A 47,361-nucleotide genomic window follows, 5' to 3' on the forward strand; every position below is an offset into this window, starting at 1 on the left:
ACCGACAGCAGGGCGACGAGCATCATCACGAAGCCCGTCCGCGACCAGGCCAGCCCCGTCCGCTCGCGCTGGAGGCCTGGGTCTTTCATGCCGCGGGTCCGGTCAGATCAAGACCATGAGGCAGGCGAGCCCCACGGCAAGGGTGGCAGTGAAGGCTGCCAGAAGGGGAAGCAGGGCGCTGACGGGCAGATCGGCGTTGTGACGCATGGCTTGCTCGGCCCGCACCCAGCGGGGATAGGCCATTCCACCGAGCACGCCTCCCGCCACGAACAGGATCAGTGCAAGACCAAGCCGCAGGGGCAGCGGCCCGAGATGCGAGGCGAACTGGTCGATGCCGACCGCTCCGGCAATCAGCGCCAGAGCCGTCCGGATCCAGGCGAGAAACGTTCTCTCGTTGGCGAGCGAGAAGCGGTAATCCGGCCGCGCCCCGCGCTGCCACCATTTCAGAGACGGTCCATGCTCTGACCGGTCAGCGGATGTATCGAGAGACAGATTGGACATTGTTGCACGCTGCGCAGTGTATCAGGTCGCCATGAAGATCAGATCGACACGTGACGAACTCATCGTCCGGGCGGTTTACGCGAATTGGGCCGCGCCCGCATCCAGCGCGGCGACGCGAAAGCCGATATTTCCGCTGCTGCTGTTCGGCGTATTGGAGTTCCGGGCCGCGACCCGATAGCGGTTGCAGTAGGAGCTATGGCACAGATACGAGCCGCCACGCATCGAGCGGCTCGCGCCCGGCCCGTCATGGACGGGGTCGCGATCGCCTGTAACCCGGTGATATTCGGGGCTGAAGACATCCCGAACCCATTCCCAGACATTGCCCGCCACGTTGAACAGGCCGTAGCCGTTCGGCTCGAAGGCATGGACGGGGGCGGTGCCGACATAGCCGTCCTCCGCCGTGTTCAGATCCGGGAACGTGCCCTGCCAGATGTTGCAGCGATGCCGGCCGCCAGGGGTCAGCTCATCTCCCCAGGGATAGAGTTTTCCGTCCAGTCCGCCGCGCGCGGCATATTCCCATTCCGCTTCGGTCAGGAGGCGCGTGCCCGACCACGTGCAGAAGGCCACCGCGTCGTTCCAGGACACATGCACCACCGGGTGATCCAGGCGGTCGAGAACGGTGGTGCCGGGGCCTTCCGGCTGGGCCCAGTAGGCGAACGGCACGGGCAGCCACCAGGGCGCCTCCACCGGCACCCGCTCGATCCGGGCCGCGGTCTGCGGTGGCACCAGCGCGTGGAAGACGTAGGACCAGTTGAAGCGTTCGGCCTCCGTGACATGGCCTGTCGCCCGGACAAAATCGGCGAACTGCGCGTTCGTCACCGCATAGGCCGACACCCGGAACGGGCTCAGCGTGACCGGCCGCACCGGCCCCTCGCCATCGCCCGCGAAGCCTTCGGCGCCGGACGTTCCCATCAGGAAGCGTCCACCCGGCAGCGCAATCCAGCGAAAGGCCGTGCCCTTCCCCCCGGCGGAGGCCGGCGGAGGTGGCGGCGGCGCTTCGCCTGCCGTCTCGGGGCGGCGCGCGCAGCAGCAGGTCGGTGACTTGCCGGCCTCTTCCGCCCCGCCGCTCTCCCGTCCCTGCGTCACTCCTCTTCCTCCCAGAAGGCGGCGGCGCCCTGGGCCTTCATCAGCTCAAGGATCTTCTCCCGCGGGATCACGCCGCAGCGTTCGGCCCACGCCTGATAGAGGCCGATCATCTCCTGGACGCGCTCGGGGTGGCCCGCCGAGAGATCGTGCAGCTCGGTGCGGTCGGCCTCCATGTCGTAGAGCTCCCAGGGCCCGGGGTATTTGCGGACCAGCTTCCACTGGCCGACACGCACGGCTGCATTGCCCTCGTGCTCCCAGAACATCGGCTCCGTGCGTTCGCCGTCCTCCGGGAAGGAGGGCGCGAGGCTGACGCCTTCGCAGGGCAGGATGGCATTGCCGTCATGGGTCTGGGGATAGGCGGCGCCGGTCACGTCGAGAATGGTCGCCATGATGTCCGGCAACTGGCCCGGCACATGGCGCAGCTCTCCGCCTGCCGTGATATGGGCCGGCCAGTGGAGAATGAGGGGCGTGGCGATGCCGCCTTCGTGGACCCAGTGCTTGTAGAGCCGGAACGGCGTGTTGGAGAGGTTGGCCCAGGCGACGCCGTAGCTCTGATAAGTGTCCTCCGCGCCGGGCATGATCTCGGGAATGTTGCCGAAGCGCACGGGACGGCCGTCGCGGGTCTGCGCCCGGGCGATCATCAGGTCCTCGACGAGGGCCTGGGGCGAGACATCCTCGGGAATGTCCTCGGCGCAGGCGCCGTTATCGGAGAGGAAGATGACCAGCGTGTCGTCCATCTGCCCGCTGTCCTCGAGCGCCTGCAGCACGCGGCCGATGCCCTGGTCCATCCGGTCGATCTGGGCGGCATAGACCTCCATGCAGCGGGCCAGCCACGCGCGCTCCTCCGCCTCCGTCCACGGCGGCTGGGTGGGATCGCGGTCGGTCAGCTTCCAGTCGGGATGGATCAGCCCCGACTTGATCATGCGGGACAGGCGCTCCTCGCGCAGTTCGTCCCAGCCGGCGTCGAAGCGGCCCTTGTACTTGGCGATGTCCTCGGGGTGGGCATGGAGTGGCCAGTGCGGGGCCGTATAGGCCACGTACTGGAAGAAGGGCGCGCCGGCATGCTCCTTCGCGTGGCGATGGATGAAGTCGGCGGCTTCGGTGCTGATGGCGTCGGTATAGAAGAAGTTGGGATCTTCCTTGGCCTCATGCTCGGCATTCTCGTTGCCGCGCGTCAGCGTATTGGGCCAATAGAAGCTGCCGGCACCGATGATGGTGCCGTAGAATTCATCGAAGCCGCGCTGCAGCGGCCAGGTATCGGTGGGCTCGGTGAGGTTCGCCGCCACATGCCACTTGCCGGTGAGGCGGGTCCGGTATCCGGCCTTGCGCAACACCTCGGCGATGGTCACGCAATTCTTGTTCAGATTGCCCACATAGCCTTCCGGCCCGGTGCTGTAGGTGAGAATGCCGATGCCGGTCTGGTGCGGATGAAGGCCGGTGAGCAGCGACGCGCGGGACGGGCTGCAGCGTGCGGTATTGTAGAACTGCGAATAGCGCAGGCCGTTCGCCGCCAGCCGGTCGAGATTGGGCGTCTCGATCTCGCCGCCGTAGCAGCCGATATCGGAAAAGCCCATGTCGTCATTCAGGATGAGGACGATATTCGGGCGCTTGGTCGCGGGCGTGTCGGACATGGATGGCTCCAGGAGCGCGGCGTGACCTCGTCACGCCCGTCGCGTCAGATTGATGGTGAAGCGGAAATAATCGGGCAGGTAGACCGAGCGCAGCAGTTCCAGCGGCCGTCCGTCCGTGGAGATGGTCAAGCGCTCCATGGCCAAAAGCGGGTCGCCGGGCGCGATCCCGAGCAGGCCGGCGGTCGCCTCGTCGGCGAGCGTGGCGGAGATGCTCTGGCTCGCCTCCTTGATGTTGAGCCCGAGCTCCTCCTCGAACACCCGGTACATCAGAATGGAGACGAGATCCCGCTTCTCCAGCTCAAGGCCGATATCGGGCGGGTAGAAGGCATGCTCGATGGCGATGGGGATCGCATCCGCGAGCCGTACGCGCTTCAGTTCCCAGACCGCGCGCTCGCGCAGGGTCTCGCGTGCGGCGGTGTCGTGGGCGTTGGTCATTCCCTGGTGGAGAATGCGTGCGCCGGGCTCGAAGCCGGCGTCGCGGATGGTCTCGGAAAAGCCCATCAGCCGTCCGAGCCAGTTCTCCGGCTCGTTCGACTTCAGGAACGTGCCGCGGCCGCGCTCGCGGGCGAACATGCCCTCTTCCACCAAGGGCTGGATGGCGTGGCGGATGGTGATGCGGCTCACGCCGAAATGCTTGACCAGCTCGGCCTCGGGCATCAGGCGGCCATCCGCGTCGATCAGCTTGCCCTCGCGCACCTGGCTGCGGATGGCTTCGCGCACCTGGATGTGAAGCGGCGGCGCTCCGGCCCCGCCGGATTTGGTCCCGTTCGCTTCACGCGCGGACTTGCCTTTCATGGGCGCGAGTTTGATGGGCGCGAGCATGTCAGATCCGCCGGCCGGTGGTTGGGTCGAACAGATGGATGTCTTCGGGAGCGAACGACACGGCCATCGTCTCCCCTTCGCGCGGCAGCGGGAAGCGGTCGTATCGGGCCCTGAGCGGGGTGCCATCAAGGGTGAGGTCGAGGATGGCGGCGTCGCCGAGGTTCTCCACGACCTCCACCGTCACGGGAATGCCGGCTGGGTCGAACCGGACGGCGCTGGGCCGCACGCCCACCACCACCGCGCGCCCTGCCTCGAGCGAGGCGGCCACCGGAACATGGCGGCCGCCGATCAGGACGCCTCCGGCCGTGGTCCGGGTGGTGATGAGGTTCATGGGTGGGCTGCCGATGAAGGCCGCAACCTCGATGCAGTTCGGCGCGGCGAAGACGTCCGCCGGCCGGCCGATCTGGCAGATCTCGCCTTCCCGGAACACCGCCATGCGATCGGCGAGGGTCATCGCCTCTTCCTGGTCGTGGGTGACATACACGGCCGTCACGCCGAGCGACCTCTGCAGCTTCTTCAGCTCCACGCGGGTGGCGAGGCGCAGCATGGCGTCGAGGTTGGAGAGCGGCTCATCCAGCAGGAACAGCCGCGCCTTGCGCACGATGGCCCGGGCGAGCGCGCAGCGCTGCTGCTGGCCGCCGGAAAGCTGCCCCGGCTTGCGGTCCAGAAGATGATCGATCTTCACCTTGGCGGCCGCCTCCCGAACCGCGGGCGCGATCTCGGCCTTCGGTGTCTTCGCCATCTCCAGGGGGAACGCGATGTTCTCGGCCACCGTCATGTGCGGGTAGAGCGCATAGCTCTGGAACACCATGGCGATGTCGCGGGCGCGCGCATCGGCGCCGGTCACGTCCTTCCCATCCAGCAGGATGCGGCCGGAGGTGGGGGCATCGAGGCCGGCGAGAATGCGCAGCGTCGTACTCTTGCCGGAGCCCGACGGCCCGAGCAGGGCGAAGAATTCGCCCGGGCGGATCTCTATGTCGATGCCCTTCAGGGCTTCGAACGCCCCATGCTTCTTGACGATCTTTTCGAGCTGAACCAGTCCGCGCGCGGTCATCGGCGTCCCCCTCCCTTGACGGCGCCGACCGTCAGGCCTTTCACGATGTGTTTCTGGGCGATGATGCCGAGGATGATGACGGGCAGCATCGCGAGCGCGGACACCGCCGCCAGCTTCGACCAGAGCGTCTGTTCCACCGACACGAAGTTGAACATGGAGATGGTGACCGGCCTCACCACGTTTCCGGACAGCACCACGGCGAACAGGAACTCGTTCCAGGCATTGAGGAAGACGAAGACCACGGTCACCGCCACACCGCCGCGCACCTGGGGCAGGATGATGCGCCACAGGGTCATCAGCCGGCTCGCGCCGTCGATGAAGGCCGCCTCTTCCATCTCGAACGGCAGGTCCTCGAAATAGGACACCAGCAGCCAGCTCGCGAACGGCAGCGAGAAGGAGAGATAGATCAGGATGATGCCCTGATAGGTATCGATCCAGCCGATATCCCGCAGGATCAGGAAGTAGGGAATGATGATGCCCACCGGGGGCAGCATCTGGGTGGCGAGCACGTAGAAGCCCGACCACTTCTTGCCCGGCACCCGCAGGCGGGCGAGCGCGTAGGCGGCGGGGATCGCGAGCACCATGGTCACGATGGTCGTGCCGATGGAGATGATGAAGCTGCTGACGAGGTTCGGCACGATGGACGTGGGGCCGAACAGCACGTCCCTGAACGCCGCGAGCGTCGGCGAGAAGATCAGCTTCGGGGGATAGGCGAGCACATCCTGCTCGCTCTTGAAGGCGTTGAGGAGGCTCCAGAAGATCGGGAAGATCCAGGCAAGCAGAAATAGGCCGGATACGCTCAGGAGCAGGGCAAGGCGCAGCTTGTGACCCTTCATTTCGCCCTCCGGAGTGCGAACAGGACGCCGGTGATGACGAGGGTGAAGATCAACAGGGCCACCGCCAGCGCCGAGCCGTAGCCGATGGACAGCTCGGTGAAGGACTTGCGGTAGGCGTAGAGATTGAGGATTTCGGTGGCCGTTCCCGGACCACCGCCGGTGACGGTGAAGATGGCCGCGAACGCCGTGAGTGCCACCATTGTGCGCATGATGATCACCATGACGATGGCCGGGCGCAGCAACGGCAGGGTGATGCGCACGAAGCAGCGCCACGGGTTCGCCCGGTCGATGCGCGCGGCCTCGTAGATGTCCTCGGGCAGGGCCGCGAGACTGGCCAGCAGCACCATGAAGGCGAACGGCGTCCACTGCCAGGTGTGGATCACCACAACGGAGAAAAGGGCGAGGGAGGGATCGCCGAGCCAGTTGTGGCTGCCGAGGCCGGCCGTCATGCTCAGATAGTCCACCACGCCGAATTCGGGGGTGAGCATGAAGGTGCGCCACACCATGCCGACAACGGCGGGCGAGAGCACCACGGGCAGGATCGCCACGATGCGGAACAGCGCCTGTCCGCGCTTCATGCCGTTGACGAGCAGCGCGAGCGCGAGGCCCAGGACGACCTGCAGGATCACCGTGGAAAACGTATAGACGAGGCTGACCCCGAGCGCGGACCAGAAACGCGGATCGCCGAGCAGTTCCCGGTAGTTGTCGAGCCCGACGAAGCCGTCCATGAACGGCATCGCGAGGTCCATCCGGTGCAGGCTGGTCCATCCCAGATGCAGCAGCGGAAACGTGGTCGTCGCCATCAGGGCGATGAAGGCGGGGGCGAGCAGCGCCGCCGCGAAGCGGCGCTCCCGTCCCTCCATCATCCGCGCGGGATCTGCGCGACCGCCGACAGGAACGTCGAGGGTAGTGGCTTTCGTCACGACATCAGCCTCGCATCATCGGCTCTAGGCGGCGCTGCGCCTCGTCCAGGGCGGCCTTGGTGGTGGCCTGCCCCACCAGCGCCTGCTGGATCGCGGTGGCGAGCGTGTCGCCGATGGCCGGCCACTGGGGCACGCGCGGACGCCAGTTCACGTCCGTATCCTGTTCCAGCGCATCCAGGGTGGTGGCGACGAAATTGTCGCCGAAGCTGTTCATCAGCTTCACAAAGTCCGGGTTTTTCCACAGGCTCAGGCGGTTCACGCCGGACCGCTTGGCGGGACCGGAAAACTGGTAGGACGTGAGCGCCTGGGTCTGGAGCGATGCCGCCCACTGGATGAACAGCCAGGTGGCCTTCTTCCGCTTCTCCGGCAGCGAGGCATTGATGGGGAAGCCCCAGTTCCAGATGGACGACACGCGCTTGCCGGTCGGCCCCTTGGGCCAGCGCGCGAAGCCGATCTTCCCAACCACCTTGGACTTCTCGGGATTGGTGATGACCGAGGCGGACGTGTTCGCGTCGATGTAGCTGGCGATCGTGCCCTGCGAGAAGGCGTCGGCGATGTCGGGCCAGTTCCAGTTCTGCGCCGCGGTGGGCGCGTATTTGCGCATCACGTCCACATACCAGTTGAGCGCTGCTTCGGCCTCCGGCCCGTTCACGCGGAACTTGCCGCCCGGAAACCAGTCTCCACCGAATTCTTTGAACAGCGAAGAATAGATGTAGACGTTCTGCCCGGCACCGGCGACGCCGCGCAGGGCGGCGCCCCAAAGGCGGTTTCCGGGATCGTTCAGCGCCGCGGCATTGGCAACGTAGTCTTCCAGCGTATCCGCCGCCTTGAGGCCCTTCGCGTCGTACAAATCCTTGCGGTAGACCTGGACGGTGACCTCGCCGTCATACGGCACGCCATACAGCTTGCCGTCGATGGTGTTGGCATTGCGCCACGCGGGAATGATGTCGTCCGGCTGGAACCAGGCGGGGTCGGTGAGGGTCGCGTCCTTGAGATAGGGATCGAGCGACTCCACCCATTTGTTCGCGGCGTAGAGCGCGTAATACATGGGGTCGGCCGCATGGGTCGAATATCCGCCGGCCTTGGACGTGAGGTCGATCACGGCCTTCTGACGGATCTGCGCGGGCGGGATTTTCTCGAACCGGACGCTGATGCCGGTCAGCGCCTCGAACTGGGGCGCGAGCGCGATGAGCGCGTCGAAGTAGCTCGCCGGGATCACCGCGACGGTGATCTGCTCGCCGGATGCCTGGCGCCAGTCGATCTTCGCAGCCTTGTAGGCCGAAAGGTCCGCATCCTGCGCGCCAGCGGAACGGATGAGAGCGGGGAAAGCGACGGCGGCAAGGCCAGCCTGTAGCACGTGACGCCGCGTGGGCTTCACAGAAGTCATTGGCGTTTCCTCCTGGCCGATATGGGTCCGGCCTATTGTCATAACAATTGATGAGACATCATAACCTGTCAAGCGGCGCACCTGTCCTCCGCGCAGGTTGAAGGTCAGTCCTGCGCGTGCAGCGCCTGCACGACCGAGTGGCGCCAGCCCTTGATTTTGCTGGATCTCCGGTCGTCCGCCATCTCAGGTGAGAAGCGCCGGTCGAGGTGCCAGTTGCGGGCAAATTCCTCTGGCCCGCCGTAAAGGCCCGCGCGCCATCCGGCGAGAAAGGCCGCCCCGAGCGCCGTGGTCTCTCGCACGACCGGGCGGTCCACGGGATTGCCAAGAACGTCGGCGAGGAATTGCATGGTCCAATCGCTGTCGGACATCCCGCCATCCACCCGGATGACCGCCTCGGCGCCCTCAAGACCGGCGTCGAGCATGTCCGCCCGCATGGCCTCCAGGAGGTCGAGGGTCTGATAGCCGACGCTCTCCAGCGCCGCGCGGGCGATCTCCCGGCGGGTGGTGCCGCGGGTGAGGCCGCTCAGCGTGGCGCGCGCATCGCTGCGCCAGTGGGGTGCGCCAAGGCCGGTGAAGGCCGGGACGAGATAGACCGGCTGATCATCGGCCGCCTCGGCCGCCAGACGCGTGCTCTCGGCCGCCGTGGTGATGATGCCCAAGCTGTCCCGCAGCCATTGCACCGTGGAGCCGGCGGAAAAAATCGAACCCTCCAGCGCGTAGGTCCGCTTGCCATCCCATTGATAGGCAATGGTTGTCAGGAGGCGATGGCGCGAGCGCGGGCGGGCATCGCCCGCGTTGAGCAGCATGAAGGCGCCGGTGCCATAGGTCGCCTTCGCCAGCCCCGGCGAGAAACAGGCCTGCCCCACGAGGCTCGCCTGCTGGTCGCCGACCATGGCGAGTACCGGCACCTCGCGCCCCAACCAGGTCGCGGCGGCAGTGCCGAACGCGCCGGCGGTGTCGCGCACCTCGGGCAGGATGGCCGCGGGGATCTGGAACAGGCGCAGCAGGTCCTCATCCCAGACGCCGGAGTGAATGTCGAACAGCATCGTCCGGGCGGCGTTGGTCGCATCCGTGGCATGCACGGCACCGCCGGTGAGCTGCCAGAGCAGGAACGTATCCACCGTGCCGAAAGCGAGCGCTCCGCGCTCTGCGCGGCTCCGCGCGCCGGGGACGTTGTCCAGCAGCCAGCCGATCTTGGTGGCCGAGAAATAGGGATCAATCAGCAAGCCGCTGCGTTCGGCGACGAGGCCCTCGCAGCCCTCCGCCGTGAGACGGTTGCACAGGTCCGCCGTGCGCCGGTCCTGCCAGACGATGGCGGGCGCGATGGGCTCTCCGGTCTCGCGGTCCCACAGGACGGTCGTCTCGCGCTGGTTGGCGATGCCGATGGCGGCGATGTCGGCCGCCGTCAGCCCCGAGCACGCGAGTGCATCGCGCATGGTGGCAAGGCTGGTCTCCCACAGATCGCGGGGATCATGCTCGACCCAGCCGGGATGCGGGAACGACTGCGGGAATTCGCGTTGGGCCGAGGCCACGGGCGTGAAGTTGCGATCGAACACGATGGATCGCGTCGAAGTCGTGCCCTGGTCGATGACAAGTATATGCGTCTCCACCCGCCTCCTCCCCCTTCTTGTTCTTGGTCATTTTTGTTCTGGGCCATGCCCCGCGTCAGGCCGCGGCGCCGTTGCGATCGAGAGCGGTGAAGTCTTCCAGCGCCGAAACCTCTGCCGGCGTCAGGCGCAGGCCGAGCTTGGTCCGGCGCCAGAGCACGTCGGCGGCCGTGCGTGCAAACTCCTCGCACATCAGATGGCGCACCTCCCCGACCGTCAGGCCCGCCCCGAAGGTGGTCCGCGCGGCGGGATCGACGTCTGCCGCCGCGAGAAACGTCTCGGCCCTGGTGCCGTAGGTGCGGGCCAGACGGGCGGCATCCGGAGGCGTCAGCCAGGGCCGGTTCTGCCGAAGGGACTGCGCCAGCTGCGCCGTCGCGCCGCGGGGGAAATCGCCGCCGGGCAGTGGCGCGCTCCCCGTCCAGTCCCCACGGCGCGCGGCCGCAGCACCAAGATGGGGGCTGAGCTTGTCCAGCGCGTCGAGGGCGAGATGGCGATAGGTGGTAATCTTGCCGCCGAGCACGGAGAGGAGCGGCGCGCCTCCCGCATCGTTCAATTCCAGCACATAGTCCCGCGTCGCCGCCTGAGCGGCGCTCGCCCCGTCGTCATACAGCGCGCGCACGCCCGAATAGCTCCACACCACGTCGGCAGGCGAGACGGGGCGCGAGAAGTATTCGCTGGCGGCGGCGCAGAGATAGTCGGTCTCGTCGGCGGTGATCGCGGCCGCAGCCGGATCTCCCTCGAAATCGTGGTCGGTGGTGCCGATGAGGGTGAAGTCCCCCTCATACGGAATCGCGAAGACGATCCGGCCGTCGGGGTTCTGGAAGATGTAGCAGCGGTCGTGATCGAACAGGCGCGGCACGATGATGTGCGAGCCCTGCACCAGCCGCAGCCGGCCGGCGAGGGGCGGAAGCGTTTGGCCCGCGAGGCGGTCCGCCCAGGGGCCGGCGGCGTTGATGAGTACGCGGGCCCGCACATCCTTGCGCTGGTGCGTCTCGGCGTTCTCGACCTGGAGTGTCCAGCCGTCCGAAGCGCGCGCGGCATCCACCGCCCGCGCCCGCGTCTCGATCACGGCGCCCCGAGCCCGGGCGTCGCAGGCGTTGAGCACCACGAGCCGGGCATCATCCACCCAGCAGTCCGAATATTCGAAGCCGCGCGTTCGCAGATCGGGCTTGAGGGGCGCAGCGGCCTGGTCGCTGCCGAGATCAAGGGCGCGGGTGGCGGGCAGGAGCTTGCGACCGCCGATATGGTCATAGAGGAACAGGCCGAGGCGCAGCATCCACCACGGGCGCATGCCCCGGCGATAGGGCAGCACGAAGCGCAGCGGGCGCACGATGTGGGGCGCGATCCCCCAGACCACTTCCCGTTCGGTCAATGCTTCGCGCACCAGCCGGAACTCGTAATACTCGAGATAGCGCAGGCCGCCGTGCAGCAATTTGGTGGAGGCGGAGGAGGTGGCGCCGGCGAGGTCGCCCTGCTCGCACAGATAGACCGAATAGCCCCGTCCGGCCGCGTCGCGGGCGATGCCGCAGCCGTTCACGCCGCCGCCGATGATGGCGATATCGAAGGGATCGTCCGCTGCCGGACGGCCCGCCGACACCTGCGCGGACGTGCGCACTCTTTCCATCGACCCAGCCTCCGCACCCCATTGCAGCGCGTGTCTCGCGGCGATGCGGCGCCGGGCCTTTGCGGCCTAGGAGCGATCCGGATCACGAGCCAAACCTAAAACGAACAAATCCATGTTCGCAATCGAAAATAGCGAACATTGTACGATCAATATAACAATACAAATCAATAAGTTATCTGTTTTCGTTTTCCGGCGGCGCTTCCACCACACGCACGCCATGCGTGGCGCACACGGCGCGCAAGCGATCCGAAGACAGGTGGTCGGTGACGAATGCCGACACCTGGGAAAGGTGTCCGAGACGGACCGGCGCGACGCGTCCCACCTTGCTGCGATCGCACACCAGGATCACCCGGCGCGCATTGTCCATGATGGCCCGCGCGACCGTCACCTCGAGGGGATCGAAGTCGAGCAGCGATCCGTCCTCGTCGATGGCCGAGGCGCCGATGACTGCGGTGTCGACCTTGAACTGGCGGATCATGTCGACCGCCGCCGGCCCCACGACCGCCCCGTCCGAATGCCGCACTTGTCCGCCCGCGACCATCACGCGGATCGCGGGGAAAGGATAAAGCCTCAGGGCCACATTGATGTTGTTGGTGATGACCAGAAGATCGCGATGGGCGGTGATCGCCCGGGCCACTTCCTCCGTGGTGGTGCCGATGGTGATGAAGAGCGAGGAATTGTCCGAGATAAGCGCCGCCGCGGCGGCGCCGATGGCGCGCTTGGCGGGTGCCGCGATCTGCCGCCGCGCCTCGTAGGACAGGTTTTCCACGGATGACGAGATGACGGCGCCGCCATGGGTGCGGGCCAGAAGATTGCCGTCGCACAAGGCGTTAAGGTCGCGGCGGATGGTCTGCGGCGTCACGCCAAAGCGCAGCGCAAGGTCCTCGACGTCCACATGGCCGCTCGCCCGGGCAAGGGACAGGATGGTGTTCTGGCGATCGTTCAACACAGGCACGTCGGCCAACCCCGGTACGAAATTCCGATGTGCACGATGTCAACCCGTGCCCATCCGATCAATGGGAACGCGTCGGAAGACTGCTCCTGGGCTCTGTTTCTCGACGAGTGCGCCAAGTTCAAGCAGTACGCGGCCATGGTGGCGATCGAGGAACGGGCCGGCATGGATGCCGCCATGAGCTTTGACGGCACGATGTGAGATGCGGGCGCGCGCCTGCCGTTCAGCTTCCGCCGCCGCTGCCCTCGCTGCGGAGCCACCGGCCGGAAAAGGTGCCGGCGGCCACCACCGCGTCGGGATTGCCCGGATCGAGGGTGAGCACGACGGTAAAGATCCCGCTCAGCCCCCGGCGGCTGATCTGAGCCGCGGACGCATGGATCGTCGCGCCGCCGGGAACAGGACGGATGAAGGTGAGATCGCTGCCCGTGGTCAGGATGGTGCCGTCGTAGTAGCCGGCCGCGCCAAAGACCATGTCGGCCAGCGTCCACAGGGCGCCGCCATGACACGTGCCATGGCCGTTCATCTGCGCCGGGCCGACCTCCATGGTGATCACCGCCCGCCCCACCTCGGCCTCGACGAGGCATAGCGGCATCGTCCCCGAGAAGGCATTGCGCGAGAACATCCGCAGGATGCGCGCCCTCAGGCTCTCGGACGATACATCCGCGTGAGACATGGTTGCGTCCGTCATCGCTTGGCCTGGATTGGAGCGGCGGTGGATGCGCGAATGCGTCCGGCAGTGTCGATTGCCGGCTTGCCGAAGCCCTTCCGGGAGGCACTGTCTGCGTTCGCCGTCAGCATGATGGGAGAACCCTCCAGCTCTTTGATGGGGCGCGTCTGCTTCAGGCGAGGCGGCCTCCGCCTCGTGTGAAGACGCTCCCGGTCTACCCTACTTCACCAGCGGGCAGCCGCCTTCATTGAGCGGGCGGAAAGCCTGGGCTGCCGGGATGGTGGCGAGGGTCTCGTAGACGTCCCATTCGCCCTTGGATTGCGCCGGGGCCTTCACCTTGAACAGGAACATGTCGTGCACCGCGCGGCCGTCGATGCGCACCTCGCCCTTGCCGAACAGGGGATCGTCGATGGGCATCTCGCGCATCTTGGCCAGCACGGTGTTCGTATCCTTGGTGCCGGCGGCCTCCACGGCTTTCAGATAGTGCATGATGGAGGAATAGACGCCGGCATGGACCTGCGTCGGCATCTTGCCCTTGTGGAGTGCGGCGAAGCGCCTGGCGAAGGCGCGGCTCGCATCGTCGCGATCCCAGTAGAACGCCTCGGTCAGCACAAGCCCCTGCGCCAGCTTCAGGCCGAGCGCGTGGATGTCGGTGATGAAGGTGAACAGGCCGGCGATGGATTGCCCGCCCTGCACGATGCCGAACTCGGACGCCTGCTTGATGGCGTTGATCATGTCCTCGCCGCCACTGGCGAGACCCACCACCTTGGCGCCGGAGGATTGCGCCCGGATCAGGAAGGATGAGAAGTCGCTGGTGCCGAGCGGATGCTTGACCGATCCCAGCACCTGCCCTCCGGCGGCCTTCACCACCGCCACGGTGTCGCGCTCCATGGCATGGCCGGAGGCCTGGTCCACCGCGATGAAGAACCAGCTGTTGCCGCCCTGGCGCACCATGGCGCTCCCGGTGCCGTTGGCGTTGGCCCAGGTGTCGTATGTCCAGTGGATGGTGTTGGGCGTGCATTTGGACCCGGTGAGATCGGCGGTCGCCGCGCCGGCATTCAGCTGGATCCTGTCCTTGTCCTTGACGATCTGGCTGACCGCCAGCGCGACCGGCGAGCCGGTGACGTCGCCGATGACGTCGACACCCTCCTGGTCGATCCACGAGCGGGCGATGACGGAGCCGATGTCCGCCTTGTTCTGATGGTTGCCGGAGACGATCTCCACCTGGATGCCCTTGTCTGCACCCTTGAAGTCCTCCACCGCGAGGCGGGCGGCCACCACCGAGCCGGGACCTGCAAGATCCGAGTATGGTCCGCTCATGTCGCTCAGGATACCGATCTTGATCCTGGTCTCGGACGCGGCGGGCCCAGCCCACACGGCGACTCCCACAAAAACCCCTAAAATACTCATATAATGACGCATGGCGTGTCCTCCCCTTGCCGTGATTGAAGCTATTTTTATTGGCGCCATTTACGTCAATCACATTCCATATATTATGTAAATATATTTGCCAATTTTTTTGGACAGGGCTACGTTGGGCGCTCCTCCGGGCGCGGAGAATGATCCACGGCCGGCCGCATGCCGATCCGGGTAGGAGAGGAGAGGACGATGCAGGACTTCCACGTGAAGCCGGGCGATTCCGCCGTCTTCACGAAAACGGTTGGCGAGACCGACGTGTACCTGTTCGCCGGCATCACCGGCGACTTCGCCCCGAACCACGTCAACCGCCCCTTCATGGAGCGCTCGCGTTTCGGCCGGCTACAGGCGCATGGCGCGCTGCTGGTGGGCTTCATGTCCACCGTCGCCGGGATGATCGCGGCCCGGACACCGCCCGAGGCAAACGAGATCGCCGTGGCGCTCGGCTACGATCGCATCCGCTTCGTCAAGCCGGTCTTTCTGGGCGATACGGTGACCACCCATTATCGCGTCAGCACGGTGGACGCCGCACGCAGGCGCGCCAGTGCCGAGATCGAGGTCACGAACCAGGACGGTACGCTGGTGGCCGTCGCCTCCCACACGCTCGCCTGGGTGCCGAACACCCCCGCCGCCGGATAGGCGATGGCCGGCCGCTGCGTCCAGACGAAGCCGCCATCGCCCATCGCATCCCTCACATGTTCGGATAGTTCGGCCCGTCGCCGCCCTGCGGGGTCGTCCAGGTGATGTTCTGCGCCGGATCCTTGATGTCGCAGGTCTTGCAGTGGACGCAATTCTGGAAGTTGATCACGAAACGCGGCTCCGCCTGATCTTCAACCACTTCATAGACCCCCGCCGGACAGTAACGCTGGGCCGGCTCGGCATATGCCGGCAGGGTGACGGCGACGGGAATGGACGGATCGGCCAGCTTCAAATGGGGCGGCTGGCTCTCCTCGTGGTTGGTGAAGCTGAAGGCCACGTTGGTGAGGCGATCGAAGGAGAGCACGCCATCGGGCCTGGGATAGTCGATGGGGGTGAAATCCTTCGCCTCTCCCGTCGAGGCGGCATCGCTCTTGCCGTGCTTCAAGGTGCCCAACAGGCTGCGTCCGAAGAGCTGGTTGGTCCACATGTCGAACCCGCCCAGCGCCAGCGAGGCCATGAGCCCGTAACGCGACCAGAGCGGCTTCACGTTGCGGACCTTGTTCAGGTCCTGCCCCACCGCTCCCGTACGGATCTCGCTCTCGTAGGATGCCAGCTCGTCGCCGGAGCGGCCGGAGGCCAGCGCCGCATGGACCGCCTCGGCGGCCGCCTTGCCCGAGAGCATGGCGTTGTGGTTGCCCTTGATACGCGGCACGTTCACCAGCCCCGCCGAACAGCCGATCAACGCCACCCCTGGAGCAACCAGCTTCGGCAGCGACTGAAGACCCCCCTCCGAGATGGCCCGCGCCCCGTAGGCCACGCGCTTGCCGCCCTTCAGCAGCTCCGCCACCATGGGGTGATGCTTGAAGCGTTGGAACTCCATGTAGGGAGAAAGATAAGGGTTCGCATAGTTCAGATGAACCACGAAGCCCACATAGACCTGATTGTTGTCGAGATGGTAGATGAAGGAGCCGCCGCCGGCATTGGCGCCCAGCGGCCAGCCCATGGTGTGGGTGACCGTGCCTTCCCGGTGCCTGGCGGGATCGACCTCCCATATCTCCTTCATGCCGATGCCGAACTTCTGCGGGCAATGACCGGCGGAAAGGTCGTATCTGGCGATGACCTCCTTCGCCAGCGAGCCGCGCACCCCCTCGCCCAGCAGCACGTACTTGCCGTGCAGCTCCATACCCGGCTCGTAAGCGGGGCCGGGTGAGCCATCGGCGGCGCGGCCGAACTCGCCGGCCACCACGCCCGTCACCTCGCCGGACGCGCCATAGACGAGGGCGGAAGCCGCCATGCCGGGGAAGATCTCCACGCCCAGCGCCTCCGCCTGCGCGGCGAGCCAGCGGCACACATTGCCCATGGAGACGATGAAGTTGCCGTGGTTCGACATCAACGGCGGCATGGGCCAGTTGGGAATGCGCACGCCGCCGGTCCTGGTGAGGAAATGGAAATTGTCCTCGCGCACCGGCACGGTGATGGGCGCATCGCGCTCGCGCCAGTCGGGCAGCAGCGCGTCGAGCCCCGAAGGGTCGAGCACAGCGCCGGACAGGATATGGGCGCCCACCTCCGAGCCCTTCTCCAGCACCACCACGGCGAGGTCGGGATCAAGCTGCTTCAGCCGGATGGCGGCGGACAGGCCGGCCGGGCCCGCGCCGACGATCACGACGTCATAGGCCATCGCCTCCCTTTGGATTTCGGACATGACGTCCCCTTATCTGGTCTCTGTATGCCGAGGGAGGCGCAGACGCGCCTCCCCTATGCGTCAGACTCGTTCGAGCAGCAGCGCGGCCCCCTGGCCGACGCCGACGCACATGGTGGCCAAGGCGTGGCGCCCCCCGCCGCGGGACAGTTCCAGCGCCGCCGAACCGGCGATGCGCGCGCCGCTCATGCCGAGCGGATGGCCCAGCGCGATGGCGCCCCCGTTGGGGTTCACCCGCGGATCGTCGGCAGCGATGCCGAGCTGCCGCATCACGGTGAGCGCCTGGGCGGCGAATGCCTCGTTGAGCTCGATCAGGTCGATGCCATCCAGCCGGACGCCGGTGCGCGCGCAAAGCCGTTCCACCGCAGGTACCGGGCCGATGCCCATGATGCGCGGGGCCACGCCCGCCGAAGCCCCGGCCACCACGCGGGCGAGAGGGGTGAGGCCGTAGCGCCGCGCCGCCGCTTCCGAAGCCACGATCAGCGCCGCGGCTCCGTCATTGACGCCGCTCGCATTGCCCGCCGTCACCGAGCCGTCCGGACGGGTGATGGGCTTCAGCCGGGCAAGATCGGACAGGGTCGTGGAACGCGGGTGCTCGTCCTTCACCACCTCTTCCGTCTTGCCACGGCCGAGCGGCACGCTGACGGGGAGGATCTCCATGGCGAGCCGCCCGTTGACCTGGGCGGCCGCCGCCTTCTCCTGGGAGCGCAGGGCAAAGGCGTCCTGGTCCTCGCGGCTGATGCCATGCTCGTCGGCCAGATTCTGCGCCGTCTCAGGCATGGAATCGGTGCCGTAGTCCTGCGCCATCCGCGGATTGACGAAGCGCCAGCCGATGGTGGTGTCGTGGATTTCCATGGCACGCGACCACGGCCCGGCGCCCTTGGGGATCACGAAGGGTGCACGGGTCATGCTCTCCACCCCGCCGGCGATGGCGAGTTCCATATCCCCGGAGCGGATGGCGCGCGCGGCGGCAACCACCGCTTCGAGCCCCGAGCCGCACAGGCGGTTCACCGTCACGCCCGGCACCGTTTTCGGCAGGCCCGCGAGCAACAGGGCCATGCGCGCCACGTTGCGATTGTCCTCCCCGGCCTGGTTGGCGCAGCCCATCCACACCTCTTCCACCGCAGCGGGATCGAGGCCGGGATTGCGGACCAGGATGGCGCGAAGCGGCAGCGCGGCAAGGTCGTCGGCACGCACCTGCGCGAGCGCGCCACCGTAGCGGCCAATGGGGGTGCGGATGAAATCGCAGATGAAGGCTTGGGTCATGGGGCAGCTCCCGGATCGTCGGGGTTCAGACCCTCGCGCGCAGCCTGGCGCAGGAGGGCGGGAACACCCCAGGACAGCGGATCTTCGGCGGCGAAGGCATCGATGCGACGCGCGATCTCGGCACATCCGATGCGCCCGGCATAGTGCATCGGGCCGCCGCGCCAGCGCGGGAAGGCATAGCCATGCACCATCACCAGATCGATGTCGGAGGCCCGCGCGGCGATGCCCTCCTCAAGGATGCGAAAGCCTTCCTCGATCATGGAACTGATGGCGCGGGTAACGATCTCCTCGTCGGAGAAGGTGCGACGCGCGATGCGGGCGCGGGCGGATTCCTCGGCCACGATCCGGTCGATCAACGGGGAGGGAGAGGCCTTCCCGCCGTCGTAGTCGTACCAGCCGGCCCCCGTCTTGCGGCCGAGACGGCCGGTCTCCTCGACTATCCGGTCGGCGATGGGGATGTAGCGGAAGCCGTCCTTCGTGCGCCAGCCGAGCCGCTTGCGGTTGGCATAGGCGATGTCGAGGCCGGAGAGGTCCTGCACCTCGTAGGGACCCATGGCCATGCCGAAGCCGCGCAGCGCCTGGTCCACCTGGGCCGGCAACGCACCTTCCATCAGCATGATGTCGCAGGTCTGGCGATAGCGGGTCAGGATACGGTTGCCGATGAAGCCGTCGCACACGCCTGCGAGGACCGGAATCTTCTTCAGCCGCGCGGCGAGGCGCAAAGCGGTGGCGAGCGTCTCCGGCGATGTGGTCCGCGCCCGGATCACCTCCAGCAGCTTCATCACATGGGCCGGACTGAAGAAATGCAGCCCGAGGAACCGCTCCGGACGGCGCACGCCTTCGCCGACCCGGTTCACGTCGAGATAGGAGGTGTTGGTGGCAAGGATGGTGCGCTCCGGCAGCGCCGCGTCGAGGGCCGCGAAAACCTGCCGCTTGACCTCCATGTCCTCGAACACCGCCTCGATGGCGATATCCGCCGGCGGCAGGGCGCCATAGCCCTCGTGGAAGCCGAAGCGCGCGGCCTGCTCCGCCTCGGCGGACTCGGCCGTGGTCTTGCCCCGCTTCACCGCGTCGGCATAGAGGCGCGCCACATTGGCCCGCGCCCGCTCGACGCCGGCGGCGTCGCTTTCCACCAGCGCCACGGAAATGCCAAGTCCGGCCAGGGCGTAGGCGATGCTGGCGCCCATGGTGCCACCGCCCACCACCACGGCGGAGCCGATGTCCGCCCCGCCGCCCTTCCCCTGTGCCATGGCGGCGCGCTCGGCGAAGAAGACGTGCCGCAGGGCCGCCGCCTGATCCGAGGTCTTCAGGGCGAGGAAGGTCTCCCGCTCCAGCGCCAAACCCTCGTCGAACGGAAGGCGGGTCGCGGCGTCAACGAGATCGATTGCCTTCAAGGGCGCGACCTGGCCGGCGCTGCGTCTTGCCGCCTGCTCGCGCGCCGCATCCACCGCATCTGGATCTGGCGGCGGGGCGGGCAAGGCGCCGGTGGCAGGCCGGTTCGGGACAGGACAGCTCAGGGCGGCGGCAGCCGGATCGTCCGCGACCGCATCCACCAACCCCAGGCCCCACGCCTCACGCGCGCCGATCACCCGGCCCTCGCAGATCAGCGACAAGGCCGGCCCGAGGCCGATGAGACGCGGCAGCCGCTGCGTTCCGCCAGCACCGGGCACGATGCCCAGCGTCACTTCCGGCAGGCCTAGAGTCGCGCCCGGCGCGACGATCCGCGCCCGGCACGCGAGCGCCACCTCCAGCCCGCCGCCGAGGGCCGCGCCGTTGAGTGCCGCGACCACCGGAACCGGAAAGTCCTCGATCCGGCGGATGATGTCCGGCAGGTGAGGATCCTGGGGAGCGGCGGCGAACTCCCTCGCGTCGGCCCCCGCTATGAAGGCCTTGCCGGCACCCGTCAGCACCACCCTCTTCACCCCTGCGGCCTCGGCCTCGTCGAGTGCGCGGACAAGCCCTTGCCGCACAGCCTGGGACATGACGTTGACCGGGGGATTATCGATGGTGACGAGAGCGACGCCCTCTTCGACGACGCAATGAACGGGTCCGGGCATGTCGGCCTCACTCGCGGACATGAGGGATGCGCCGCTCCGGCGCACTGGGAGCGCCGGAGCGCAAGGCGGCCATCAGGAGCGTGACTGCTCGTACTGCTCGCGCAGCAGAGTCCGCAGGGCAAACTTCTGGATCTTGCCGGAGGCGGTGGAGGGCAGTTGATCGACCACCTCGATCCGCTCGGGAAAGTATTGCTTGGCGAGATGCTGGCTATCGAGGAAGGCGATCATCTCGTCGAAGCTGAAGGTCTTCCCAGCCTTCGGCACGACGAAGGCGCAGGCCCGCTCGCCCAGGCGCTCGTCGGGATAGGCGACGATGGCAACCTGCTGGATGCTCGGATGCTTGTAGAGCACCGACTCGATCTCGACCACGGGCAGGTTCTCCGCGCCGCGGATGATGACGTCCTTGGTGCGCCCGCAGATGCGGATGTAGCCCTGCTCGTCCATGCGCGCGATGTCGCCGGTATCGAACCAGCCATCGGCATCGGTGGCATTCCACTGCGGTCGCTTGAGGTAGCCGCCGAAATTGGAGCAGCCCCGCACGAAGAGCGCGCCCTCCTGACCGACCGGGAGCGCGGTGCCGTCGGCGGCGCGGATTTGAATCTCCATGCCGGGCAGCACGAAGCCGTCCGTGTTGATGGAGCGCTCGTCCGGGTCGGAGGGAGAAACGAGCGTCAGCGCGCCGTTCTCCGTCATGCCCCAGGCGGAGATGATCTTGGTGCCCAGAACCTTCCGCGCCCGCTCCACCAGCGCCCCCGGAATGGCGGTGCCGGCGCACAGGAAGATGCGGAGCGAGGAGGAATCCGCGCCCAGTTCCTCCACCGTATTGGTCAGGTCCATGAGGAAGGGCGTCGAAGCCATGGTGAAGGTGACACCTTCCTGCTCGATGACGCGCGCCGCCTGCGCCTTGTCCCAGCTGTCCATCAGCACCATGCGGGCCTTGAGCATGAAGGGCATCAGCAGGCCGTACATGAAGCCGGTCTGGTGGGCCATGGGAGAGGCCATCAGCACCACGTCCGATGCGCCGAGCCCGAGCCGGTCCGCATAGGCGAACAGGTTGGAATACATGGTGTTGGCGGTGTGCATCACGCCCTTGGGCTCGCCCGTGGTGCCCGAGGTGTAGATGAGCTGGCACACCGCGTTCGCACCGCTGCGGTCGCGGGCGCTGATGTCCCGGACGGCGGGCACGTCCGCATCCAGCGCGGGATCGAGCAGCGACGCCTCGAATGCGTCCGGCCCCTCGCCTCCGGCCACGACCAGATGGCGCAGGTCGGGCAGGTCCGCCTTCAGCCGGTGCGCCATCGCCTCGTGGTCGAAGCCGCGGAAGACGCGGGGAATGGCGAACACCTTGGTCTCGCCATGGCGGAGCATGAACGACAGCTCATGCTGGCGGAAGATGGGCATCACCGGGTTGAAGACGACGCCCAGCCTGAGGCAGGCGATGTAGAGGACGACGAATTCCCACCCGTTCGGCAGCTGGCAGGACAGGACGTCGTCCTTGCCGAGGCCGAGACGGCGGAGCCCGGCGGCGGCGCGCCAAGCGAGGCGGTCGATCTCCGCATAGGTCATTTCGCGCCGCGTCCCGCTGCCGGTCACGACGGTGAGCACGGCCACGGCATCAGGTTTCTCGGCGAGGCAAACGTCGAAATAGTCGAGCAGGGTCTTGCCCTGCCAGAAACCTTCGGCCTCCATCCGGGCGCGGCGGGGCTCGATGAGCACGGCGTCGAATTGCATGGTGTCCTCCCCTGTCTCCGGATCAGCCGTTGACCGCGACCCGACCCGCCCGTTCGCGGGCGATGATGTTCTTCATGATGTGCGCGGTGCCGTCGCCGATCTGGAGGCCCAGCACGTCGCGCAGCCGCTGCTCGAACGGCAGCTCGGTGGAATAGGCGGCGTGACCGTGGATCAGCAGGCAGGCGTGGATCGCCTCATAGGCGAGCAGCGGCGGCCACCACTTGGCCATGGCCGCCTCGGCCACGTGGGGCAGGCCATTATCCTTCAGCCACAGCGCGTTGTAGCTCAGCAGCCGGGCGCCCTCGACACGGGTGTCGAAGTCGGCGAGCTGGTGGGTGATGCCCTGAAAGGCCGCCAGCGGCTTGCCGAAGGCGCGCCGCTCGCCGATATAGGCCCACGCCTCGGCAAGGGACTGGCGGGCCGTTCCGAGGCATTGCAGGCCGATGAGCGAGCGCGAGAAATCGAAGCCCTGCATCACCTGCACGAAGCCCTTGTTCTCCCCCCCGAGCAGGTGATCGGCCGGCACCCGCACATTATCGAAGAAGATGGAGCCGCGGCCGATGGCATGCTGGCCGAGGTCGGTGAAACGGGTCGTCGAGATGCCGGGGGTGTCCATGGCCACGAAGACGGCGGAGACGCCGTGCGCCTTGTCCTCAGGCCGTCCGGTGCGGGCGAAGACGACGGCGGCGGCGGCCTGGTCGGCGGCCGAGATGGAGGTCTTCTCGCCGTTGATGACGTAATGGTCGCCGTCGCGCTCCATGCGGAGGCCGAGATTGGCCGCGTCCGAGCCACCGCGCGGCTCAGTGAGGGCGATGGCCAGCAGGATCTCGCCGGCGGTCAGCTTCGGCAGCCAGTGGCGCTTGATCTCGGGATTGGCGAAGTTCGCGAGGATCTGACCGTTGAGCGAGGCGAGGACGTTGATATAGCCGAAGTTGAAATCGCCTTTGGCGATCTCCTCGATGATGACGCCCGAATAGATGGAGCCGGCACCGCTGCCGCCGAATTCTTCAGGCAGCTCGGGCGCGATGAGGCCGAGGCTGCCCATCTCGCGCACCAGATCCTTGCCGAACGTGCCGGTGCGCTCGCGTTCCTTGTAGCCGGGCGCGAGCTTTTCGGCGGCGAATTTCGCCGCGAGATCGCGCAGGGCGACGAGGTCTTCAGTATCGAAAACCGTTGGATACGCCGTGGGTGTCATGGCTTGCCTGCCTTGGTTTCCTGCGTGCTGTTCTTGCTGCCCCGGCGTTTCCCCGCCGGGTTCGGCGCGGCCGCCCGTGCGCGGCCCTGTGGTCGTCCGCCATGCCGCCGCCCTGACATGCGGCATGGCGGAGCCGTCCTGTCCCTTGCGCCTCCCTGGCGGGACGGGACCGGACGGCGGCGGTGAAGCCCTACTTGCCGAACTTGCGGAAGTCGGGCTTGCGCTTCTCGCGGAAGGCGACGCCGCCTTCCTTGCTTTCGTCGGTGTCGTAATAGAGACTCAGCGCCCGCATCCCCAGGGCGGAGATGCCCCGGATGTTCTCGCTGTCGGCATTGAAGGACACCTTGGCGAGGGCGAGCGCCGTGGGGGAGCGCTCCATCAGCTCGGCCACCCAGCGGTCCACCTCGGCGTCGAGTTCCTCGTGCGGAACGACCGTGTTGACGAGGCCCATGGCCAGCGCCTCGGCGGCGCTGTAGCGCTTGTTGAGGTACCAGATCTCGCGCGCCTTCTTCTCGCCGACCACGCGGGCGAGATAGGCGGTGCCGAAGCCCGGATCGACCGACCCCACCTTGGGGCCGACCTGCCCGAACTGGGCCTTGTCCGACGCGATGGTGAGGTCGCAGATGGTGGCGAGCACGTTGCCGCCGCCGATGGCGAAGCCGTTCACCCGGGCGATGACCGGCTTCGGCACGTCGCGGATCAAGCTCTGCAGCTCGTCGATGGGCAGGCCGATGACGCCGCGCCCGTCGTACTGGCCGTCATGGGCCGACTGGTCGCCACCGGTGCAGAAGGCCTTGTCGCCAGCGCCGGTGAGCACGATCGCGCCCACCTTGCGATCCCAGCCGGCGGTCTGGAAGGCATGGATCAGCTCGTCCACGGTGTGGCCGCGGAAGGCGTTGTACTTGTCTGGCCGGTTGATGGTGATCCAGGCGGCGCCGCCGCGGATCTCGTAGAGGATGTCGGTATAGCTCATGATGTCCTCCATCAGCCGTGCATGGTCAGGCCGCCGGAGACCGAGATCACCTGGCCGGTGATGAAGGCGGCATCGTCGCTGGACAGGAACAGGATGGCGCCGGGCAGGTCCTCGGGCTTGCCGAGGCGTCCAAGCGGCACCGCGCGGGTGAAGGCGGTGCGCAGCTTGTCCTTGTCGCCGGCCGCCTCCATGAAGCTTTCCAGCATGGCCGTCTCGGTCACGCCCGGGCAAACCGTGTTGAAGGTGATGCCGTTGCGGGCATGCTCGCGGGCGAGGGTCTTCATGAAGGCGATGACGCCCGCCTTGCAGGCGGCATAGACCGCCTCACCCGAGGAGCCGACCCGCCCCGCATCCGAGCCGATGGAGACCACGCGCCCGGCAACGCCGCGCGCGACCATGGAGGCAAGCACCGGCTTGGTGATGTTCAGCACCGAGCGCAGGTTGATGTCGATGATCTTGCTCCAGAAGTCGGGTTCCGACTTCAGAAACGGGACGAACAGGTCCCAGCCCGCGTTGTTGACCAGGATGTCGATGGGCCCCAGGGCGCCCTCCACCTCGGCCACGGCCGCGGCAGTGGCGGCGGCATCGGTGAGGTCCACCACCATGGTGACGGCCTCGCCGCCGGCCGCCTTGATCTCCTCGGCAACCTTCTCGGCCGCCGCGGCGCCGATGTCGGCGACAACCACGCGTGCGCCTTCCTCGGCGAAACGCCGGCAAGTTGCCGATCCGATTCCGCCGCCGCCGCCAGTTACGACAACTATTTTACCCTTTAGGCCTCGCACGGTGGTCGTCCTCCATGATCGTGGGCTGGGCCGAAGCGCAGGGTCCCGGCATTTTCGCCTGTTCCGGCGAAGCGCCCGCCCCCCGATACGCCCGTCGCTCTTGTGACTTCTGGTTTAGCGGCTCCCGCATTTTAGGTCAATATATTTCCTTATTTTGACCGAGTCCCGATCCCTTGACCGAGCCGTGCGGCGCGGTCAAAGTGCTGACATGACAAAGACTGGTGGCACTTCACGCGGGATTTCGCCGGGCCTGAGCAACAGGCTCTTCTTCCGGCTCTACCAATGCGCAAACATGTTGCATAAGACCGGAACGCGGGCGCTGGACGACTACGAGATCACCACCCAGCAGTGGGCCGTGCTCGGCGCCCTCACCCGCCCGGCGTTCGCGGAGGGCGTGGCCGTGGGCGACCTCGCCGCCTTCCTGCTGGTCACGCGCCAGAACCTTGCCGGCGTGCTGCAGCGGCTCGAGGCCATGGACTATGTGGAGCGCACGGTCGACGCCAACGACAACCGCTCGCGCCTCATCCGCCTGACACCCAAGGGACGAAGCCTTTGGGATGCGAACATGCGCCCGGTCATCGCGGATTATTACGATGCGGCGCTGGCGGGCTTCTCCACCGAGGATCGGATCCACATGATCCATTACCTCGACAAGATGCTGAACAACTTCAAGGCGATCGATCCGGAAAGCGCAGCCCGCCACCAGGAGGAGGCACCGGTGGCGGCGGCCGCGCCGACGCCTAGAGTCCGGCGCGTCCCTTCGCCTCGGCGGTGAGAGCCTTGGCGATGATGATCTGCTGGATCTGCGTGGTGCCTTCGTAGATGCGGAACAGGCGGGCATCGCGATAGAGCTGCTCGGCGCGATACTCGCGGATATAGCCGTTGCCGCCGTGGACCTGGACATTCCGATCGGCGATCCGCCCCACCGCTTCCGAGGCGAACATCTTGGCGCAGGAGGCCTCGACGCTCACGTCCCGCCCGGCATCGCGCTTTCGCGCCGCATCGAGCACCATGCAGCGGGCGGCATAAGCATCGGCCTTCGAATCGGCGAACATGGCCTGGAGCAGCTGAAAATCGGCTAGCGGCCGGCCGAACTGCCGGCGCCCCACCGCATAGGCGAGCATGTCGTCCAGGATGCGCTCGGAGAGCCCCACGCAGGCGGCGGCGATGTGCAGGCGCCCCTTGTCCAGCACCTTCATGGCGGTCTTGAAGCCCTGCCCCTCCACGCCGCCGATCAAGGCAGAGGCCGGCACGCGGCAATCGTCGAAGATGACATCGCACACATGGGCGCCCTGCTGGCCCATCTTCTTTTCCGGCTTGCCCGTGGTGAGGCCCGGTGTTCCACGCTCCACCGCAAAGGCCGAGACGCCCGCAGCGCCCTTCTGGGCGGGATCGGTGCGCGCCATCACGGTGAACAGGCCGGCATGCGGCGCATTGGTGATGAAACGCTTGGTGCCGTTCAGCACATAGACGTCTCCATCGCGGCGCGCCGTGGTCTTGACCGACCCCGCGTCGGATCCCACGTCCGGCTCGGTGAGGGCGAACGAGCCGATGATCTCGCCGGAGGCAAGGCCCGGCAGATATTTCGCCTTCTGCTCCGCCGTGCCGTCGATGGCGATGCCCTGCATGCCGATGCCCACATTGGTGGCGAACATGGACCGGAAGGCGGGGGCGGCGCGGCCCAGCTCGAAAATGGCGAGCACCTCCTCCTCCATCACGAGGCCGAGGCCGCCATACTCCTCCGGCGCGGTGAGACCGAACAGGCCCAGCTCGCGCATCTCCGCGACGATGGCGGCCGGAATGGCGTCGGTCTCGGCCACCTCGGCCTCCGCGGGGATCAGCCGCTCGTCGACGAACCGGCGGATCGCATCCAGCAGCTGGGACAGGGTCCCGGGATCCAAGGCCATGACATCCTCCCCTATTGTGGAAATATGTTGTCCTATATATGCGAGAGGCTCAACCCGCAAGATGGTGACATTACGCAATAAATATTGGATTCTTAAGCCCACCCGCGCCGCGCTCGGCTTGCGGAAATAAGGCAATATATTATCTTGATTTGGGAAGGAAGACCATGAAGGCCATTGTGTTGACGGAACGCGGCACCCATGGCGTGGCTCTTCGCGACATGCCCGAACCCGCCGTGCCCGAGGGATGGGCAAAGGTTCGGATGATCGCGGCATCGGTCAACCGCGTCGATCTCTACATGCGCGACTCGGGCGCCGGCATCACCCACCAGCTGCCGCTCATCATGGGGGTGGACGGCGTGGGCGTGGTGGCCGAGGCGCCTGCTGGATCGGGCGTTGCTCCGGGCGACCGGGTGATCCTTTACCCTTACGAATTCTGCGGCACCTGCCGGCCTTGCCTCAACGGCGACCAGCCTCTCTGCCACCACGCCAAGATTCTGGGCGAGCACCGCCACGGCACCTTCGCCGAATATGTGGCACTCCCCGCGCGCGCTCTGCTGAAGCTGCCGGACGACGCGGATATGGACCAAGCGGCCGTGCTGGGCGTCGCCCACCTCACCGCCTGGCGCATGGTGTTCGGCAAGGCGCCGGCCGGGCCGGGCACGGTGGTGCTCGTCCAGGGAGCCGGCGGCGGCGTCTCCTATGCCGCCGTGCAACTCGCCCGCATGGCGGGCGCGCGGGTCATCGTCACCACGACCGGGCCGGACAAGCTCGCGCATTTCCGCAGCCTCGGCGTCGGGGCTCTGGACTATCGCGACGCCGACGTCGCCAGGACGGTGCTGGCCCTGACCGGAGGCGAAGGCGCAGATCTCGTCATCGACAACGTGGGCGAGCGCACGTGGGGCACCTCCCTCAAGGCCCTCGCCCGCGGTGGCCATCTCGTGACCTGCGGCGCGACGACGGGCGCCCATCCCTCGGCGGACCTCCAGCGCCTGTTCATCCGGCAATTGTCGGTGCACGGCTCCACCATGGGCTCCATGGACGAATTCCGCCGCCTCCTCCTCGCGTGGCACGGCGGCGGCTTCACGCCCCGCATCGACCGCGCCTTCCCGCTGGCCGACGTGCCCTCCGCCTTCACCCACCTCGAAGACCCGGCCCGCATGGGCAAGATCCTGATCCGCATCTCATAAACTCAATCGAAGGCCATAGACATGACCTATGAGACCGTGCTCGTCGCCACGCAGGGGCCCGTCGGCATTATCACCCTCAACCGGCCGGAGGCGCTCAACGCCCTGAACCACCAGATCACCTCCGAACTGTCCCACGCCGCCGCCGCCTTCGATGCCGACGGGGACATCGGCGCGATCGTGATCACGGGATCGGACAAGGCCTTCGCCGCCGGGGCCGACATCAAGGAGATCAAGGACAAGACCTTCGCCGAAGTCTATGAGGAGCAGCTCATCACGGCCACGTGGGAAGGCGTGTCGCGGGTCCGCAAGCCGACCATCGCGGCGGTGTCGGGGCATGCCATCGGCGGCGGCTGCGAGCTGGCCCTGATGTGCGACATCATCGTGGCCTCACAGACAGCCCGCTTCGCCCTGCCGGAGACCACCATCGGCATCATTCCCGGTGCCGGCGGCACCCAGCGCCTGACGCGCATCGTCGGCAAGGCGGTGGCCATGGACATGATCCTCACCGGCCGGGCCCTGTCCGCGGCAGAGGCGCAGGCGATGGGGCTCGTCAGTCGCGTGGTGCCCGCTGGCACCCATGTCGCGGAAGCGGTCGCGATCGCCGCGCAAATCTCCACCTCGTCCCGGCCCGTGGTGCGCCTCGCCAAGGAAGCCGTGACCCAGGCGTATGAGACGCATCTCCAGGAGGGCCTCTATGTGGAGCGCAGGCTCCTCTATGCCACCTTTGCCCTTGAGGACCGGCGCGAGGGCATGAACGCCTTTGCGGAAAAACGCAGGCCGACCTTCCGCGGGCTCTGACCAGACGGGGTACAAACCGGCCCGGTCCCGCACGCTGTCCTGCCCCTGGCGCGTTCGGGGACCGCCGGGTGGCTGATCTCCCTCCGGCGGTGGTCCCGCGCCCCGTGCAGTACGAGGCGCGGGAACAGGCTCAGGCGAGGACCGGGCGGAACCGGCGCGCCACCAGAGCGAGGGTGCCGAGGCCGCAGACGAGGATGACCGGCACCAGCACCAGCATCACGCCGGCCGGCGTGATGCCCTGCGCCACCAGAACCCCGGCGAGCAGCGGACCGGCCATGGAGCCGAGGCGGCCGACCGCAACCACGACACCCACGCCCGTGCCACGGATTTCCGCCGGATAGCATTGGGGGGCGATGCCGTAGAGGATGGACTGCACGCACAGCACGCCCACGCCCACCAGCGTCACGGTGAACAGCATGGTGGCGAGCGCCGGCTGAAGCAGGCCCAGCATGGCGAGGGCGGCCGCCACGAAGGCGAAGCTGGCGGCGATGGCGATGCCACGCTGGCGCCCGTCCAGCACCCGCCCGCCGATGAGGCTGCCGACGGCGCCGCCAAGGCTGTACAGGATGAGGGCGAGCGACGCCTCGCTGCGCGAGAAGCCCTGCGCCACCAGCAGCTGCGGCAGCCAGTTCATGAGCAGATAGACCACCATCAGGCCGAGGAAGAAGGCACCCCAGAGCAGCAGAGTGGCGACCATCGAGTCGGGACGGAACACCTCCGTCCACGGCGTCTTCTGCCCGGAGGTGCCGGCCGCCATCTTCAGCGGCGGCAGGCCCATGTAGATGAACGGCACAAGGATCAGGGGCAGGACGCCGCCCACGAGGAAAATGGAGCGCCAGTCCCCGCCATGCAGGTCGAGCAAAGCGACGAGGCTCGCCACCGCGGCACCCAGCGGCATGCCGGCATACATGAGGGCCACCGCCCGCCCCTTCCGCTCCGGCCCCACCGCCTCCGAGGCGATGGAGACGAGGTTCGGCAGCGCGCCGCCCAGCCCGACGCCGGTGAGGAAGCGCAGCACCACCAGTGCCTCCACGGAGGTGGCGAGGATGGTCGCGATGGAGGCGAAGCCGAAGGCCACCAGCGCGATGAGGAGGCCTGCGCGCCGGCCCCAGCGGTCCGCCGTATAGCCGCCGATCAGGGCCCCGATCATGAGGCCCAGGGTGGCCGAGGAGAAGAACAGCCCCATCTGCTGGGGCGTCATGTGGAAGGCCGGCCCGATCTTGGGGGCGGCGATGCCCGCGGCCTGCAGATCGAAGCCTTCGATCACGGCGGCCAGCGAGACGTAAAGGAGCGCCCGGCTTCCCGCAGGGCTTGTTTTCAAGGCAGTCGACATTTGCTTTCCTCCCATCCGGCGCGGCCTGTTCCGGCCGCTGTCTTGTCCGTCCGCCGGTGGCCGGCAGGCCCCGCGGTTCTTCTTGGTGTGCTCCCGGCCCCACACGGGATGAGCCATGCGGGACCGGGCGCGGTGAACTGTGTTGAGCGGCGCTGTCAGGCGGCGGTGGTCGCCCGGGCGAGATCGAGGGCGACATCGAGGATCATGTCCTCCTGTCCGCCGACCATGCGGCGGCGGCCGAGTTCGGCGAGGATGTCGCGGGTGTCGACGCCGTAGGTCTTCGAGGCGGCCTCCGCGTGGCGCAGGAAGCTGGAATAGACCCCGGCATAGCCCAGCGAGAGGCTTTCCCGGTCCACCCGCACGGGGCGGTCCTGAAGGGGCCGCACCAGATCATCGGCGGCGTCCATCAGGATGTTGAGGTCGCAGCCGGTCTCGATGCCCTTGCGGTTCAGCACGGCGATCAGCGCCTCCAGCGGCGCGTTGCCCGCGCCCGCGCCCATGCCGGCCAGCGACGCATCCACCCGCACCGCCCCCGCCTCGATGCCCGCCACCGCATTGGCGACGCCGAGGGTGAGGTTGTGATGGGTGTGGACGCCGATCTCCGTCTCGGGCTTCAGCGCATCGCGCAGCGTCTTCACCCGCAGCGTATAGTCCTCCGGCAGCATGGCCCCGGCGGAGTCCGTCGCGTAGACGCATTCCGAGCCGTAGCTCTCCATCAGCTTGGCCTGCTCGGCCAGCTTCTCGGCCGGGATCATGTGCGCCATCATCAGGAAGCTCGCCGTGTCCATGCCGAGTGCCCGCGCCGCCTCGATGTGCTGGCGAGAGACGTCGGCCTCGGTGCAGTGGGTACACACCCGCACCGAGCGGGCGCCCGCGTCATAGGCCGCCTTCAGGTCATGCACCGTGCCGATGCCGGGGATGAGCAGCACGGTGACGACCGCCCGGCTGCATTCCTCCGCAACGGCCGCGATCCATTCCAGGTCGTCATGGGCACCGAAGCCGTAGTTGAAGGTGGCGCCGGTGAGGCCGTCGCCATGGCTGATCTCGATGGCGTCCACGCCGGCCCGGTCGAGAGCCCGGGCGATGGCCCGGGTCGTGTCGAGCGAATACTGGTGGCGGATGGCGTGCATGCCGTCGCGCAGGGTGACGTCCTGGATGTAGAGCTTGCCGGGGTTCGGGCGGGCCATCACGCGGCCTCCTTCGCAAGGAAACGGGCGGCCCAGCGGTCGGCGGAGACCAAAGCGGCCGAGGTCATGATGTCGAGGTTTCCGGCATAGGCCGGCAGATAGTGGGCGGCGCCCTCCACCTCGAGCATGATGGTGGTCTTGAGGCCCGACACCGGCCCGACGCCGGGGATGCGGACGGGCGCGTTGTTCCCGATCTCCTCGAACTGCACCTTCTGCTTCAGGCGATAGCCGGGCACGTAGGCCTTCACGGTCTCGACCATCTCCAGGATGGAGGCCTCGATGGCCTCGCGCGTGCCGCCCTGGGACAGGGTGAAGACGGTGTCGCGCATGATGAGGGGCGGCTCGGCCGGATTGAGGATGATGACCGCCTTGCCGCGCTCGGCACCTCCCAGCACCTCGATGGCCTTCGAGGTGGTCTCGGTGAATTCGTCGATATTGGCGCGGGTGCCGGGGCCGGCGGACTTCGAGGAGATGGAGGCGACGATCTCGCCCCAGATCACCCGGTCGGTGGCACGGCGCACGGCATGGACCATGGGGATGGTGGCCTGGCCGCCGCAGGTGACCATGTTGACGTTGGACGCGTCGAGATTGGCCTCGCCGTTGATGGCGGGGATGGTGAAGGGGCCGATGGCGGCGGGGGTGAGGTCGATGACCTTCTTGCCGTCCTTCCGCAGCACTGCGTCGTTGGCGATGTGGGCCTTGGCGGAGGTGGCGTCGAACACCACGCCGATCTCGGCGTAATTGGGCAGGCGGGTGAGGCCTTCGATGCCCTCGTGGGTCACCGGCACCCCGAGCCGCGCCGCGCGGGCGAGGCCGTCGGACGCGGGATCGATGCCCACCATGGCGCCCATCTCCAGATGGCGCGACATCCGCATGATCTTGATCATCAGATCGGTGCCGATGTTCCCCGACCCGATGATCGCGGCCTTGATTTTGGGCGTGCTCATGCCTGCTTCTCCGTGGTGCCGGCTGTTCCGATGGCGACCTTCACGGCGCCGAGCCCCGCGATGCGCGCCTCCAGCACATCGCCGGGCGCGACGGGGACCATGGGGCCGAGGGCGCCGCTGAGCACCACGTCTCCAGCCTTCAGCGGCGTTCCCAGCGCGGCGCAGGTGCGGGCGAGCCACAGCACCGCGGTGAGCGGGTTGCCGAGGCAGGCCGCGCCGCTGCCGAACGAGGCGGCGGTGCCGTTGCGGTTGAGCACCATGCCGAGGCCGGCGAGGTCGGTGTCGTCCAGCCGGCGGATCGGACCGCCCATCACGTAGACGCCGCTGGAGGCGTTGTCGGCGATGGTGTCCGAGATGCGGATGTCCCAGTTCTGCACGCGACTGCCGACGATCTCGATGGCGGGGGCGACATAATCGATGGCGCGGCACACCTCGGTGGGGGTGACGTCCGCCGCCGCAAGGTCCGCCTTCAGCACGAAGGCGACTTCCGCCTCCGCCTTCGGCTGGAGCAGACGGGCGAAGGGCACCTCCTCGCCGTCGCAATACTCCATGTCGGCGAACAGAACGCCGAAGTCCGGCTGGTCCACGCCAAGCTGCTGCTGGACGGCGCGCGAGGTGAGGCCGATCTTGCGGCCCACGAGGCGCCGCCCCTCCTCTACCGCCCGCTTTGTGTTCAGGAACTGGACCTCGTAGGCGGCCTTCAGGTCGAGGCCGATCAGGTCCCGCACCGGCTCGCAGGGCGCGGCCGTGCGCGCCGCGGCGAAGAGGCGGTCCGCCGCTTCGCGGATCTGCTGTGTGCTCATCTCAGATCACCTTGAAAGAAATTCGAGCACCAGCGCGTTGAACGCGTTGGCGTGCTCCCACTGGGCCCAGTGCCCGCAATTGCCGAAGATGTGCAGCTCCGACCGCGGAATGCCGGCGAGGAGACGCAGCCCGGCGTCCAGCGGCACGAAGCGATCGTTGCGCCCCCATATGACGAGGGTGGGCGCCGAAATCTCGCCCAGGCGCGGGCCGAAATCGGGGAACTGCTTCGGGTTCGCCTCAAGGCTTTTGACGAAGTTCTCAAGATGGTCGCGGCGCTGGAGCATGTTCTCGAGGCGCGTGCGGTAGAGGTCTTCGGTCAAATCATTGGGATCGAACACGAAGACGGCCATCATCGCCTTCAGGTTCTCGATGGTGGGCGCGCGATAGAGCGCGTTGAGGAGCTTGATGCCCTCGGTGGGCATGGGCGCGAAGGGGCTCGCCCCGCCCGTGCCGCCGCCCATCAAAACGAGCTTTCCAACCTTGCCCGGATGGTCGAGGGCGAAGGCAACGGCGCTGTGGCCGCCCATGGAATTGCCGAGGATGTGGATGCGCTCCAGCCCCAGCGCTTCCACCACGCCAGCCAGCACCCGCGCATTGAGGTTGGACCGCGAGCCGGTGGAGACGATGGTGTCGCTCTTGCTCCAGCCGGGGCAATCCACCAGCAGCACGCGATAGCCCGCCTCCACCAGCGGCGTGATGTTGCGGTTGAAGTTGGCCCAGCCCGACGCGCCGGGGCCGGAGCCGTGCAGCATCACCACGGTCTCGCGGGCATTGCCGGGATCGCAGTCGTTGCAATGGATGGTGAGTTCGCCGCCGGCTTCGGGCACGCGGACGAAGCGGCTGGTGCCGGCTTCCGTGAAGGGTTCGCTCATGCTCAGGATTCCAGGGGGCTGACACGGCAGAAGGCGCCGTTCACATAGATCAGGGGCTCGCCGCCCGGCGGCTCTGAGGCGTCCAGCACCTCGCACAGCAAGGCGTGGTGGGTGCTCTCGTCGAACACCTTCACCACCCGGCAGTCGAAGGTGGCGAGCGCCCCCTCCAGCACGGGCGCGCCGGAGACGCGGGTCTGCCAGCTTCCATGCTCGAAACGGGCGGGGCCGAACACGCCCTCCACCATGCCGGCGAACACCTTGGCGAGGTGCGCCTGCCCGGCGGAGAGCACGTTGATGCACAGGGAGCCGCTGGCGAGGATGCTGTCGGCTGCGGCCACCTTCTTGTTGACCAGCACCACCATGCGGGGCGGATCGACGGTGACGGAACACACTGCCGTGGCGGTGAGGCCCACCTTGGTCTCGCAGTCGCACGTGGTGATTATGGAGACGCCGGAGGCGAGGTGCCGCATGCCGGTGCGATGGTCATCCGGGCTGGCGGTGGGCAGGTGGCGCAGGGTCTCGCTGGCCGCCCAGTCAAGACGCTGGTTGATGGTCTGTGTGTTGATGTTCTCTGTCATGGCCGGGCCTCAGGCGCGCACGCCGAAGGGATTGGCGGCCGGCATGGGATTGCCGAGCATCTGGCCGCCGAGGAGGTCGCCGATATTGTCCTGGTTCTGGGTGATGTGGTTGGCACCCACCAGGATATCGCGCAGCTGGCGCTGCATGGGATTGTTGAGCCAGACGCCGCGCGTCGACGTCTTCTTGAAGATCATGTGGGCCGCGTCAAAGCATTCGCCGCCGGTGAACTGGTTGGTGGCGAAGTGGCGCACGCGCACGTCGATGGGTACCAGCTCGCCGCGCTCGGCATAGCTCCACGCCTCGTCGGTGTTGTGCAGGATGCGGGTTTCCGCCCCCAGGATCTTCGCGGTCGCCTCGCCGAGCCGAGCCTTGATGAAGGGGTCGTTCACCGCCGCGCCGACGGCCTGGTTGAGGTTCTGACGCGGCCGCATGTGCTCGATGTAGAGATCGGCCATGCCGCGGGCCATGCCGACGATGACGGACGACACGGCCGCGTAGAACACGTAGAAGAACGGCATCTTGTAGAGGTTCTCCACGTGGCCGTGGGTCTCCTCGCCATAGGCGGCGATGACATGGCTGCGATAGGCCGGCACGAACGCCTCGCGCACCACCAGTTTCTTGCTGCCGGTGCCGGCGAGACCCACGACGAACCAGTCGTCCACGATCTCGAAATCCGATTTTTGCACCCAGAAGGAGCGGAACACCTGCTCGCCGTTCTCGGCGATGCGGCCCCCGAGGAAGGCACCGCCCTCGGCATGGTCGCAGCCGCTGGAGGTGAGCCACTCGCCCTTGAGCACGTAGCCGCCCTCCACCGCCGTCACGGTTCCGAAGGGGGCATAGGAGGAGGAGACGAGCCGGGTCGGGTCCTCGCCCCACAATTCGTCGCCGCAGCGCGGATCGAGCAGGCCCACCTCGAACGGGTGGACGCCGAGCACCATCACGTTCCAGGCGCTGGAGGGGCAGCCGCGGGCGAGCTCCATCAGCACCCTGTTGAGCACGTTGGGACTCATCTCATAGCCGCCCCAGCGCCGCGGCTGGAGGATGCGGAAGAAGCCGGCATCCTGAAAGGCCTGGATGGTGGCGCCCGGCACCATGCGCGCCTTCTCCACCGCCTCCGCCTGCTCCCGCAGCCAGGGGATCAAGGCCGTCGCGCGGGCGACGATCTCGGTCTCGGTGGGCGTGCAGCTCGATCTGTCCAACATGCTAATTCTCCTGGCGTTCCTCGCTGGGGTCGCGTGCACGCTGTCAGCGTGGCTCGGCGCTCATGACGCCGTAGCCGGCGATCCACTCATTGATCGGGCGGTAGTAGTCGCGGCGGGCGGTGTATCCGTTCCGCGCGGCGGCAAGCGCCGCGAAGGCGGCCACCCAGGTGCGCACCTCGTGGGTGGAGCGGCCGGCCTCCTTCGAGATGTCCTCGATGCTGAAGTCGTCCACGGCATCGAGCTTTCCGCCGAGCAGCAGGTCGATGAAGGCCTGGTCCCATTCCGCGTTGAGGGGCGTCTGGGCGGAGAGGTCCGTGCCGTAGATCTTGCCGGCGGCGATGGTGCGTTCCTGCCGCGCCGCACGGGCCTCAGGCGACGGGTTGCGGCCGCAGATGAGGAATTCGCCGATGGCTTCCGGCGCGCCTTCCAGCAGCGGCACCGGCGGCTCGTGGGAGAGGCCGCCCGTGCCGACCACGAGCACGCGCTTGTCGAGGGTGGCGATGAACTCGCCCACCACCTCGCCGAGGCGGCGCACGCGCCGATAGGGCGCAAAGGGCGGGGCAACGGAATTGATGATGATGGGAATGACAGGATAGCGGGTCAGGCTGCCGGTCAGCTCCTCGAGCGTCTGCGTGCAGCCGTGGTCCACCTGGAGGCGATGGGACAGGGAGACGTCCACGTCGTGGTCGAGGACGAAGCGGGTCAAGTCGAGCGCGAGATCCCGTGCCACCGAGAGCGGCCCATGCATCGTCATGTAATCGCCGACCGACTCCGCTGCCGTTGCAATGACGAAAGGCGGCATCAGATCGTAGAACAGACCGTTATAGTGGTCCGGCGCGAAAATCACGATCAGCTCGGGGTCGAATGCTTCCACTTCGGCGCGGGCGCGGGCCAGCACGACATCGACTTCCGCAGTCACCTCGGGCGCGGGATCGTTCAGGCCGCGCAAAGGCGTGTGCGAGAGGCACTTGAGCATGATGGTCATGTCGGCTCCCTCGACCTTGGAAGCTGCGGGCCAACGACAGCGCGTGGCCAGCTCCCCCCTCCAGGTCGTGTTCTTCATTTTGAATGCGTGCACTGTAGGGGCGGCGGCGGCGGAGACGGAACGTCAAACCGCTCGGATGTGCACCTGGTGCACATCATTGATTTCAAATATTATTCCGGGCTATCGCGAAAGCCGGAGGCCGATCGGCGCGGGGCGAAGATCGAGGCGCGGCGGGCCTTTGCGCGTGCAATGCGCCGAACGTTTCGCGCCTGGTCTATGCTGGCGAAAAGGTCGGGAGCGAAACCACATGGCGGAGGCGAGCCGCTACAAGAACGTCCGGGGGCTCAGCCGGGGGCTCGCGCTCCTCAATGTCCTCAACCGCATGGATGGCGGCGCGAACGTCGCGCGCCTCGCCGAGCTGACCAAGCTGCATCGCACCACCGTGCAACGTCTTCTGGAGACGTTGCAGACGGAGGGATATGTCCGGCGCAGCGAGTCCGATGACCGCTACTGCCTGAACCTTCGGGTACGCGAGCTCAGCGAAGGCTTTCGCGACGAACACTGGATCTCGGCCCTGGCCTCGCCGCTGCTCGGCGAGTTGCTGCGGGAGGTGGGCTGGCCGACGGACCTGTGCACCTTCGACGTGGACGCCATGGTGGTGCGCGAGACCACCCACCGCTTTAGCAAGCTCTCGTTCCATCGCTCCATGATCGGCCGGCGCCTGCCCCTGCTCCAGACGGCCAGCGGCACCGCCTACCTCGCCTTCTGTCCCGCGGATGAGCGAGAGCGCATCATCGATTTCCTTGCCCGTCAGCCGCGAATGGAATGCCGGCTGGCCCGCGATCGCCCGGCCCTGAACGACCTGCTCGCCCGCGTGGTGCAGCAGGGATATGGCTTCAACCACATGAACTGGACGGAAGAGCCGAAGATGGCCGGGATCGCGGTTCCGATCCGCAGCGCGCAAGGTCTTCTGGGCTGCCTGAGCGTGGTCTACATTGCGTCGGCGATGACGACTGCGGTCGCGGCCTCGCGCTATCTGGACTCGCTGCGCAAGGTGGTGAATTCCCTGGAGGCGGAGACAATGAAAGTGGAGATCGCATAGTCGGCCCCGTGCCCCCGTCTATGGCACATCCGCCGTGTCGGCGGGCTGATCCTCAGGCAGACCCGCTCGCTGCCGCGACGAGCAAACGGACGACCGAGCCGATCTCAGCACGCAGGTGGGGATCGGCGATGATGCCTGACGCATCCACGGCCGACCTCGGGACGGGAATGTCGCGACAAGCGGCCTCGATGATCCTGGCGCCGGCGCGTTCCAGGACGAGTCTCAGCGCCGCATAGGTATCCTGCGCACGGCCTTCCGCGGACGCATCCACCCAACCGGCCGCTCACAGAGGCTGGCTCCGCCCACGGTCCAGTCGAGAGCATTCTTGAAGCTCCCCGGCAGCGATCCGGCATATTCCGGCGTCGAGATGAGCACGGCGTCGGCCTTGCCGATTCCCTCACGCAGCTCGACTACGTTGGGGTGGAGCGGATCCACATCATCGTCCGGATTGAAGTGGGGGAGGCCTGCAATACCCTGATAGAGCAGCGCCTCGGTGCCGACCGGCGCGAGAGCGTGAGCAGTCGCGAGAACCGCGCCATTGATCGAGCCCTGCCGGAGACTGCCGTTCAACAGCATCAGCCTGATTGTCGTGCCCATGTCGCTCGTCTTCCATGCAACGGACGCGCAGAATGGCGTCCTGTGGTGCGATGGACAATCGCAACCGCGGCTGCCGCGCCCCGGGGCGTGCGTGCCATCGCCGCTACCCCGCCGGGACCTCCATGCGCCCGCGCAGCGCGCCCGCCAGATGCTCGGCGAACTGCGCGCTGGGCAGCGGCAGGTTGCGGTCGCGCAGCTGACCCAGGACCAGATCGGCGCTCGGCAGGTCGCGCTCGTCCACCGGACGCACGACGATGCCGGGCGGCATGGCGTCCGGCTCCGCGCCGATTTCGATCTGGAACGAAATCATGCCGGTATGGGCGACGAGGCCGCGCAGCAGCTCGAAGGAATTGGTCTCGGCGGCCACCGACAGCTTCAGCCCCGCGCGGGACAGCCGCTCCTCGATCATCTGCCGTCCGCCGGTGGAAAATTCCGGCAAGGCGAGGGGATGGCCGGTGCAGTCGGCGAGGCGCAGCTTCGCCTTGCGGGCGAGCGGGTGGTCCGCATGCATCAGCGCCACGAGCCGCTGCGGCAGGGTCATGATCGGCCTCAGGCGCCCAAGAAACGGCGGGCGGAAGACGAGAATGAGGTCCACCACATAGTCCACCAGCAGGCCCATGGCCCGCTCGTGGTCCACCACCATCACCTCGAACGTCATCAGCGGATAGCGCTTGCGGAAGGCGCCGATCTGCCGGGGCAGGAAATCGTGCGCCAGCGCCTGGCTGCAGGCGATGCGCACGGTGCCCCGGCGCAGCCCGCGCAGATCCTCCAGCTGCGAGCGCATCCGATCGGCGTCGTTCAGCTGCTCGCGCACATAGGTGAGGAAGACCTCGCCAGCCGAGGTGAGGCGCACGCCGCGGGGACGCCGCTCCAGCAGCTTCAGCCCCAGTTCCTCCTCCAGATCCATGATGCGGCGATTGAGGGCGGACGGCGTCACGTTGAGCCGGTCGGCGGCGCCGCGAATGGAGCCGGTGCGCGCCACCTCGTCCATGTAGCGCAGGAATCTGAGGTGCCGCATGCTGTCTCCACCCATCGTAGCCTTTTAGGCTACAGCATGTGGAATAATCGGCAATGGATCGCATCACTGCGTCGTGCCAATGTCATCTCTCAGCAGGAGAGCTCCTCTCCGGCGTGTCGCGAGAACGCTCCTTATGTCCGCGTCCGACCAGCCCCCGCTGAAACTGCCCCCACTGCGCTTCGCCCGTCCCGTGCCGACGCCCCGGCCGGTGACCATCCCCGGCGCGCCGCAGCCGGCCGAGATCGATCTCGCCCGCACCGCGCTCGTCATCGTGGACATGCAGAACGATTTTCTCGAACCCGACGGCTGGTTTCCCCGCCTCGGTGTCGATCCCGCGCCGCTCCTCGCCATCGTGCCCACACTACAGGCGCTGGCGGCCGCGACCCGCGCGGCGGGCCTGCCTGTCATTTTCGTGAACTGGGGCGTGCGGGCGGATCGCGCGGAGCTCTCGGCCCCGCTCCTCGCCAAGGCATCGGGCGCGGGCACGCGGCCCGTCTATGCCGATCCCTCGGTGGAAGGGCGGGGACGCATTCTCGTGGAAGGCGACTGGGGCGCCGCGACCATCGACGCGCTGGCGCCGGAGCCGGGCGACCTCGTGGTGCACAAGCATCGCCTCTCCGGCTTCCACGACAACGAGCTCGACTCCATCCTGCGCAACCGCGGCATCGACACGCTGCTGTTCTCGGGCGTGAACATCGACCGCTGCGTCTTCTCCACGCTCTGCGACGCGAGCTTTCGCGGCTACGGCTGCCTGCTGGTGGAAGACGCCTGCGCCACCGTCTCGCCGGCCTATGTGTCGGACGCCATCCTCTTCCTCGTGCGCCAGCTCTACGGCGTCACGCTTTCGAGCGGCGACCTGATGGCCGCCCTCGCCGACCAGCCTCAACAATAACCAGAGCCAGACGGGACCTTCAGAATGACACTCCGGACACTCTCGCGACGCCTCGCACGCAGCAAACTTGTTCTTGCCCTTGCCCTCGGCGTCGCGTCCACCGCCGCCGCCGGCTTGCCGGCGCTCGCGGACACCAAGCTGAAGATGGTGCTCAACTGGAAGTATCAGGGCCCGCAGGGCATGTTCTTCCTGGCGCAGGATCGCGGATACTTCAAGGCCGAGGGTCTCGACGTGACTTTCGACCAGGGCAACGGCTCCGGCGCCGCGGTGCCGCTGGTGGCGAACGGCACCTATGACATGGGCTTCGGCGACGTGAACGCGCTCATCGAGCTGGCCGCCAAGAAGCCGGAAGGCGCGCCGGTCGCCGTCTACATCATGTTCAACCAGCCGCCCTTCACCATCGCGGTGAAGGCCGACAGCCCCATCAAGACCCCGAAAGACCTGGAAGGAAAGACCCTGGGCGGTGCCGCCAACGATGGCGCGCTCAAGCTCTTCCCGGCCTTCTGCAAGATGGCGAAGATCGACTGCTCGGGCATCAAGATCACCAACATGCAGCCGAACCTGCGCGAGCAGATGCTGATGCAGGGCCAGGTGGACGGGGTGTTCGGCTATGTGAACACCATCCGCTTCTCCGCCAAGCTGATCGGCGCCGGTGATGACAAGCTGCGCTACATCAACTTCGGCGACTACGGCATGGACCTTTATTCCAACGGAATCATCGTCTCCGCCGATCTCATCAAGAACAATCCCGAAGCCATCAAGGGCTTCCTGCGCGCGCTCAACAAGGGTGTCATCGACACGCTGAAGGACCCGGACGCAGCGGTGGCTGCCGTCGCCAAGCGCGAGCCCCTCATCAAGATCCCGGTGGAGACGGAGCGCCTCGACGCCACCCTGAAGGCGGAGATGAACCACCCGGAGATCGCCAAGATCGGCCTCGGCAACGTGGACATGAAGCGCCTGCAGGAGTCCATCGACATCCTGGTGGACGCCAACAAGCTGCCCACCACCCCGAAGGCCTCGCAGATCTTCGACCCCGCCTTCCTGCCGCCGGTGGCGGACCTGCCCAAGAAGCTGTTTTGAACGTTCTGAACGAGCTGTTCTGAACCAGACGTTCCGACGTCCCGACCCGGCGCCGCTCCCTCGAGCGGAGCGGCGCCCGCCCCCTACCCAACGGACCTCCCATGGATCTCAAGCTCAAGGATCGCGTCGCGCTGATCACCGGCCCCGCCAAGGGCATGGGCGCCGCCATCACCCGCGCCTTCGCGGCCGAAAGCTGCCGCCTCGCCCTCATCGGCCGTGACACGGCGGCCATCGCGCCAATCGCCGACGAAGTCCGCGCTGCCGGCGCCGAGGCCATCGTCATCGCCTGCGATCTGACTGATGCCGATGCCTGCGAAGCAGCCGCCGCGCGGACGGTCGAAGCCTTCGGCACGGTGGACATCCTCGTCAATGTGGCCGGCGGCTCCGGCCCCATCGGCAAGACCGGTGTGGAGACGACGCCGGCGGAGTTCGACGAGATCGTCACCCTCAACATGAACGGCTGCTTCCACACCATGCGCGCCGTGCTGCCCACCATGATCGAGCGCCGCTATGGCAAGATCGTCAATGTGGGCGGCACCTTCGGCATGCGCGGGCGGGCCGGGCGCATGGCCTATTCGGCCTCCAAATGGGGCCTGCGCGGCATCACCAAGAGCTTCGCGCTGGAGGTGGGGCCGCACAATATCAACGTGAACTGCGTGGAGCCCGGCATGGTGGATGGCCCGCGCTTCCGCGAGAAGGTCTGCGCCGACATGGCGAGGAAGCTCTCCATCACGCTGGAGGAAGCCATGGCCCGCCACGCGGCGGACTATGCCCTGCGCCGCGTGACCACCGACGAGGACGTGGCCAATGCCTGCCTGTTCCTCGCCAGCGACGTATCCCGCCAGCTCACCGGCATCGACATGCCGGTCGACGGCGGCTGGGCAATGCTCTGAGGAGGATGACATGAACGAACCGGTCGATCTCGTCATCCATGGCGGGCGCATTGTCTCCCCCGAGACGGTCATCGAAGCCTCCATCGCCATCCGCGGCGGGACCATCGTCGCCGTGGGCGCGCCCGATGCCATGCCGGAGACGAAGGAGACCTTCGACGCCTCGGGCCTCACCATCCTGCCCGGCGCCATCGACGTGCATGTGCACTTCCGCGATCCCGGCTACACCCACAAGGAAGACTTCGAGAGCGGCACCGCCGCCGCGGCCTTCGGTGGTGTGACCACCGTGTTCGACATGCCCAACACCATCCCCACCGTGGCGGACGGGGAGACGCTCAGGGCCAAGCACGCCATCGCCTCCTCCAAGGCGCATGTGGACTACGGCCTCTATGCGGTGCTCGGCGAAGACACCATCGACAAGGTGCCGGAGCTGATCGAGGCCGGGATCATCGGCTTCAAGTGCTACATGGGGAACACCTTCGGCCGCATCCCGACGCCCTCCACGGGGGCGATGCTGGAGGCGTTCGAGAGGGTGGCGCCCACCGGCAAGCGCATCTCGCTGCATGCCGAGACCAATTCGGTGATGGAACGGCGCCAGAAGCGCCTGACCGAGAGCGGCCGCAACGACCCGCTCGCCCATCTCGCCTCCCGCCCCGCCGTTGTGGCGGTGGAAGCCGTGGCCCGCGCCGCCATCCTCGCCGAATGGACCGGGGCGCGGATCCATATCCTGCACATTTCCTCCGCCGCCGAGCTCGGCCCGCTGCGCGACGCCAAGGCACGCGGCGTCGACATCACCGGCGAGACCTGCCCCCACTACCTGATGCTGGGCGAGGACGATTACGCCCGCTGCCGCGGCATCATCCGCGTCAACCCGCCGGTGCGAGAGAGCGTGAACAACGAACCGCTCTGGGCCGGCCTCCTCGACGGCACCATCGACATCATCGCCACCGATCACGCCCCGCACACGCCGGAGGAGAAGACCCGCGCCGACATCTGGAGCGTGGATTGCGGCTTCCCCGGCGTCGAGACGCAGATGCCGCTCATGCTCACCGAGGTCGCGGCCGGCCGCTACGACATCCGCGACTATGTGCGCTGGAGCGCGGTGAACCCAGCCAAGGTGTGGGGGCTCTACCCGAAGAAGGGCGCCATCCTGCCCGGCGCCGACGCGGACCTTGCCTTCGTGGACCTGAACCATGCCTGGACGCTGCGCGACGCCGATCTCCAGTCCCGCTCCAAGATCTCCCCCTGGGACGGACGGGGCGTGGTGGGCCTGCCGCGCCACACCATGGTGCGCGGGCGGTTCGTGATGAAGGATCGCGCGCTGATGGCGGACACGAAGGGCCACGGTCGCTCGGTCCACGCCATCCAGCAGATGCCGGAGGCGAAGCCGCTGCATACCGATGAAACCCTGGCGGCCGTCATCGCCCACCGGCCGGAGGCGGCGGCATGAACGAGGATGCCCCTCCCTTCGTCCATCTCCAGGACGTGCGCCTCACCTACGGCCACGGCGAGCGCACCGTGGAAGCGCTCGGCACCACCAATCTCAAGGTGGGCAAGGGCGATTTCGTCGCCCTCGTCGGCCCCTCCGGCTGCGGCAAGTCCACCATCCTGAAGCTGGTGACGGGGCTCATCCCCGCCTCGGCCGGCTGGGTGTTCGTGGCCCAGCGCGAGGTCGGTGCCGAACCGGTGCGGGTGGGCATGGCCTTCCAGAACCCGACCCTGCTACCGTGGCTCACCATCCGGCAGAACGTGATGCTGCCGCTGAAGATCGTGCCGCCCTTCCGCCAGCAATACCGCGCCAAGAAGAAGACCGAGTTCCGCGACCGCGCCGACGCCCTGCTGGAGCAGGTGGGCCTCGCAGGCTTCGGCGACAAGTTTCCTTGGCAGCTCTCCGGTGGCATGCTTCAGCGCGCCTCGCTCTGCCGCGCGCTGATCCACGACCCCCAGCTCCTGATGCTGGACGAGCCGTTCGGCGCCCTCGACCAGTTCACCCGCGAGGAATTGTGGGCCATCCTTCAGGACCTGTGGCTGACGCGTCGCCCGACCGTGCTGCTCGTCACCCATGATCTCAAGGAAGCCGGCTATCTCGCCAATCGCGTGTGCGTCATGCGCGCCCGGCCAGGGCGGATCGTCGAGGATTGCGCGGTCGATTTCGTTCGCCCGCGCACCATCGAGATGACCTACGAACCGGGCTTCGTCTCGCTCACCCAGCGCCTGCGCGAGCTGATCGTCTCCGCCCGCGCGCCCGACGCCGCAGTGGAGAGCGCCGCATGACCTACGCCCTGCGCCGCCGCCTGAATTCCGCTGCCGTCATCATCGGCTTCTTCGTCGTGTGGGAACTCGCCTGCGTGATCTTCCACATCAAGGAGATCGTCCTGCCGCGGCCCAGCCAGGTGTTCGAAACACTCTGGCTGCAGGCTCCCGCCATCTGGCCGCACACGGTACAGACGCTCTACACCACGCTGGTGGGCTTCGCCCTCGGCATCGTAAGCGGCGTGCTGCTGGGCGTGCTCATCGGCTCCTCGCGCCTCGCCTATGACACGGGCTATCCGCTGCTGATCGGCTTTTCCTCCATCCCGAAGGTGGCGGTGGTCCCGATCTTCGTTCTCTGGTTCGGGGCGGGCACGGTGCCGGCGGTGCTCACTGCCATGATCATGAGCCTCTTCCCTATCGTGGTGAACGTCGCCACCGGCCTTGCCACCACGGAGCCGGAGCTGGAGGACGTGATGAAGGCGCTGCGCGCCACCAAGCTCGACATCCTGTTCAATGTCGGCCTGCCCCGCGCCATGCCCTATTTCTTCGCTTCCCTGAAGGTGTCGGTGACGCTCGCCTTCGTGGGCACGGTGATCGCCGAGACGGTGGCCTCGAACCAGGGCATCGGCAACCTCATGATGATCGCCTCCTCCTCCTTCGACGTGCCCCTCGTCTTCGCCGGGCTGCTCGTGCTGGCGCTGCTGGGCGTCGGCCTCTACGCCATCTTCTCCCTCATCGAAGGGCGGGTGATCGGCTGGGCGCGGCGCAAGGACGGGGCGGACTTCGCCTGAGACACGCGCCATGCTCACTGCCAAGGTCCACCGCATCCCCACGGCGAGCCCCGACGACGTGTCCGGTCTTGCCGCCGCCATCGCCTCCGGCGCCATCGCGCCCGAGGGCATCCTCGCCATCTTCGGCAAGACCGAGGGCAACGGCTGCGTCAACGACTTCTCCCGCGGCTTCGCTGTCTCCGCCTTGCAGGCACTGCTGCGCTCTCATCTCGGCCGCGCGGCGGATGAGGTGTGCCTCGTCATGTCCGGCGGCACCGAGGGCGGGATGTCGCCCCACCTGCTTGTGTTCGAGGTGGTCGAGGCCGTTGCGAACGGCGCTTGCCCTGCCCTCGCCGTCGGCCGCGCGCATACGCCGGACCTTCCCTCCGAGCATCTCGGGCGGATGGGGCAGGTGTTTTCGGTGGCCGAAGGCGTGCGACGGGCCATGGAAGCGGCCGGCATCAGTGACGCCGGCGACGTCCATTTCGTGCAGGTGAAGTGCCCGCTTCTCACGGCCGCCCGCGTGCGCGAGGCCGAGGCGCGGGGCGCGACCACGGCGACCTCCGACACGCTGAAATCCATGGGCCTCTCGCGCGGCGCCAGCGCGCTCGGCATCGCGCTGGCGCTAGGGGAGATTGCGGAGGAAGCCCTTTCCGACGCCGCCATCTGCGCCGACTACGGCCTGTGGTCCGGCCGCGCCAGCTGCTCGAGCGGCATCGAACTTCTGGGCCACGAGATCGTCGTGCTCGGCATGTCGAAGAGCTGGAGCGGCCCGCTCGTCATCGCCCATGCGGTCATGGCGGATGCCATCGACGTCGCGCCGGTGCGCGAGGCCATCGGCACGCTGGGCGGCGCGCCGGGAGAAGACACCATCGTGCTCGCCAAGGCCGAGGCGAGCCGCAGCGGCCTCATCCGTGGCAAACGCCACACCATGCTGGACGACAGCGACATCTCCTCCACCCGCCACGCCCGCGCCTTCGTCGCCGGCGCCTTGGCCGGCGTGGTCGGCCACACGGAGATTTATGTCTCCGGCGGCGCCGAACATCAAGGACCGGATGGCGGCGGCCCGGTGGCCGTCATCGGTGCGCGCACGGCGGCCGAACGCAGGTAATTCGCCTGCTTTCATCTCGGCCCAGCAAGCGCCCCTGTCATGGAACGAGCGCCAGCCTTCCCACGTTTGGCGCCTCTCCAGTGCCCGGCTCTGCCCGACTGAAGAATGCCGCGCTAGAGCGATGCGGCGCGCAATCGCGTCTGCCAGAGGGCGCGACGCTTCTTGAGTTCGTTGTCCCGGTCAAAATCGGGGAAGTCCTCCCGCAGCCGGTCGAGTTCCTCATATCGGAATTCGGAGGCACCATGCGCCCGCCACGCGGTTTGCAGCGCCTCGTTGGCGTGCCGGCCGATGCCCAGTTCGAACCAGATCCTGTTCTTGTGCGTGTCTACGGTGGGGCTGGTACCGACCCACACGTCCCCCGTCGCTGTGCAGACGATCGCATAGACTCCCAATGCGGGCTTGCGTTGCCGATAGGCCGCGACGGCCGCCTTGCGCTCCTGCCTGTCCATGACGCCTCCATATTTACCCGGATGATATAGATTGATTTTGCATCGGGGTAAATATTGGCATCAAACGGAGACCTCGCCGTTTGACCGCTGGCGGCGCCCAACCCGCCCTGCAGGCGGGCGCAGACCAAACCGACGCTCAGGCGTATTGGGCCACGCCGTTGCCGAGCGACCAATTCTCCTTCTTCACCTCGATGAGGTTGACGAAGACATCCTCAGGCCGAAGGCCGGGGCTCTCGCTGAGATAGAGGGCGATGCGCCGGAACGTCTCCTTCTTCTGCTCCACCGTGCGGGTGTCGTTCGCGGCGATCTGGATGAACACCACATCTTCGGTGCGCGAGATGCCCATATAGGAGGGATCGAACCGGAAGTTCTCGGCCGAAAGCTCGGTAATGGTCATGAACTGGTTGTCGCGCGGCACGTTGAACGTCTCATGCATCGCGCGCGCGAGGCTGTCGAAAATGGCGCGGCGATAGGCTTCCGGCTTGCCGGCCCTGAGGGAGATGTGCGTGAGAGGCATTGGGGGGTCCTTCCCGTTGATCGATGTCGAAAC

Annotated in this window: 47 protein-coding genes (1 of these 47 running past the window's edge); 13 read left to right on the top strand and 34 right to left on the bottom strand. The window is 67.2% G+C overall.

Annotation, left to right across the window (positions count from 1 at the left end; all coding sequences use genetic code 11):
• The 12 genes from XAN126_RS0122335 to XAN126_RS0122390 all read right to left on the bottom strand — a co-directional run.
• A protein-coding gene (locus XAN126_RS0122335) for a DUF202 domain-containing protein (RefSeq protein ID WP_024280781.1) crosses the window boundary here: on the bottom strand, positions 1 to 89 show its 5' portion. Its footprint begins 241 nt before the window's first position; the window shows 89 of its 330 coding nt (coding positions 1–89); the start codon lies at positions 87 to 89; its stop codon lies beyond the left edge, outside the window.
• A gap of 13 nt (positions 90 to 102) precedes the next feature.
• Positions 103 to 501 (bottom strand): DUF202 domain-containing protein, encoded by a 399-nt coding sequence (locus XAN126_RS0122340; RefSeq protein ID WP_024280782.1) that lies wholly within the window; start codon positions 499 to 501, stop codon positions 103 to 105.
• Between the two features lie 75 nt (positions 502 to 576).
• The gene (locus XAN126_RS0122345; protein WP_081762750.1) at positions 577 to 1,587 is read right to left on the bottom strand and encodes a formylglycine-generating enzyme family protein; all 1,011 of its coding nucleotides are present in this window, start codon (positions 1,585 to 1,587) and stop codon (positions 577 to 579) included.
• A complete protein-coding gene (locus XAN126_RS0122350; RefSeq protein WP_155982377.1) occupies positions 1,584 to 3,218 on the bottom strand; it encodes an arylsulfatase in 1,635 nt (544 codons plus the stop codon). The genes XAN126_RS0122345 and XAN126_RS0122350 overlap by 4 nt, the downstream gene beginning before the upstream one ends.
• A 30-nt stretch (positions 3,219 to 3,248) precedes the next feature.
• Complete coding sequence (locus tag XAN126_RS0122355) at positions 3,249 to 4,040, bottom strand: GntR family transcriptional regulator (RefSeq protein WP_024280785.1); 792 nt, start codon at positions 4,038 to 4,040, stop codon at positions 3,249 to 3,251.
• Position 4,041: 1 nt separating this feature from the next.
• The gene (locus XAN126_RS0122360) at positions 4,042 to 5,094 is read right to left on the bottom strand and encodes an ABC transporter ATP-binding protein (protein WP_024280786.1); all 1,053 of its coding nucleotides are present in this window, start codon (positions 5,092 to 5,094) and stop codon (positions 4,042 to 4,044) included.
• The gene (locus XAN126_RS0122365; RefSeq protein ID WP_024280787.1) at positions 5,091 to 5,930 is read right to left on the bottom strand and encodes a carbohydrate ABC transporter permease; all 840 of its coding nucleotides are present in this window, start codon (positions 5,928 to 5,930) and stop codon (positions 5,091 to 5,093) included. Before XAN126_RS0122365 ends, XAN126_RS0122360 begins: the two co-directional genes overlap by 4 nt.
• Positions 5,927 to 6,853 carry a sugar ABC transporter permease gene (locus XAN126_RS0122370; RefSeq protein WP_155982378.1) on the bottom strand — a complete coding sequence of 309 codons (927 nt, stop codon included), beginning with the start codon at positions 6,851 to 6,853 and terminating at the stop codon, positions 5,927 to 5,929. Before XAN126_RS0122370 ends, XAN126_RS0122365 begins: the two co-directional genes overlap by 4 nt.
• A 4-nt stretch (positions 6,854 to 6,857) precedes the next feature.
• Positions 6,858 to 8,240, bottom strand: a complete 1,383-nt coding sequence (locus XAN126_RS0122375) for a sugar ABC transporter substrate-binding protein (protein WP_024280789.1) — start codon at positions 8,238 to 8,240, stop codon at positions 6,858 to 6,860.
• 104 nt (positions 8,241 to 8,344) lie between these two features.
• Positions 8,345 to 9,850 carry a glycerol kinase GlpK gene (glpK, locus tag XAN126_RS0122380; protein ID WP_024280790.1) on the bottom strand — a complete coding sequence of 502 codons (1,506 nt, stop codon included), beginning with the start codon at positions 9,848 to 9,850 and terminating at the stop codon, positions 8,345 to 8,347.
• Between the two features lie 55 nt (positions 9,851 to 9,905).
• Positions 9,906 to 11,471 carry a glycerol-3-phosphate dehydrogenase gene (gene glpD / locus XAN126_RS0122385; RefSeq protein ID WP_024280791.1) on the bottom strand — a complete coding sequence of 522 codons (1,566 nt, stop codon included), beginning with the start codon at positions 11,469 to 11,471 and terminating at the stop codon, positions 9,906 to 9,908.
• A 172-nt stretch (positions 11,472 to 11,643) separates the two neighbouring features.
• Positions 11,644 to 12,426, bottom strand: a complete 783-nt coding sequence (locus tag XAN126_RS0122390) for a DeoR/GlpR family DNA-binding transcription regulator (RefSeq protein WP_245272320.1) — start codon at positions 12,424 to 12,426, stop codon at positions 11,644 to 11,646.
• A gap of 27 nt (positions 12,427 to 12,453) precedes the next feature.
• On the opposite strand from XAN126_RS0122390, the gene XAN126_RS28505 reads away from it, so the two are divergent.
• Positions 12,454 to 12,624, top strand: a complete 171-nt coding sequence (locus XAN126_RS28505; RefSeq protein WP_155982379.1) for a hypothetical protein — start codon at positions 12,454 to 12,456, stop codon at positions 12,622 to 12,624.
• A gap of 22 nt (positions 12,625 to 12,646) precedes the next feature.
• Here XAN126_RS28505 and XAN126_RS0122400 read toward each other — a convergent pair whose 3' ends face one another.
• The gene (locus XAN126_RS0122400) at positions 12,647 to 13,096 is read right to left on the bottom strand and encodes a PaaI family thioesterase (RefSeq protein WP_155982380.1); all 450 of its coding nucleotides are present in this window, start codon (positions 13,094 to 13,096) and stop codon (positions 12,647 to 12,649) included.
• 213 nt (positions 13,097 to 13,309) lie between these two features.
• The gene (locus tag XAN126_RS0122405; protein WP_029877604.1) at positions 13,310 to 14,500 is read right to left on the bottom strand and encodes an ABC transporter substrate-binding protein; all 1,191 of its coding nucleotides are present in this window, start codon (positions 14,498 to 14,500) and stop codon (positions 13,310 to 13,312) included.
• Between the two features lie 198 nt (positions 14,501 to 14,698).
• Between XAN126_RS0122405 and XAN126_RS0122410 the strand changes: the two genes are divergently transcribed.
• Complete coding sequence (locus tag XAN126_RS0122410; protein ID WP_024280795.1) at positions 14,699 to 15,145, top strand: MaoC/PaaZ C-terminal domain-containing protein; 447 nt, start codon at positions 14,699 to 14,701, stop codon at positions 15,143 to 15,145.
• A gap of 52 nt (positions 15,146 to 15,197) precedes the next feature.
• On the opposite strand, the gene XAN126_RS0122415 is transcribed toward XAN126_RS0122410, so the two are convergent.
• The 7 genes from XAN126_RS0122415 to XAN126_RS0122445 form a co-directional block, all read right to left on the bottom strand.
• Complete coding sequence (locus tag XAN126_RS0122415) at positions 15,198 to 16,847, bottom strand: electron transfer flavoprotein-ubiquinone oxidoreductase (RefSeq protein WP_024280796.1); 1,650 nt, start codon at positions 16,845 to 16,847, stop codon at positions 15,198 to 15,200.
• A 60-nt stretch (positions 16,848 to 16,907) separates the two neighbouring features.
• On the bottom strand, positions 16,908 to 18,110 hold the full coding sequence (gene pcaF, locus XAN126_RS0122420) for a 3-oxoadipyl-CoA thiolase (RefSeq protein ID WP_024280797.1): 1,203 nt from the start codon (positions 18,108 to 18,110) through the stop codon (positions 16,908 to 16,910).
• The gene (locus XAN126_RS0122425; protein ID WP_024280798.1) at positions 18,107 to 20,167 is read right to left on the bottom strand and encodes an FAD-dependent oxidoreductase; all 2,061 of its coding nucleotides are present in this window, start codon (positions 20,165 to 20,167) and stop codon (positions 18,107 to 18,109) included. Before XAN126_RS0122425 ends, pcaF begins: the two co-directional genes overlap by 4 nt.
• A gap of 72 nt (positions 20,168 to 20,239) precedes the next feature.
• Positions 20,240 to 21,898, bottom strand: coding sequence for a cyclohexanecarboxylate-CoA ligase (gene aliA, locus XAN126_RS0122430; RefSeq protein ID WP_024280799.1), 1,659 nt, complete (start codon positions 21,896 to 21,898; stop codon positions 20,240 to 20,242).
• A gap of 22 nt (positions 21,899 to 21,920) precedes the next feature.
• Positions 21,921 to 23,093, bottom strand: coding sequence for a cyclohexanecarboxyl-CoA dehydrogenase (aliB, locus tag XAN126_RS0122435; protein WP_024280800.1), 1,173 nt, complete (start codon positions 23,091 to 23,093; stop codon positions 21,921 to 21,923).
• A gap of 190 nt (positions 23,094 to 23,283) precedes the next feature.
• A complete protein-coding gene (gene badI / locus XAN126_RS0122440) occupies positions 23,284 to 24,066 on the bottom strand; it encodes a 2-ketocyclohexanecarboxyl-CoA hydrolase (protein WP_024280801.1) in 783 nt (260 codons plus the stop codon).
• Positions 24,067 to 24,077: 11 nt separating this feature from the next.
• Entirely contained in the window at positions 24,078 to 24,848 is a 771-nt protein-coding gene (locus XAN126_RS0122445) for an SDR family NAD(P)-dependent oxidoreductase (protein WP_024280802.1), read from the bottom strand.
• Between the two features lie 208 nt (positions 24,849 to 25,056).
• On the opposite strand from XAN126_RS0122445, the gene XAN126_RS0122450 reads away from it, so the two are divergent.
• Positions 25,057 to 25,623: a MarR family transcriptional regulator gene (locus XAN126_RS0122450; protein ID WP_024280803.1), complete on the top strand. Its 567-nt coding sequence runs from the start codon at positions 25,057 to 25,059 to the stop codon at positions 25,621 to 25,623.
• Here the strand turns inward: XAN126_RS0122450 and XAN126_RS0122455 are convergent.
• Complete coding sequence (locus XAN126_RS0122455; RefSeq protein WP_024280804.1) at positions 25,589 to 26,755, bottom strand: acyl-CoA dehydrogenase family protein; 1,167 nt, start codon at positions 26,753 to 26,755, stop codon at positions 25,589 to 25,591. The two genes, XAN126_RS0122450 and XAN126_RS0122455, sit on opposite strands and share 35 nt — an antisense overlap.
• A gap of 164 nt (positions 26,756 to 26,919) precedes the next feature.
• Here XAN126_RS0122455 and XAN126_RS0122460 point away from each other — a divergent pair, with 164 nt between their 5' ends.
• Together XAN126_RS0122460 and XAN126_RS0122465 are read left to right on the top strand one after the other, a co-directional pair.
• Complete coding sequence (locus XAN126_RS0122460; protein ID WP_024280805.1) at positions 26,920 to 27,942, top strand: zinc-binding dehydrogenase; 1,023 nt, start codon at positions 26,920 to 26,922, stop codon at positions 27,940 to 27,942.
• Positions 27,943 to 27,963: 21 nt separating this feature from the next.
• A complete protein-coding gene (locus tag XAN126_RS0122465) occupies positions 27,964 to 28,740 on the top strand; it encodes an enoyl-CoA hydratase-related protein (protein WP_024280806.1) in 777 nt (258 codons plus the stop codon).
• A gap of 130 nt (positions 28,741 to 28,870) precedes the next feature.
• On the opposite strand, the gene XAN126_RS0122470 is transcribed toward XAN126_RS0122465, so the two are convergent.
• From XAN126_RS0122470 to XAN126_RS0122505, 8 genes are all read right to left on the bottom strand, one after another.
• Positions 28,871 to 30,073, bottom strand: coding sequence for an MFS transporter (locus tag XAN126_RS0122470; RefSeq protein ID WP_038225359.1), 1,203 nt, complete (start codon positions 30,071 to 30,073; stop codon positions 28,871 to 28,873).
• Positions 30,074 to 30,228: 155 nt separating this feature from the next.
• Entirely contained in the window at positions 30,229 to 31,260 is a 1,032-nt protein-coding gene (dmpG, locus tag XAN126_RS0122475) for a 4-hydroxy-2-oxovalerate aldolase (RefSeq protein ID WP_024280808.1), read from the bottom strand.
• On the bottom strand, positions 31,260 to 32,207 hold the full coding sequence (locus XAN126_RS0122480) for an acetaldehyde dehydrogenase (acetylating) (protein ID WP_024280809.1): 948 nt from the start codon (positions 32,205 to 32,207) through the stop codon (positions 31,260 to 31,262). Before XAN126_RS0122480 ends, dmpG begins: the two co-directional genes overlap by 1 nt.
• Complete coding sequence (locus XAN126_RS0122485; protein WP_024280810.1) at positions 32,204 to 33,010, bottom strand: fumarylacetoacetate hydrolase family protein; 807 nt, start codon at positions 33,008 to 33,010, stop codon at positions 32,204 to 32,206. Before XAN126_RS0122485 ends, XAN126_RS0122480 begins: the two co-directional genes overlap by 4 nt.
• Positions 33,011 to 33,016: 6 nt before the next feature.
• Positions 33,017 to 33,883, bottom strand: coding sequence for an alpha/beta fold hydrolase (locus XAN126_RS0122490; protein WP_024280811.1), 867 nt, complete (start codon positions 33,881 to 33,883; stop codon positions 33,017 to 33,019).
• A gap of 2 nt (positions 33,884 to 33,885) precedes the next feature.
• A complete protein-coding gene (locus XAN126_RS0122495) occupies positions 33,886 to 34,461 on the bottom strand; it encodes a flavin reductase family protein (protein ID WP_024280812.1) in 576 nt (191 codons plus the stop codon).
• Between the two features lie 9 nt (positions 34,462 to 34,470).
• Positions 34,471 to 35,664 (bottom strand): acyl-CoA dehydrogenase family protein, encoded by a 1,194-nt coding sequence (locus XAN126_RS0122500; protein ID WP_024280813.1) that lies wholly within the window; start codon positions 35,662 to 35,664, stop codon positions 34,471 to 34,473.
• A gap of 43 nt (positions 35,665 to 35,707) precedes the next feature.
• Positions 35,708 to 36,649, bottom strand: a complete 942-nt coding sequence (locus XAN126_RS0122505; protein ID WP_024280814.1) for a 3-carboxyethylcatechol 2,3-dioxygenase — start codon at positions 36,647 to 36,649, stop codon at positions 35,708 to 35,710.
• 307 nt (positions 36,650 to 36,956) lie between these two features.
• Here XAN126_RS0122505 and XAN126_RS0122510 point away from each other — a divergent pair, with 307 nt between their 5' ends.
• Positions 36,957 to 37,751, top strand: coding sequence for a DNA-binding transcriptional regulator (locus XAN126_RS0122510; RefSeq protein WP_024280815.1), 795 nt, complete (start codon positions 36,957 to 36,959; stop codon positions 37,749 to 37,751).
• Between the two features lie 222 nt (positions 37,752 to 37,973).
• Here the strand turns inward: XAN126_RS0122510 and XAN126_RS26620 are convergent, their stop codons facing one another.
• Both XAN126_RS26620 and XAN126_RS0122520 read right to left on the bottom strand, forming a co-directional pair.
• Entirely contained in the window at positions 37,974 to 38,348 is a 375-nt protein-coding gene (locus XAN126_RS26620; RefSeq protein WP_245272323.1) for an NADPH-dependent FMN reductase, read from the bottom strand.
• Positions 38,349 to 38,451: 103 nt separating this feature from the next.
• Entirely contained in the window at positions 38,452 to 39,366 is a 915-nt protein-coding gene (locus XAN126_RS0122520; RefSeq protein ID WP_024280816.1) for a LysR substrate-binding domain-containing protein, read from the bottom strand.
• Positions 39,367 to 39,499: 133 nt separating this feature from the next.
• On the opposite strand from XAN126_RS0122520, the gene XAN126_RS0122525 reads away from it, so the two are divergent.
• The 7 genes from XAN126_RS0122525 (at position 39,500) to XAN126_RS0122555 (ending at position 46,362) form a co-directional block, all read left to right on the top strand.
• The gene (locus tag XAN126_RS0122525) at positions 39,500 to 40,258 is read left to right on the top strand and encodes a cysteine hydrolase family protein (RefSeq protein WP_024280817.1); all 759 of its coding nucleotides are present in this window, start codon (positions 39,500 to 39,502) and stop codon (positions 40,256 to 40,258) included.
• A 24-nt stretch (positions 40,259 to 40,282) separates the two neighbouring features.
• Complete coding sequence (locus tag XAN126_RS0122530) at positions 40,283 to 41,338, top strand: ABC transporter substrate-binding protein (RefSeq protein ID WP_024280818.1); 1,056 nt, start codon at positions 40,283 to 40,285, stop codon at positions 41,336 to 41,338.
• Between the two features lie 101 nt (positions 41,339 to 41,439).
• The gene (locus XAN126_RS0122535; RefSeq protein ID WP_024280819.1) at positions 41,440 to 42,231 is read left to right on the top strand and encodes an SDR family NAD(P)-dependent oxidoreductase; all 792 of its coding nucleotides are present in this window, start codon (positions 41,440 to 41,442) and stop codon (positions 42,229 to 42,231) included.
• A 10-nt stretch (positions 42,232 to 42,241) separates the two neighbouring features.
• Positions 42,242 to 43,678 (top strand): allantoinase AllB, encoded by a 1,437-nt coding sequence (gene allB, locus XAN126_RS0122540; RefSeq protein ID WP_024280820.1) that lies wholly within the window; start codon positions 42,242 to 42,244, stop codon positions 43,676 to 43,678.
• The gene (locus XAN126_RS0122545; RefSeq protein ID WP_024280821.1) at positions 43,675 to 44,502 is read left to right on the top strand and encodes an ABC transporter ATP-binding protein; all 828 of its coding nucleotides are present in this window, start codon (positions 43,675 to 43,677) and stop codon (positions 44,500 to 44,502) included. Before allB ends, XAN126_RS0122545 begins: the two co-directional genes overlap by 4 nt.
• Positions 44,499 to 45,272: an ABC transporter permease gene (locus XAN126_RS0122550; protein WP_024280822.1), complete on the top strand. Its 774-nt coding sequence runs from the start codon at positions 44,499 to 44,501 to the stop codon at positions 45,270 to 45,272. Before XAN126_RS0122545 ends, XAN126_RS0122550 begins: the two co-directional genes overlap by 4 nt.
• A 10-nt stretch (positions 45,273 to 45,282) precedes the next feature.
• The gene (locus XAN126_RS0122555) at positions 45,283 to 46,362 is read left to right on the top strand and encodes a ring-opening amidohydrolase (protein WP_024280823.1); all 1,080 of its coding nucleotides are present in this window, start codon (positions 45,283 to 45,285) and stop codon (positions 46,360 to 46,362) included.
• A gap of 113 nt (positions 46,363 to 46,475) precedes the next feature.
• Here the strand turns inward: XAN126_RS0122555 and XAN126_RS0122560 are convergent, their stop codons facing one another.
• Both XAN126_RS0122560 and XAN126_RS0122565 read right to left on the bottom strand, forming a co-directional pair.
• The gene (locus XAN126_RS0122560) at positions 46,476 to 46,811 is read right to left on the bottom strand and encodes a GIY-YIG nuclease family protein (RefSeq protein ID WP_024280824.1); all 336 of its coding nucleotides are present in this window, start codon (positions 46,809 to 46,811) and stop codon (positions 46,476 to 46,478) included.
• Between the two features lie 136 nt (positions 46,812 to 46,947).
• Positions 46,948 to 47,328, bottom strand: a complete 381-nt coding sequence (locus XAN126_RS0122565) for a tautomerase family protein (protein ID WP_024280825.1) — start codon at positions 47,326 to 47,328, stop codon at positions 46,948 to 46,950.
• Positions 47,329 to 47,361 lie beyond the last annotated feature (33 nt).

This window comes from Xanthobacter sp. 126 (assembly GCF_000526175.1).
Lineage (GTDB): Bacteria > Pseudomonadota > Alphaproteobacteria > Rhizobiales > Xanthobacteraceae > Xanthobacter > Xanthobacter aminoxidans.

Bases quoted from the DNA above. Each gene is read 5' to 3' on its own strand.
- XAN126_RS0122375 (WP_024280789.1), bottom strand. From the start codon at position 8,240: ATGACTTCTGTGAAGCCCACGCGGCGTCACGTGCTACAGGCTGGCCTT.
- XAN126_RS0122530 (WP_024280818.1), top strand. From the start codon at position 40,283: ATGACACTCCGGACACTCTCGCGACGCCTCGCACGCAGCAAACTTGTT.
- XAN126_RS0122495 (WP_024280812.1), bottom strand. From the start codon at position 34,461: ATGACAGAGAACATCAACACACAGACCATCAACCAGCGTCTTGACTGG.
- XAN126_RS0122465 (WP_024280806.1), top strand. From the start codon at position 27,964: ATGACCTATGAGACCGTGCTCGTCGCCACGCAGGGGCCCGTCGGCATT.
- XAN126_RS0122565 (WP_024280825.1), bottom strand. From the start codon at position 47,328: ATGCCTCTCACGCACATCTCCCTCAGGGCCGGCAAGCCGGAAGCCTAT.
- XAN126_RS0122350 (WP_155982377.1), bottom strand. From the start codon at position 3,218: ATGTCCGACACGCCCGCGACCAAGCGCCCGAATATCGTCCTCATCCTG.
- XAN126_RS0122485 (WP_024280810.1), bottom strand. From the start codon at position 33,010: ATGAGCACACAGCAGATCCGCGAAGCGGCGGACCGCCTCTTCGCCGCG.
- XAN126_RS0122520 (WP_024280816.1), bottom strand. From the start codon at position 39,366: ATGCGGCACCTCAGATTCCTGCGCTACATGGACGAGGTGGCGCGCACC.
- XAN126_RS0122450 (WP_024280803.1), top strand. From the start codon at position 25,057: ATGACAAAGACTGGTGGCACTTCACGCGGGATTTCGCCGGGCCTGAGC.
- XAN126_RS0122400 (WP_155982380.1), bottom strand. From the start codon at position 13,096: ATGTCTCACGCGGATGTATCGTCCGAGAGCCTGAGGGCGCGCATCCTG.
- XAN126_RS0122505 (WP_024280814.1), bottom strand. From the start codon at position 36,649: ATGACCATCATGCTCAAGTGCCTCTCGCACACGCCTTTGCGCGGCCTG.
- allB (WP_024280820.1), top strand. From the start codon at position 42,242: ATGAACGAACCGGTCGATCTCGTCATCCATGGCGGGCGCATTGTCTCC.
- XAN126_RS0122415 (WP_024280796.1), bottom strand. From the start codon at position 16,847: ATGTCCGAAATCCAAAGGGAGGCGATGGCCTATGACGTCGTGATCGTC.
- pcaF (WP_024280797.1), bottom strand. From the start codon at position 18,110: ATGACCCAAGCCTTCATCTGCGATTTCATCCGCACCCCCATTGGCCGC.
- XAN126_RS0122460 (WP_024280805.1), top strand. From the start codon at position 26,920: ATGAAGGCCATTGTGTTGACGGAACGCGGCACCCATGGCGTGGCTCTT.
- XAN126_RS0122535 (WP_024280819.1), top strand. From the start codon at position 41,440: ATGGATCTCAAGCTCAAGGATCGCGTCGCGCTGATCACCGGCCCCGCC.
- XAN126_RS28505 (WP_155982379.1), top strand. From the start codon at position 12,454: ATGTGCACGATGTCAACCCGTGCCCATCCGATCAATGGGAACGCGTCG.
- XAN126_RS0122340 (WP_024280782.1), bottom strand. From the start codon at position 501: ATGTCCAATCTGTCTCTCGATACATCCGCTGACCGGTCAGAGCATGGA.
- XAN126_RS0122410 (WP_024280795.1), top strand. From the start codon at position 14,699: ATGCAGGACTTCCACGTGAAGCCGGGCGATTCCGCCGTCTTCACGAAA.
- XAN126_RS0122480 (WP_024280809.1), bottom strand. From the start codon at position 32,207: ATGAGCACGCCCAAAATCAAGGCCGCGATCATCGGGTCGGGGAACATC.
- dmpG (WP_024280808.1), bottom strand. From the start codon at position 31,260: ATGGCCCGCCCGAACCCCGGCAAGCTCTACATCCAGGACGTCACCCTG.
- XAN126_RS0122355 (WP_024280785.1), bottom strand. From the start codon at position 4,040: ATGCTCGCGCCCATCAAACTCGCGCCCATGAAAGGCAAGTCCGCGCGT.
- badI (WP_024280801.1), bottom strand. From the start codon at position 24,066: ATGAGCTATACCGACATCCTCTACGAGATCCGCGGCGGCGCCGCCTGG.
- XAN126_RS0122405 (WP_029877604.1), bottom strand. From the start codon at position 14,500: ATGAGTATTTTAGGGGTTTTTGTGGGAGTCGCCGTGTGGGCTGGGCCC.
- XAN126_RS0122365 (WP_024280787.1), bottom strand. From the start codon at position 5,930: ATGAAGGGTCACAAGCTGCGCCTTGCCCTGCTCCTGAGCGTATCCGGC.
- XAN126_RS0122500 (WP_024280813.1), bottom strand. From the start codon at position 35,664: ATGTTGGACAGATCGAGCTGCACGCCCACCGAGACCGAGATCGTCGCC.
- XAN126_RS0122545 (WP_024280821.1), top strand. From the start codon at position 43,675: ATGAACGAGGATGCCCCTCCCTTCGTCCATCTCCAGGACGTGCGCCTC.
- XAN126_RS0122550 (WP_024280822.1), top strand. From the start codon at position 44,499: ATGACCTACGCCCTGCGCCGCCGCCTGAATTCCGCTGCCGTCATCATC.
- aliB (WP_024280800.1), bottom strand. From the start codon at position 23,093: ATGACACCCACGGCGTATCCAACGGTTTTCGATACTGAAGACCTCGTC.
- XAN126_RS0122470 (WP_038225359.1), bottom strand. From the start codon at position 30,073: ATGTCGACTGCCTTGAAAACAAGCCCTGCGGGAAGCCGGGCGCTCCTT.
- XAN126_RS0122525 (WP_024280817.1), top strand. From the start codon at position 39,500: ATGTCCGCGTCCGACCAGCCCCCGCTGAAACTGCCCCCACTGCGCTTC.
- XAN126_RS0122510 (WP_024280815.1), top strand. From the start codon at position 36,957: ATGGCGGAGGCGAGCCGCTACAAGAACGTCCGGGGGCTCAGCCGGGGG.
- aliA (WP_024280799.1), bottom strand. From the start codon at position 21,898: ATGCAATTCGACGCCGTGCTCATCGAGCCCCGCCGCGCCCGGATGGAG.
- XAN126_RS0122455 (WP_024280804.1), bottom strand. From the start codon at position 26,755: ATGGCCTTGGATCCCGGGACCCTGTCCCAGCTGCTGGATGCGATCCGC.
- XAN126_RS0122560 (WP_024280824.1), bottom strand. From the start codon at position 46,811: ATGGACAGGCAGGAGCGCAAGGCGGCCGTCGCGGCCTATCGGCAACGC.
- XAN126_RS26620 (WP_245272323.1), bottom strand. From the start codon at position 38,348: ATGGGCACGACAATCAGGCTGATGCTGTTGAACGGCAGTCTCCGGCAG.
- XAN126_RS0122555 (WP_024280823.1), top strand. From the start codon at position 45,283: ATGCTCACTGCCAAGGTCCACCGCATCCCCACGGCGAGCCCCGACGAC.
- glpD (WP_024280791.1), bottom strand. From the start codon at position 11,471: ATGGAAAGAGTGCGCACGTCCGCGCAGGTGTCGGCGGGCCGTCCGGCA.
- XAN126_RS0122425 (WP_024280798.1), bottom strand. From the start codon at position 20,167: ATGCCCGGACCCGTTCATTGCGTCGTCGAAGAGGGCGTCGCTCTCGTC.
- XAN126_RS0122360 (WP_024280786.1), bottom strand. From the start codon at position 5,094: ATGACCGCGCGCGGACTGGTTCAGCTCGAAAAGATCGTCAAGAAGCAT.
- XAN126_RS0122490 (WP_024280811.1), bottom strand. From the start codon at position 33,883: ATGAGCGAACCCTTCACGGAAGCCGGCACCAGCCGCTTCGTCCGCGTG.